Here is a 56,879-nt window from a genome sequence, read left to right on the forward strand (position 1 = left end):
ATATAAGCGTATGTGGCTATGGCGATGATCCAAAGAAATTTAAAAAATTCTGGCCGGCAGACATACACATGATAGGTAAGGATATTTTAAGGATGCATGCGGTTAACTGGCCCATAATGCTTCATGCTGCAGGCATAGAGATGCCAAAGACAGTGTTCGCGCACGGCTGGTGGAAGATAAACGAGGACAAGATGTCTAAGTCCAAGGGCAATATAATAGATCCAAAGGAAATGGTAGATAGATTTGGCATTGACGCATATAGATATTTTCTTTTAAGAGAAGTGCCGTTTGGCATGGATGGCTCGTTTTCGGAAAAGGCCTTGATATCAAGGATCAACAGCGACCTTGCTAATGATCTTGGTAATCTCCTGCACAGGACGCTTTCAATGATAGAGAAATATTTTGAAGGAGCTGTGCCTAAAAGGACGCGGAATGTTGATGAGCTTAGTAAATCTCTTATTGATAAGGCAAAGGGTTTGGAATCCGAGATCAAAGTAGCCCTGGATACTATAAATTTCAGCAAGGCGCTTACAGCCATATGGGAATTGATAAACATGGCGAATAAATTCATAGAACAGAAGGCGCCATGGAAGCTTTCTAAGGAAAAAAAGACTGACCAGTTAAAAGATATGATGCGTGATCTCTATGATGTCTTGAGCATAGTTTGCAGCGCACTATACCCGTTTATGCCGACTACATCAGAGAATATGGCGATTCAACTCGGCCTTGCAAAGCCAGGTACCAAGATCAATAAAGGTAAACCACTTTTTCCCAGAATAGAGAAGTAAGGAGTCAACATGCGACAAATTTATTTAGATCATAACGCCACTACACCGCTTCGCAAGGAAGTTTTAGATGCCATGATGCCGTATCTTACTAGCGATTATGGCAATGCCTCGAGCGTGCACTCTAAAGGTCAGTCTGCGCTTAAGGCAGTGGAATCCTCAAGAGAGATAATAGGTAATGCCATAGCTACAGAGCCAGTGGATATCGTCTTTACATCAGGCGGCACAGAATCTGATAATTTTGCGATAAAGGGCGTTGCGATCGCAAATCTTGATAAAGGCAGGCATCTCATAACTACACAGATAGAGCATCACGCGGTCCTGGAGTCATGCAAATTTTTAGAAGAGCAGCTTGGGTTTGAAGTGACGTACCTGCCTGTTGACAAATATGGCGTGGTGGATTTAAACAGATTAAAGGAAGCGATAAGAAAAGATACAGTTCTTGTTTCAGTTATGTTTGCCAATAACGAGATAGGTACTATCCAGCCAATAAAGGAGATCGCAAAGATCACGAAAAAAAATGGCGTGTATTTTCACACAGACGCGGTTCAGGCCCTGGGCAAGGAATCTATAGATGTGGAAGATCTAGGCGTGGACCTCTGTTCATTTTCTGCCCATAAATTAAGTGGGCCAAAGGGTATAGGAGCGTCATACATCCGGAAGGGTGTTAAGATCGTACCTTTTCAGGCTGGCGGGTATCACGAGAGAAAGAGAAGGGCTGGGACATTGAATGTGCCTGGTATTGTTGGTTTCGCAAAGGCCATGGAGATAGCAAAGCGCGATATGAAGAAAAACAATAAACACATGAAAAGGTTGAATAAAAAATTACTGACTGGCCTCCAGAAAGAGCTCGATGAGATCTACCTGAATGGCCATCCGGATAACAGGCTCTCAAATACCCTTAATGTAAGTTTCAGGTATATTGAAGGAGAGTCATTGATATTGAATTTTGACATGAAGGGTATATTTGCCTCGACAGGTTCTGCCTGCACGTCTGGTTCGCTGGAAACTTCTCATGTCCTTACCAGTATAGGAGTCCCGCCAGATCGCTCGCAAGGTTCTATAAGGTTCTCATTCGGTTACGAAAATAAAGACGAGGACGTAGATTATTGCCTGATAGAGATCCCGCCTGTAGTAAAAAGACTCAGAGAAATGTCCCCTCTATGTTAATAGACACACACTGCCATCTGGATTTTAAGAATTTTGACGAAGATAGGAGTGAAGTCATTGCTCGTTCAAAAGAACAGGGCATAGAATTTATCATCAATGTTGGTTCCAGTATGGAAGGTACTAAAAGGTCTCTGGAGCTCGCAGAGAAGCATGAATTTATATACGCCGCAGCAGGTATCCATCCGCACGACGCTGATCATGCAGGAGATGAGGATCTGGAATCATTCAGAAGATTTTTTGAGAGCAAAAAAGTCGTCGCGGTCGGGGAGATAGGCCTTGATTATTATAAAAATATCTCATCAAAAGAGAACCAGAAGAAATTATTTATAAAATTATTGCGCGAGGCAAAAGAAAGAGAATTACCTATTATTATCCATAATCGCGACGCCCATAAAGATACATTAGCTATTTTAAGAAAAGAGATAGGGAAGTCTATAAAGGGTGTTATGCATTGTTTTTCAGGAGACGAGGCCCTGCTTAGGGAGTGTCTGGACCTTGGCATGCATGTATCTTTTACCTGTAATCTTACATTTAAGAATGCTGGTAGGCTGCGCGATATAGCAAGGCTCGTGCCCATGGAGAGACTTCTGCTTGAGACAGACGCGCCTTTTTTAGCGCCGCAGGAGTTTAGGGGAAAGCGCAATGAACCCATGTATGTGAAGTATTTGGCTGAGGAGATCGCGAATATAAAAGGTCTAGACTTTAAAGAAGTCGCGAAGATTACAACGGAGAATGCAAAGAGGTTGTTTGGATTATGCTAGAGTTCATCAGGCGTGAAAAGATATATTTCCTAATACTCTTTTTTATATTAGCTGTAAATTTGATGCAGGTAAAGACCGTAAAAAAAGAGACGCCTAGTGAAAAGTCTTTGTCTTCGATGAACTTTGAGGAACTGGGTGTTACAGAAGAAAAGGTTAAGGACTTTTTCGAGTCTGATAAGTTCAGCGCAAAATTCTTTAAGTATCTTGTATACTTTGGATTTTTTATATTTGCCCTGTCTTTGGTGCTGAATCTTGTTTTTATTTTTAGGGGAAAGCCCCGTCTCTGTAGGCCGGGTTTAAACCCGGCCTACAGAGACGGGGTGGAGATAGGGAGAAAGGGTGCGGGAGCACCATGGGAGATACTGGACATATTCAGGGCAGTCCTTATTATAATATTTGCAGGTTATGTGCTGGCGATCATCGAGGCGTATGTCGTGAAGTCCTTTCATCTTGAATTGACTATGAATCTACGCATGATAATCAATACCTTTTTTATAGATATTGTTGCAGCGATGGTGATCTTGTATTTTGTCATGGTCAAATACAAAAAGAACATACAGGAGTTGGGACTAAAGACCTCTTCTTTTTTAAGAAATATTTTATCTGGCATAACTGCCTATATTTTTATGTTGCCGGTTTTGCTGGTAATATTGATCTTCTCTATATGGATCTTGAATGCGTTGGGATATACGCCGCCGCCTCAGCCTGTATTTGAGGTGTTCATGGAAGAGAAGAAGAGCCTGGTGCTTTTATTTCTGACAGTCTTTGTATCAGTGCTTGGGCCTATAGTAGAAGAGGTCTTTTTTAGAGGGTTTATGTACAGTGCTGTAAGAAAGCATACAGGTGTATTGGCCGCGGCATTTTTAAGTGGCGCTATTTTTAGTATGCTGCATACAAACATCGTTGGATTTTTACCCATAATGGCGCTGGGCGTGCTTTTGGCATATCTCTACGAGACTACAGGTTCGCTTGTGGCGTCGATAAGTGTTCATATATTGCATAATTCCATTATCGTGGCTTTTGTATTTTTTCTAAAAGAATTAATAGGTTAGGCCCAAATTAATGAAGGCAAAGGTTTCTCTTGTAAAGTGTAAGACATATAGCGCTGAAGAGGTCGGCCCTGCAATTAAAAAGGCCTTTGGCCTTCTAGGCGGCCTGGAGCTTTTTGTAAAAAAAGGCGAAAAGGTACTTCTTAAGCCTAATATGCTTTCAAGAAAAACGCCAGAGCAGGGCGCTAACACGCACGTTGAGATCGTCAGGGCATGCGCGAGGCTGGTAAGGGATTGTGGCGCAGTGCCAATAGTAGGTGATAATCCAGGCGGCTCTTTGACCCCTAAAGAGGCATATGATGCTTCAGGATTCTTAAATATGGCAAAGGAAGAAGGTATTGAGCTTGGCCAGGGTAAGGATGTCAAGATGGTTCGCGGCATTCCGATATCTTCTTATTTTTTCGAGTGCGATAAGATAATTAATCTGCCTAAGATGAAGACGCATAGTCTGACGACCTTGACAGGTGCTATAAAAAATATGTATGGCGCTGTCTCTGGTCTTATAAAGACCGAGTACCACAAAAGATTTCCTAATCCCAGAGAGTTTGTTGGTACCTTGGTGGATGTCTACGAGATAGTTAAGCCGCATCTTGTTTTAATGGATGGGATTGTTTCAATGGATGGAGATGGGCCTAGCGCAGGCAGGCTGAGAGATACCGGGATTTTGATGGCAGGTAGTGATGGCGTGGCTATAGATAGTGTGTTTTCGCATTTGATCGGGGTCAGGCCTTCGGATATCCTGACGACCAAAGAAGCTAATAAAAGAGGTCTCGGAGAGATATCTTTAGAAAATATTGAGGTTGTAGGCGAAAGCGTTTCAGAGAATTTCATAGAAGGGTTTAAGTTGCCACATTCTAAGAAGCTATTCATGCTGCCGGATCGCACCCTTAAGATGCTGGCAAGTTTTATCAGATTTGGACCGTATATAAATAAAGATATTTGTAAAAAATGCGATATCTGTACTAAGAGTTGTCCTGTATCTGCAATTAAAGGATTCACTATAGATCATCATAGGTGTATCAGGTGCATGTGCTGTCATGAGGTGTGCCCGCATAATGCAATAGAATTAAGACGGAATTTCCTGGCCCGCGTCTTTGGCCTATAAACGGAGGAAGAAGTTATGCTGCTTGAACCTATCAAGTGGGAGAAGAATAAGATAGTTTTTATTGATCAGACAGAGTTGCCAGCGCGGCTAAAGTATGTGAGATGCGCTGATGTAGATACGCTGTGCGAGGCTGTAAAGAAGCTAAGGGTTCGCGGCGCGCCTTTAATAGGTGTATCTGTTGCATTAGGTTATGCCCTCGCAGCCATAAATTCAAAGGCAAAGACATTAGCTGGACTTAAGAAGGATCTGAAGAGCGCTTATCTGAAACTTAAAAAGACTCGGCCAACTGCAGTGAATCTTTTCTGGGCGCTAAAAAGAATGGAGAATTGCTTTTTGAATATTTCATCTTCTTCTAATCTTCACCAGATTAAAAAAGCAATTTTAAAAGAAGCGCTTTCTATAATGAACGAAGATAAACAAATGTGCCGCGCAATAGGAAAGAACGGCGCCAGATTGATAAAGAACAGAGACATTGTACTCACGCATTGCAATGCAGGCATGCTCGCAACAGCAGGCTATGGCACAGCGCTTTCTCCTCTTTATGAGGCAAAGAAACAGGGTAAGCGTTTTAAGGTGTACGTGGATGAGACACGGCCGCTCATGCAGGGGTCGCGGCTTACCATGTGGGAGCTTATGAAAAACAAGATCGATGCCATACTTATATGCGATGACATGGCAGCGTCTACCATTAAGAATAAGGGCGTCACAAAGATCATCGTCGGTGCTGACAGGATCGCGCGAAATGGAGATGCTGCGAATAAGATCGGCACATATGGACTCGCAGTGCTTGCCAAACATCACAAGATCCCTTTTTACGTGGCAGCACCAAGTTCTACCATAGATAGAAATGCAGCCACAGGCGCTGACATCCCTATAGAAGAAAGAAAACCTGAAGAACTTATCTATGTGGGATCAAAACAGACAGCGCCAAATAAATCCAAGGTCTTTAATCCAGCATTTGATGTAACGCCAAGTGAACTCATAACAGCAATAATAACTGAATCAGGTGTATATGCGAATAAGAGATTTGGGAGAATTTAAACTTATAAAAAGGATCACTAAGTCTACGAACTTAGATGATACAGCTGTTTTAAAATACAAAAAGGGTAAGTTTCTTTTGTTTACAACTGATATGCTGCTTGAGGGAAGGCATTTCCGTAAGACTGCCTCGCCATACCTGATCGGTAAGAAAAGTCTGTCAGTAAACATAAGCGATATCGCGGCAATGGGAGGGATTCCCAAGTGCGCAGTGATATCCCTGGGTATACCAGGTTCTTTAAAAGTAAAATATGTGGACGCTATATATAAAGGTATAAGGGATGTTGCGAGGAAGTTCAAAGTAGATCTAGTTGGTGGAGACACAATCGCCTCCAAAAAGATCATCATAAATATTGCGCTCCTCGGTGAGGTCGAAAAAAAGAACCTGGTTTTACGCAGCGGCGCCAAGAAAGGCGATGCGATATTGGTCACAGGCTCTATCGGAGGGTCGCTAAAAGGTAAGCATTTAAGATTTACTCCTCGTCTAAAAGAGGCGAGGTTTCTTACTAAAAATTTCAATATTCATTCAATGATAGATGTATCTGACGGTCTGTTAGCTGATCTTGGCCATATATTGGAAAGAAGCAATGTCGGCGCAGTGATCAATGATAAGGATATACCGCTTACAGGATCCATAGAAGACGGGGAAGATTTTGAGCTGGTATTTACAGTTTCTAAAAAAGACACAAAGAGATTAATAAAATCATGGCCTTTTAAGGCAAGGCTTTCAAGGATTGGCGCAATTACTGGCAAAAAGCACAAGCCACCAACAAAAGGCTACAACCATTTTAAATAAGCATGCTGACACATAGTCCAGAAGAGACAATTAAGTTGGGTGAGGATTTGGCAAAGAGGTTGTCTAAGGGGAGCGTGGTGGCGCTTTTTGGTGATCTTGGCAGCGGTAAGACTACGTTTACAAAGGGCATTGGAAAAGGCCTTGGTGTAAAAAATGCCATGCATATAAATAGCCCCACATTTGTTCTTATAAAGGAATATAAAGGTAAGTTCCCCCTGTATCACCTGGATCTCTACAGGCTCGAAAATTTACAGAATATAGAAGACATAGCGGTCGAGGAGTATATATATGGTGATGGCGTAACTATTATAGAATGGGCAGGAAAGATGAAAAGACTTCTTCCAAAAAAACACATTGCTGTAAAATTTACCATTAAAGGCGAGAGCGAAAGAGAGATAAAGATTGAAGATCTTGGCGATTGATACAAGTTCGAAATTTTTAAGCATTGCGCTGGGAAATGGCAAGGATATAATAAAGGAAGAGAATTATCTTCTTGATAGGAGGCATTCGAGTTTATTAGTGCCTAAGATCAAGGAGATGTTAGAGGGCTCAGGTCTTTCAATAAAAAAGATAGACGCGTTTGTCGTAGGATTAGGCCCTGGCTCATTTACAGGTTTACGCATAGGTGTAAGCGCAGTAAAGGGACTTGGCCTTGCCTTGAAAAAACCCTGTATCGGCGTCGCGAGCATTGACGCGATTGCAATGAATGCAGATTCTGGCATGATCGTTCCTATCATAGACGCGAAGAGGGAGAATGTCTATAGCGCTATCTATGAGAAAAAGAATGGCCGTGTTGTCAGGAAAACAGATTATTTATTGATAAAGATGAACGAGCTTTTAAAAAAAGTAAAGAAGGATGCTATTTTTTTAGGTGATGGCATTAGTATTTATAAAGATAAGATAGGACGAGGAATCTTTTTGGAAGAAAAATATTGGTATCCAAAGGCAGGCAATCTAATAAAACTGGCACTACCAAAAATAAAACGAACCAAGAAGTGCAATTTAGCTAAACTCGAACCCATTTATCTATACCCTAAAGACTGCCAGGTGAAAAAATGAAATTTTACAGGCCGACATATGCAGAGATAGATCTGGGCGCGATGCGCCATAATCTGCGTGCGATAAAGAAGATCGTGGGTAAGGACATGGAGATACTTGGCATTGTAAAGGCAGATGCATATGGCCATGGCATGCTCGAGGTCTCAAGGACGCTCATTAAGCAAGGAGTGAAATACTTAGGTGTTGCCTCTCTGGATGAAGCTGCGTTGCTGCGCGCAGCAGGCATAAAGGCAAAGATCATCGTGCTCGGTTCAATCTTGCCACAAGAGGCTGAAGGTGTATTGAAATTTAATGTAATACAGACGGTTTCAGATCTAGATATTGCAAAGACGCTCTCAAGACTTGCCCAGAGAAGAAAGAAAAAGATAAGGATCCACATAAAGATTGACACAGGCATGGGTAGGCTTGGTTTTTGGCATGAAGAGGCAATAGGTTTTGTTAAAAAGATAGCATTACTAAAAAACATTATTATAGACGGTATCTTTACGCATTTTCCCAGCGCGGAGAGTGACGCGCCTTTTACACAGAAACAGATAAAGGATTTTAATTTTCTTATGCGGTCTCTTTGGCGATGCGGTATTGAAATACCTATAAAGCATACCTCGAACAGCATGGCGCTTGTAGATTTTAAAGAGTCTCGCATGAATATGGTGAGGCCTGGTCTTATTATGTATGGCCTGCATCCTAGAGCCGATTTATTTAAGAGACTGGGCCTGAAGCCGGTCTTAAAGTTCAAGACAAAGATCGTGCATCTTAAATCAGTAGCGCGAGGAAGAAGTGTAAGTTATGGAAGGGCGTATATTGCAGGCGAAGACACAAAGATCGCTACGATCCCAGTGGGATACGGAGATGGTTATTCGCGACATTTATCAAACAGGGCAGATGTTTTAATAAAAGGTAAACGCGCGCCAGTAGTGGGCAGGGTTTGCATGGATATGACCATGGTCTATGTAGGGCACATAAGAGGTGCGAAGGTCGGAGACGAGGTGGTGTTGATCGGTGCTCAGGGTAAAGATATTATAAGGGCTGAGGAACTCGCGAATCTCATATATACTATTCCGTACGAAATTGTGTGCAACATTGGCCGCCGAGTGCCAAGGGTATATAAAACATGAAAAATCCCAAATCCCAAAACATGTTTGGGATTTTGAAATTGGGATTTATTTGGTAGTATTGGTATTATTGGAATTTGGGATTTATCGCGCAATATTAAGGAGGAAAGCCATTATGTCAGAAACTATTTTTTTAACAAGAGAAGGTCACGCGAAGTTAGTAAAGCAGCTCAAGGTCCTTAAAGGCGCCAAGCGCAGGGAGATAGCAAATGCGCTTGCAAAGGCACGGGCCATGGGAGACCTGAGCGAGAACGCAGAATATGACGCAGCCAAGCAGGATCAGGCAATAAACGAAAAAAGGATATCTGAGCTCGAGCAAAAGCTCATAAATGCCAGGCTCATTGAAGAGGAGAACATCCCAAAAGATAAGGCCTATATAGGCGCTACTATTAAATTAGTAGATATTGAATCAAAAGAGGAAATTTCCTACACGCTTGTGTCAGAGGACGAAGCAGACTTTGCCCAGGGCAAGATCTCTACTTCCTCGCCTGTAGGCAAGGCACTGTTAGGCAAAAAAAAGGACGAGATCGTGCACATAAGAATCCCAGCCGGCACGCTAAAGTACAAGGTCACATCTATCACTAGATAACCTGGGCAACTTCGTAAGTTACCCATTGGGTAACTTACGAAGTTGCCCAGGGTGTTTCTTTTCTATTGTAAGCACCTAATTTATGTAGTATAATATAGACAAACTAAGATTGAGTCAAAAAGGCTCTAATTTTTTGCCTTCGTTATGATAAAGTTTAAAAAACTACCCTTTTTAAAAATTATTTCTCTATGTGTGAGCATTTGTTTTTTTGTACACACTATAGTATATGCTGCACCTAATTTAAGACCTAATTCTATCTTAGATAGAGTGGATAAAATAGATGATGAAAAAAGACTCAACATAACATTGTCTATTATTAGTTCAAACAGTAAGATCGAAAAAGAGATTAGGTTAATTCTTGAATCTTTAAGGCCAGTAGATTTTCAAATAAAAAACGAGCTTACTCTAGAAGAATTCGAGCAGCATATAAAAAGTGAACTAAAAAAACGCAATATAAAGTATAAAGATTCAAAAACTCAACCATGGAATACGTTTTTTTATCTTTCCAGAGATATAATAGTAAGTATTGTATCTTTAAATCTTAAACGACTAGCTATAAATTTACCAGAATTGATTTTTATGACCTTTATACCCAGTGCTTATGGACATCAAAAATTTACTTTTAGTCGCGATTCAAAATTGTCAAGTGTTCAGATAGTGACTACGGGACGATTTAATTTTACGACTCCTATATTGCATTATTCTGTTATTTTAGGAGCACTTGCGCCAAAGTTTTTAAATATGAATTTTGATAGGCCCTTTCTTCTATTTTTAGTATTATCAGCACTATTTTCTATGGTTATGTTTTCTTTTATGGGGGCATATTTTGAAAGGCAAAATTATAAATTTAGGAAGGGTATTAAGATGCATGAATTAATACATGGACAGACGTATTTGTCAGAAGATGTTCTAAAAGAAAAAGGAAAAATAAAAAAATACATCGGCATAGGTTTGTCAGATTATTTTGAAAAGAATAAAGAATCTCTAAAGAAAACCATTAGCAGAAATGACTTTTTTAAATTAGAAGAGGAAATTTTAGCTGCGATTAAACATGAGTTAAAAAAGAATGAATCAGATATTGATTTACAAAAGCGTACAAATCCTAGAAAAAGAAAAATTTTTAGAAGAGCCGTTTTTAATATAAAGAATATTTTAGGAACTACTGCTAAAATTACTCAAAATATATAGACCTTTTATAATAGCCTCTCTAAAAAATCCAAAATTTTTTGAAAGAAAACCATCCTCCAGGCTGTTTGGGAGCGTCCGCCGCGTCCGAAGGTAGCCTTTTATGGGATAAGTGGGGCGTGGGGTGTTCTGTGAGTGGGAGGATCCACGCCGGGCGGAGGGGCCCACGAACAGAATACCCCGCGCCCCACAATATGCGATAAAGAGATTGCTTCGCTTCGCCCCGCCCTTTCTTCAGAAAGGGCGGGGCTTCGCTCGCAATGACAGTATGGTTGTAAAAAATATATTGTATTTTTCCATACTGGGTGGCATAATATATAGCTAATGATAATAGGTCCGGAAGGGCCATAACAAAAGGAGAGATAATGCGTATGCGTAAGATTGGTATCTTCGTATCTCTGGTTTTAGTGTTGGCACTTGGTTTTGCTATATCTAGTAGTGCTGCTTCGAAATATGCAGCAAAGGTAAATGGCGTAAAGGTCAAGTCTATGACGCTTGAGGCCGCGGTCGATAATTTTATTGCAAATCAAAAGATGATGGGCATGCAGACCAATGAAGGGGATAGGGATAAGCTGCGCGCACAGATACTAGAGGAATTGATCTCTGCGGAGCTCTTGTATCAGGAGAGCAAAAAGGCTGGCCTGGATAATTTAAATGATAAGGTAAAGGAACAGTTTGAAAATATTAAAAAGGGATTTGCCTCAAAGGATGAATTTAAGAAGGTTTTAAAAGAAAGAGGCGTGAGCGAAAAAGAGCTTAAGAACGACATAAAAAAGGGTCTTTACATAAAGGCATTTCTGGATAGGGACATCTATGCTGGTGTTACTGTAAGTGAGCAGGAGAAACAAGCAGAGTATGAGAAAAATAAAGATAAGCTTAGCGTCCCTGAGCAGGTAAAGGCAAGCCACATATTGATTATGGCTAAGCCGGATGCAAGTGATGAGGATAAAAATGCGGCAAAGGCAAAGATAGAGGATCTAAGAAGAAAGGCTTTATCAGGCGAGGATTTTGCAGAACTGGCAAAGGCGAATTCGCAGGATGGATCAGCTTCGAATGGTGGAGACCTGGGTTATTTTGGAAGAGGCGCAATGGTAAAACCGTTTGAGGATGCCGCGTTTAGTCTGGAAGCAGGACAGATAAGCCAGATAGTTGAGACACAGTTTGGCTATCACATTCTAAAGGTTACGGACAAGCAGGAGCCCAGGACCTTGAGATATGAAGAGGTCGCGCCTGATATCGAGAGATTTTTATTAAATCAGCGCAGAGGAGAAGTACTGCAAAAATTTGTCACTGGATTAAGGAGTAAGGCGAAGATAGAGGTTTATTAGTATAAAGGTATAAAAGTTTAAAGGTTAGGAGTTGGGTTATGAAAAGCGACACGATAAAAAAAGGAATCTCAAGAGTTGGGAATAGAGCTTTATTGTATGCAACGGGCTGTTCTAAAAAAGATATGCAAAAGCCTTTTATAGGCATTGCGTCGAGCTTTACTGATCTTGTGCCTGGACACATACACATGAGAGGCCTTGAGCGCGCGATTGAAAATGGCGTTTATGCAGGTGGAGGGAAACCGTTCGTCTTTGGCGTGCCTGCTATCTGCGACGGCATTGCAATGGGCCACTTTGGCATGCGGTATTCGCTGGCATCAAGGGAGCTCATAGCAGATTCTATTGAGACAATGGCAGGGGCGTACGCTCTTGACGGACTAGTGCTTCTTACGAATTGCGATAAGATCACGCCTGGTATGCTCATGGCATGCGCGAGGGTTAATGTGCCTACCATTATCGTGACAGCAGGCCCTATGCTTACCGGGCATTACCAGGGCAAGAGATTAGATCTTGTGCACGACGCATTTGAGGCAGTTGGCAGATACAAAAAGGGTGAGATCTCAAAGCATGACTTGAATGAACTGGAGACCAATGCGTGTCCTGGCCCAGGTTCATGCCAGGGACTTTTTACTGCCAATACAATGAGCTGTCTCACAGAGACAATGGGAATGTCGCTGCCTGGCTGCGCAACCTCTTTAGCTGTTTCAAGCAAAAAGGCAAGGATTGCATTCGAGAGCGGCGAACGCATAATTGAGTTAGTCAAAAAGAATGTGAAGCCGCGCCAGATTATTAATAGGAAATCCATCTTTAACGCGGTTATGGTGGATATGGCGTTGGGCGGATCTACAAATACGGTTTTGCATCTTGCGGCGATTGCAAAAGAGGCAGGAATCGATCTGCCGCTGGCTACTTTTGATAAGATAAGCTGCAAGACTTCAAAGATATGTGATCTCAGGCCAAGCGGGGAATATTTCTTAGAGGATCTTGAGATCGCAGGCGGCATTCCAGCTGTTTTAAATAGACTTCAGCTAAAGTTGAGCGACAATCCAACTGTTTGCGGAGCCTCGATTAAGAAAATTGCAAAAGCCGGCAAGATTTATGACGAGGATGTCATAAGGCCGCTGGATGATCCTTATAAAAAGGAAGGCGGCATTGCGATATTAAAGGGAAACATCGCGCCAGATGGTAGTGTTGTAAAACAGGGCGCTGTGGATGAAGAGGCAATGCTGTTTAAAGGCAAGGCAAAGGTCTTTGATTCTGAAGAAGCTGCAATGAGCGCTATCCTGAACAGCAAAGTGAAAAAGGGCGATGTTATTGTCATACGATACGAGGGTCCGAGCGGTGGCCCTGGCATGAGAGAGATGCTTTCTCCTACATCAACTATTGTGGGCATGGGTCTGTCCAATGACGTTGCGCTTATTACAGATGGCAGGTTTTCAGGCGGTACTCGCGGGCCGTGCATAGGACATATTGCGCCTGAGGCTTATAAAGGCGGGCCGATTGCTATATTAAGGAATGGCGACAGGATCAGGATTGACATAAAAAAGAGACGCTTGGACGTAGATCTGTCCAAGGCTGAGATAAAGCGACGCTTAAAGAGATGGCGCCAGCCCAGGCCAAAGGTCCAACATGGCTGGCTTTCCAGATACGCGAAGTTGGTAAGTTCCGCCTCCAAAGGCGCAATCCTAACCTAAAGTAGACAAAACAGACAGTGTCTGTTTTGTCTACTTTAGCTATTTTAGCAAGGGATATACTATGAAAATGACAGGCGCAAGGATATTTATTGAATCGCTTAAGAAGCAGGGTGTCGAGGTTATGTTCGGCTATCCTGGCGGGGTAGTGCTGCCTATTTTTGACGCACTCTATGACAGCGATATCAAATTTATATTAACAAGACACGAGCAGGGCGCAGCGCATGCAGCAGATGGCTATGCACGCGCTACTGGAAAAGTCGGAGTCTGTCTCGCCACCTCTGGTCCTGGCGCGACAAATCTTGTCACAGGCCTTGCAACAGCTAACATGGATTCTGTGCCAGTAGTAGCCTTTACAGGCCAGGTCAAGACCTCTCTCATAGGAAACGACGCGTTTCAGGAAGTAGATGTCAGCGGCATAACGCGACCTATCTCAAAACACAACTACCTTGTAAAGGATGTCAAGAATCTGACGACTGTCATAAAGAACGCGTTTCACATAGCATCAACTGGCAGGCCAGGCGTAGTGGTCGTGGATCTACCAGTCGACGTTCAAATACAGGAGACAGATTTTCAATATCCTGAGAAGGCAGAGATAAGAGGCTATAAGCCGACGTGCAAAGGCCATATCGGGCAGATAAAAAAGGCCTGTAAGCTGATCGCGAATAGCAAAAAACCTCTCCTATATGTTGGCGGCGGGGTGATCATCTCAGGCGCAGCAGATAATCTGGCAGAGTTTGTCAAAAAAACAAGCATACCTGTTACAATGACACTCATGGGTCTGGGCGCGTTTCCCGGCACTCACAAACTTTCTCTTGGCATGCTCGGTATGCACGGCACTGCGTACGCGAATCACGCTGTACAGGACTCTGACCTTTTAATAGCAGTGGGCGCCCGGTTCGACGACAGGGTCACTGGCAAGATCGATGAATTCGCGCCGCACGCAAAAATAATACACATCGACATAGACCCGTGCGCAATAAGTAAGAATGTAAAGGTGGACATACCTATTGTGGGTGACGCGAATAGTGTGCTGGCAGATTTCAATAAATATATAAAGGAACCAGATATCTCCAAATGGCACAAACAGATCGAGTCATGGAAGGAAAAATTTCCGCTAAGCTATAAGAATGATTCAAAGCTCAGGCCGCAATATGTCGTGGAAGAGATCTATAATATTACAAAAGGCAAGGCTATTATTGCTACTGAAGTCGGGCAGAATCAGATGTGGGCCGCGCAATTTTATAAATATGAGAGACCCAGGCAGTTTATTTCAAGTGGTGGCCTTGGCACAATGGGCTATGGCTTCCCAGCCGCAATAGGCGCGCAGATGGGCTGTCCCAAGAAGACGGTCTTTGACATCGCTGGCGACGGCAGTATCCAGATGAATATACAGGAGCTTACAACAGCAGTAGCGAATAAGCTGCCTGTTAAGATCGCTATATTGAATAATGGTTGTCTGGGTATGGTCAGACAGTGGCAGGAACTTTTTTACAAGAGAAGATATTCACATACTATATTGGAATCATGCCCTGATTTTGTGAAACTCGCGGAGGCGTATGGCGCAGCTGGCATGAGGATCACCAAAAAGTCAGAGGTCAAAAAGGCAATAAAAAAGGCATTGGACATAAAGGGCCCTGTTCTCATGGATTTTCGTGTTGAGCCAGAGGAGAATGTATTTCCAATGGTCCCAGCAGGACAACCTATTAACAAGATGATAGGAGCGCTCGCGTAATATGAAAAAAACCATTTCTGTTTTAGTTGAAAATCACTTTGGTGTTTTAACACATGTATCTGGACTTTTTAGCGCGCGTGGATTTAATATCAATAGCCTTGCTGTGGGAGAGACAGAGGACCCGTCTATCTCGAGGATGACCATTGTTGTGGACGGGGATGAAAAGACACTGGAGCAGGTCAAGAAGCAGCTCAATAGGCTCATAGATACTATAAAGATAATCGATCTTACAGAAGAGGATTTTATAGACAGGGAACTACTGCTTGTGAAGGTCAAGATGGATTCCAAGAATCGCTCTGAGATCTTGCAGATAGCAAACACATTTCAGGCAAAGATAGATGACGCAAAGAAAGACACGGCTGTTATAGAGGTAACAGGTGATGAGAATAAGATAAAGTCTTTCATAGAAATGATCAGGCCGTTCGGCATCGTTGAAGTAGTGCGCACCGGCCGTATCGCAATGGGGAGGAAATAATCAATGGCAAAGATTTATTATGACAAGGATGCTGACTTAAATGTTTTAAAGGGAAAGAAGATCGCGATCATTGGCTATGGCATTCAGGGTCGTGGTCAGGCATTGAATCTGCGTGACAGCGGGCTTGATGTGATCGTAAGCGAATTAGAAGGAACAGAAAACTACAAGACCGCGCAGGCTGATGGTTTTACGCCAGTTGCCGCGATCGAGGCAGCCAAAGAGGGCGACATCATACAGATACTTACTCAGGACCATGTGCAGGCAAAGGTCTACAAAGAGTCTATAAGACCAAATCTTAAAAAGGGAAAGGCCATGGTTTTTTCTCATGGCTTTAACATACATTTTAAGCAGATCAAGCCGCCAAAAAAGGTAGACGTATTTATGGTGGCGCCCAAAGGTCCTGGCGCGCTCGTAAGGCAGATGTATGAAGAGGGAAAAGGTGTTCCGTGTCTAGTGGCTGTATTCCAGGATGCAAGCGGTGACGCGCTTAAACAGGGTCTTGCATATGCAAAAGGCATAGGCGGCACAAGGGCAGGCGTTATCGAGACTACATTTGAGGAAGAGACAGAGACAGATCTTTTTGGCGAGCAGGTTGTGCTGTGCGGCGGTACCACTGAGCTTATCAAGGCAGGCTTTGATACATTGATAGAAGCTGGTTACCAGCCAGAGATAGCATATTTTGAATGCCTGCATGAATTGAAATTGATCACAGACCTAATTTACGCGACAGGCATTCAGGGCATGCGCAAACGAGTTTCAGATACAGCAGAATACGGGGATGTTACGCGAGGCAAGCGCATTATAACTGAGAGAACGCGCAAGGAAATGAAAAAGATCCTGAAACAGGTGCAGTCGGGCAGATTTGCCAGAGAGTGGATCAAGGAAAATGAAAACGGCAGGCCTGAATTCACTAAATTAAGAAAAGCAGACGACACCCATCCTGTTGAGGTAATTGGCAAGAAACTCCGCGGGATGATGGACTGGATTAAATAGGGACAAGTGACAAGAGACAAGGGACAAGGGTAGATGAAGAAAATCATTATTTTTGACACGACTTTAAGGGATGGCGAGCAGTCGCCTGGCGCTAGTTTGGACATAAAGGCAAAGATAGAGATCGCCAAACAGCTTGCGCGTCTTGGCGTTGACGTGATCGAGGCAGGATTTCCTGTTGCTTCAACTGGTGATTTCCAGGCAGTGAGCGAAGTCGCCTCTCTAGTCAAAGGCCCGTCCATATGCGGCCTTGCCAGAGCAAAAAAAGAGGACATAGACCGCTGCAGAGACGCGCTTAAGAACGCAGGCCGTTCGCGAATCCACGTATTTTTGGCCACTTCAAAGATCCACATGCAGTATAAATTAAAAAAGGCAGAGTCAGAGATATTGAAACAGGCAGGAGAATTCGTAAAATATGCCCGCAAATTTTCTGATGATATTGAATTTTCTCCAGAGGATGCCTCGCGCTCAGAAGTGGATTTTCTGTGCCGCGTCGTCGAGACAGTGATAAAAGCCGGCGCAAAGACAGTGAACATACCTGATACTGTCGGGTATGCAATACCAGCCGAATTCGGTAATCTCATAAAGACCATAAAAACAAAGGTCCCGAATTCAAACAAGGCGATAATAAGTGTACATTGTCATAATGATCTTGGGCTTGGTGTCAGTAATTCTCTCGTGGCGATTCAAAATGGAGCAGAGCAGATCGAATGCACGATAAACGGGCTTGGCGAACGCGCAGGCAATGCGTCACTAGAAGAAATAGTGATGACGCTTAAGACCAGGCAGGATATTTTTAAATGTACTACATCTATAAATACAGTCGAGCTTTACAATGCTAGCCGTCTTGTAAGCAAGCTCACAGGCATTGTTGTTCAGCCAAACAAGGCAATAGTTGGCCGCAATGCATTCAGTCACGAGGCAGGCATTCACCAGGACGGGATCCTGAAAAAGCGTACCACCTACGAGATCATGAAACCTGAGGACGTGGGTTTTGGTGCTACGCGGCTTGTATTGGGAAAACATTCTGGAAAGCATGCGTTCAGTGAGAGATTGAAAAAAATAGGAGTTGAATTAGAAAAAGAGGATCTGGTAAAGGCGTTCCAGCGTTTTAAGGATCTTGCAGATAAGAAAAAAGAGGTGTTTGACGAGGATCTCCTGGCAATAGTAGAGGACGAGATCATCTCTATACCTGAGACCTATAAGATAACAGGATTTGAATATAAAAGCGGTAAGACCATTGAACCGCATGCTACAGTAGAGATCGTAAAATCCGGCGTTACAAAGAAACAATCTTCTTCAGGAGACGGGCCTGTGGACGCGTGCTACAAGGCCATTGAAAAGATAACAGGCGTAAAACTAGAATTGCTGGATTATTCCTTAAAGGCTGCGACAGGCGGCAAGGACGCGCTGGGAGAAGTTTCTGTAAGAGCAAGATCATCAAAAGGCATCGAGGTATCTGGCCGGGGCGCATCTACTGACATAGTAGAGGCAAGCGCCAAGGCCTACGTAAACGCGGTAAACAAAGTACTCTTTACCAAGACACGCAAAGCCACAGCTGAACTGTGAAATCGCGGAACCTACGCAGAAGCTCAACTTTACACTTGAGCAAGGCTAAAGAAGTAGCCCAGGTTTAAACCTGGGCTACTTCTTATACGAGATGGACACATACGGCATAATAGGTTATCCAGTAAAACATAGTTTATCTCCAGCAATGCACAATGCTGCGTTCAAAAAACTCGGCATCGACGCAGAATACCGCAAATTCGAAGTAAAACCCACCGAGCTGGAAGGTTTCTTGCTTGGAAATATTTCAGTTAAAGATACAGATGGAAATCCTATACATGCTGGACAAGTAAAGGGGTTTAACATAACTATTCCGCATAAGGTAAAAGCGAAAGAAATATTAGAGAAGAAATTTCCTAACGCTTCATCTGATTCTGATATTGCTTTATCAGGAGCAGTTAATACAGTTAAAAGAGTTGGAGATAAACTTGAATACAGAAATACAGATGTTTCAGGTTTTGGCGAATCTCTTGATAAAGATTTAAAATTTGGAGCATCAGAGCGTAAAGGAAGTAGCGTATTCATATTAGGATGCGGAGGAGTTGCTAGAGCAATTATAGCGGATTTAGAGAATTCTCATGTTCGTAAGATATATGTTTATGATATAGATAAGAATGCCGTAGATTCGGCAGAGAATCATTTTTCAGGTCTTTCAGGTAAGCTTGAATTTGTTCGTCAGCAAAAGGAAATAAATAACAAGATAAAAGATTGTAAATTATTAGTCAATGCTACACCTATAGGCATGGAACAAGACGATGAGTCTCCTATAGACAAGAAATTGCTTCATAAAGATTTATATGTTTATGACGTTGTTTACAATAGACAGACTCAGCTTGTAAAGGACGCATTTGCATCAGGGGCTAAGGCTGTAACAGGAGAAGGCATGCTTGCTTGGCAAGGAGTATTAGCTTTTTTCTGCTGGATAGATAGATGTAAGCCTGTTGATGATGTTATAGGGGTAATGAGGCAGGCATTGGATAATGCCTTAGAAAGGTAAGCTTTGCACTCCCCAGACCAGTAGGGCGAGAGGCATCGTTGGGCCGAGCGGGCACGGTGCCTAACCTGACACTTTAAGTATGACTTAAAGTGTCAGGTTAGGCGAGCGAGGAACAACAATGAGAAAAAATTTCCTCGCTGGGGAAATTTTTGCGCCCTCTCGACCTACTGGTCTGGGGAGTGCAGACATTTGATATGATACATTTAGTCGTTTTTATCTTTGGTTCAATGATCGGGAGTTTTTTGAATGTGTGCATATACAGGATACCTAGGGAGGAGTCTATTGTTTCTCCTGGTTCAAGGTGTACCTCCTGCGAAAAGCCAATACTGTGGTATGATAATATCCCTTTATTAAGCTATGTTATTTTAATTGGCAAGTGCAGGCATTGCAAAAAAAGAATATCCTTTCGCTATTTCGCAGTTGAACTCATAAGCGCACTCGCGTTCTTAACACTGTTTTATTATTTTGGATTAACCGCGAAGTTCTGGATCTATAGCCTGGTGACATTCGCTCTTATCGTAACGACATTTGTCGACCTGGAATTCCAGATCATACCTGACAGGATCAGTCTTGGCGGCCTGGTCTTAGGAATCATTTTAAGTATCTTAATACCGCAGCTTCATAATAGTCTTACATGGGAAACAGGATTTATGAAATCTCTATTGGGTATGTTTGCGGGCGGCGGACTCATATATCTTACAGGTTATGTCGGCCAGATCATATTCAAGAAAGAGAGCATGGGCGGAGGAGATGTAAAACTTATGGCTATGCTGGGCGCTTTTCTGGGTTGGAAAATGGCAATACTCATATTTTTTCTCGCGCCATTTTTCGGCACACCCGCGGGCCTGTATTTGAAATTTAAGAAAAAACAGGATATAATTCCCTATGGGCCCTATATAGCGTTGGCCAGCTTTGTCGCAATGATCTGGGGCCGCAAAATATTGAATATGTTATTTTTTTATTAAATGAGGACATGACTTACGAAAATCAAAGATTTTCGTAAGTCATGTGTCCGAATTTAACCCCACACCCAGTTACTTCGAAGTGTTGCTTTGGTGTATCTGGGTGTGGGGTCCAATTCGTACAATCAAAGTAGTTGTTCAAGGGAGATTGGTTTACGAAAATCAGAGATTTTCGTAAACCAAGTACTCATTGGAGGTGCAAGATGCTAAGATTTTTAACTGCTGGTGAATCACATGGTGAAGCGCTTGTTGGTATTTTAGAAGGCATGCCTAGTGGGCTAAAGGTAGACAAGGTCTTTATAGATAACGAACTCAAACGTCGTCAACAGGGCCATGGACGTGGTAACAGGATGAAGATAGAGAATGACCACGCAAAGATCCTGTCCGGATTAAAAACTAGCCTCACTATTGGCAGCCCCATAGCCATTCTCATAGAAAATAAGGATTGTTCAATAGATAAACTGCCTGATGTAAAAAATGTGCGGCCTGGCCATGCAGACCTTGTAGGGATTTTAAAATATGGTTTCAAAGACGCCCGTCCTGTGCTTGAACGCTCATCTGCCAGAGAAACAGCCATGCGTGTTGCAATAGGTGCAATCTGTAAACTGCTTTTGCAGGGATTCAAGATACGCCTGTCAAGCCACGTCACAATGATAGGCGGCGCTGAGTCAAAAGATAAGATGAAAGAAAGAATAGATAGCGCAACTGCTAAAAAGGATACGCTCGGCGGGCAATTCGAGGTTGTAATAAAAGACGTGCCAGTAGGCCTGGGCAGCTACGCGCATAGTGACAGGCGGTTAGATGCAAGGCTCGCCGCAGCCATCATGTCCATCCCAGCTATCAAGGCAGTTGAAATCGGCAGCGGCATTGAATCCGCGAAAAAACTCGGCTCAAACGTGCACGACGAGATATTTTACTCCAAGGCAAAAGGCATTTACAGAAAGACAAACAATGCCGGAGGCATTGAAGGCGGCGTATCAAATGGCGAAGACATAATCGTGCGCGGCTACATGAAGCCCATAAGCACCTTGATGAAAGGGCTAAACACAATAGATATCTCTACAAAAGAAGCAGTAAAGGCAGCCACAGAGCGTTCTGATGTATGCGCTGTTCCCGCGGCAGGAGTAATAGGTGAATCAGTTGCTGCATTCGTAATAGCTAATGCCTTGCTTGAAAAATTCGGCGGGGATAGTGTTCTAGAAATAAAAAGGAATTACGAGGGATATTTATCCAGCCTAAAATCTTAAGGTAAGGGACGTACTCACGTAGTCAGTGTCGAGTGCGTGAATCCTATCTGTGTGACGCCAGCCAATTCCAACTGAAAATAAATCAACAGGCGCGTAGAGTATTTCAGCTATTGACTCACAATATTCATCCCTTCCTTTTTCAAGATTAATCGAGTATTCTTCAAAGAGACGCAAGGAAAATACTTCTAAAAAAGGTACTTCCAGTCCGACTTTTGTAGTCGTATCAAAGGAATAACTGTCTGCATCAAAGACCAGATAATCTAACATCTCGCCAGATATGAATTGAAAGGATTGACCTACATAAAAATAGTCTGAAAAAGATTTCCCTATCTCTAATCCAGATAAGAGCTTTTCCCATTCGTCTGTTTCCATGTTCCACTGCGCTTCTCCAAAAAACGAAAGCTCTGTATCAGACGAATCCAATTTTTTATGAATGGAAAGCCGCTCCATGGCAATGTCGCCGTCATCCCTTCTTACATCCACGAGATAGTCAGTTCTACTCTCTACCTCGACGCTAAATCCAGGATTCGCAAACAGCACCAACATTAATAATACCAGAATTATCTTCATATTTTTGTAAAGCATATCATATAACATCATGACATTCAACTATTAAGTTAACTTTACATTTAAGGTCTTGCTTCAAATGTAAAGTTATGTTATAAGTTTAATATGAAGAATGTTGTGCTGGTTGGATTTATGGGGACTGGGAAGACTGTGGTGGCAAAGAGGCTTGCGGAGAAGCTGAAGAGGGAATTTCTGGAGCTGGATGCGATCATTGAGAAGAGAGAGGGCATGTCCATTAAGGATATATTCGAGAAAAAGGGTGAGCCATACTTCAGGGAGCTTGAGAAAGAGGTCGTGAAAGCATCGAGCCAGAAACAAGACCTTGTAATATCTGCAGGCGGCGGCGCAATAATAGATGAAGAGAATTTCAATACCCTTAAGCCAAATAGCATTATAATCTGCCTCCAGGCCTCACCTGACACAATAATGCAGCGTACAAAAGGCAATGTCTGCCGCCCACTCCTAAACGTGTCAGACCCAAAGAAGAGAATAGAAGAGCTCCTAGCAAAACGAGCCCCCTATTACAAAAAAGCAAACCACTGCGTCCCCACTGACAACCTCACCATAGACCAGGTAGTCGACCAGATCTCAAAACTCCTTGCATAGCCCCTATTTATATGCTATAATTACATAAGAATCAATAGACTGCTAACAAGCCTTAATAAAGGGCTATTTTTTGTCTGGATTATGATTATGTTTAAAAAAGGGTATAATGTGAAGATAATATTTATAGCAATAGGCCTAACTTTATTGCTTAATGGCATATGTTTTGCCCTGCGTATACCAATCGATCCAGAAAATATAGAGAAACGTTTTAAGGGATTTAAGAATTTAAAAGCAGAAGCTGCATTCGAAACATAGGATTTTCTGGAAGGCGTGAACTAGGAATTGCAAGGGCGATTGATCAGACAGAGATGGGGCTAGATGACGATGTTTTAATTGTAGGTCAAGGAGGTACGATTTATTTACCAATGGCTTGTGCTGTTAGAGCGAAAAGAGTAGACATAGTCCAGCCTGATAGATCCGAGAATGTTAAGCAGCGTAAACATTTGAAAGATAAATTTGATCATATGAGAATTTTTGAGGCTGGAACATTGCAAGCTTATTTAGTCAATAAGATTGATATCGATAGCTATAGAGGCTTAATTGAAAATGTAAGAGTTCCCAAAGGACATTATCGTTATGTGTTTATACCTGCTGTTTTGGATTATCTTAATCGTTTTGCACGTAGTAAAAAGGAAAAACTTGTCAAAGCTATTTTATCTACTCTTAAAGACGATGCAGTCGTACTCATATCTACACTAAGCGGAAATACGAAAATTACAGTGAAGCAGGAAGCTGATTTTTTTCAAGAATATGCAAAGAGTCATGGTTATGAGATTACAGGAAGAAGAGCGCTGAGGCCTGTTCATACTTTAGGCGGAAGCCCTACTATCGAGCTTAAGATAAGTCGAGAGACAAGGCATGATGCAGTCAAAAAAATTGCAGAAGAAGTTTTGGGAGATATCGAGAGAATGTGGCATAGGATGGTAAAAGATCAGGAGTTAATTTTTGAAATAGTTAGCGATAGGGATTTATTTGAGTCCATTCCAACAGATTTAAGGAAAGATATTCCTTATGCAGCGTTGCATCAAGTAGGCCTAAATATTACTTTAATTTATGGAGATCTCCAGTATCTGATGGAAAAAGGGCAACCATATGTGATTGAGAAGATGTATAAGAGCTTGTTGCTAATCGAACCAGATTTAAAGACGATGATAAAACTTAATCGAGATGAGATGATAGAGGTCTTAAACCGAGGTTTAAGACTTAAACTAGGAACGCTCAGTAATAAAAAAGATGATATTGGTCCTATTGATGAATTAGCGCGTCAAACTATTCAGGCTGTTTTGGATGGAATAGAGGTAGAAGAAGATAAGCTATTAGGGATTCGAGATGTTCTTCCAGAAACCATCAAAATTATTACTGAGCTCAGAAGAATGATTACTGAAGAAAAATTAATCATTAAAATAGAAGAAGATGAGTTTGTGATTCTGAAGGAGCTGTATACTAATGTGTATAAGGCTGATGATTCAAAAAGACAAAAGAAAGTAGTGCTTAAGTTTCAAGGAGATAGAAATAGCTCAGTATACGAAAAAGCCTTCTTCGAGCTAGTTCCTCCTCATGATAATATAGTTAAAGGATATGCTTTAGAAGATGAATCAGGAAAGATCTTGATTGTACAAGATTTTATTGAAGGCAAGACATTAGAAGACTATAGTGATTTAGAAGGGGTGGATCATAAACGTTATTATAAGGAGTTATTCCCGATATTATTAGAGAAATTTGTAGAAGCAGTTAACGCGGAAAAACACGTATTAAAGAATGACCAAAGGATGTTTTATCATGAATTTGATTTAGATCATATCATTATCGATGAAACTAGGGCAGGAAAACCTATCCTGATAGACTTTAATGAGCCCGCTCCTAGGCAAATTGAGAAAAAAGTTATTTCAAATATTGGAAACTCATTATGTAAGTTAGTTATGGCGCAGTTATACAGCGATGACGAAGATGATCTTTCTGAATATGGTATAGATGATGACGATCTTAATAAGGATGATTATGCTGTTAACGCAAAAAAAATCTGTCCATATGTTTCTGATGAACTAAACCAGATACTAATGAGATTTGCAGCGAGTAGTACTAATCCTTATGAAGATATAGATGAATTAATCAATGATCTTGAAGTTGTGCTAGACTATCTCAAATCACAATTTTCTCCATCCGAGAGTATCGAGTCTTTGTTGAATAACGGTAATCTCGAGACCTTGAGAAAGCAGTTATAAAGCCCTGGATATAAAGCCCTGGAGACGTCTACCAAGTTGTTCGGGAAGCTGTCTTCAAATCAATCGGGAAACTGTCTGTAGTGTGGGTGGTTATTTTTAAGACTATGACATTGTTTAAGAAAAAGTATAATTCAGGGATTAAGGGAGCATTGTCGACTTTTGTAGTGCTGTTTTTGCTTGCAGGATCTTTGCGCGCGGATGATTTTCTTAGAGTGAGAATAGATGACTCTACGCATACCCGTATACGTGAAATGTGTGGGATGTACTATAGTTTGGAGTCAACTGTAACAACACAAGTTGCTTTAATGGAGATAGGGAAAATTGAACAGATAGGAAGGCAGACAATCCCGTTCTATGAAAGTAAATACCAGAAGCCACTATTTGTTACTACGATGGTCGCAAGAGATTTTATAAATGACGGTAGGGCTGTTGGCGGCTATAAAAATCGAGATAAAAGTATCAAAGGGCTTTCGTTTGTTTTGGTGGCCACTGATCTTGCTGTATCTGAGGTAATAGGTTTTGAGCTCAACCCTAAAATCAGAGTTGGGCCAAAAGGCGAATTACATGCCAAGGTGAAATTGGGGCATGATTTGCATATTGAACCTAATGAGAATATTTTAAATGCATTGGCCGAATATAAGAAAATAATCAGAGATGAATTCAAATCCACTTCTAAAATAGAATTATTTTTCAAGACAAAAAATATGAAAAAGACTGAAAAATTTAATATCTATCAAGCGCTCGCAAAGGTAATAAAGAAAGGCGATGAAATAGAAATATTTCTAAAACCTTCAACTGATATCCCAGATTATGTAACACTATTTGTTATGAAAAACCTTATCAAAGTCTTTGAGTCAGAAGATTATGCTTTAGGTACTAGTGGCAAAGGCATCAAAGACAGCGCTTCTGAGTTAAAGCAGATGATCTGGTATTTTAAAAAATTTAATTTTAAATCCCAGCATGAACTTTTATCAATTTTATCAATTCGAGAATTTGCAAAGGGGCTACTTGAAAAAGATTTACCAGAACTCAAGAAGGCATATGTAGAATATTTCGAACATTATTCTAATAATACTAAGGATGTAAAAACTAAGGAGGAGGATTTTAGGATTAAATATAGGATTGCTCGTGAGAAAATTCTAAGCTTTTTCGGAAATCATAAATTTAATATAGATAATGATGCTGAGTGTTACTTGAATGAGAGCCTTAAATTTCCACTTCATGTCATAGGTTTATATTTAGCAAATTTGCCGCGTAAGTGGGGATTTAAAAAAAATAGATTAACAAAATCAATAAAAGAAAAGTTTGAAGATATAAAGGAAGGAATCAAGGAGTTTGAAATAAATCTTTCTATTCTATCTACCATAGAAAATATCCCAGTCGGACTAGATAATTATAAAGACTTTCTTGCGCATTGTAGATCTGCGCAAGTAAACATGTAACAAGCCCTCCTAAAAAAATCTAAAAAAAATTGAACCCCATTCCAAATTCTGAGTGATGCGCGATTTATTTTTTGGAACTACTTGCGTGCAATTCTAATGGATTACTTGGTGATCTTTAAGAATTTGGAACGGGGCACGCCCCATTCCAAATTCTGAGTGATGCGCGATTTATTTTTTGGAACTACTTGCGTGCAATTCTAATGGATTACTTGGTGATCTTTAAGAATTTGGAACGGGGCACGCCCCACAGCCCTAAAAAAAATTGAAAGAAAATAAGGCACTTGATGTGTCTTATATGTATGAGGGCACGGATTATGTGTATTGGTCAAAGTATACTTTTTCTTACTTTTACTTTACAAAGCATACCTTTCATGGTATACTCATATTGGAGGTGGTAAACTATGAAGGGTGTATTTTCAATAAAAATCGAGAAGTCTCTGATTCACATGATCAAAGATTTTTGTCATTCTCACGGACTTAAACAAGGTTTTTTCGTAGAAAAGGCCCTGCGGGAGCAGCTTCAGCGCGAGGAGATGATAGAGGACATGATCGATTTTAAAAAGCTGCGTCTTGATGAGAAGTCCGCAATAGATTTCGATGACTATCTCAAGAAGCGAAAGGCATGAAATATAAATTAAAGATTATCCCTAAGGCTCAAAAAGACCTTGATGATATGATAGGTAAAGATTTTGATTTTATCAAAAGAAGGATCCTATTCTTATCAGATAATCCCAGACCTTTTGGATCTAAGAAACTCACAAATGAACAAGGCTATAGAGTCAGAGTGGGAAATTTCAGAATATTATATCGTATCAATGACTCCTTAAAAGAGGTTATCATCTACAGAGTAAAGCATAGAAAAGACGTTTATCGTTAGTCATCTTTCAAGCCCCCCTAAAAAAATCTAAAATATTTGAAAGAAAGTGGGGTAGTTAATGTGTCTTATATATAAGGAGAGGAACCCCTATTGACATTACGTACGTAATATGGTACGCTTTAAGTAGAGGGGGGGGGTGATTGATATGACGACGCTTACTGCTAGTGAAGCTAGGGCTAATCTGTATAAACTGCTGGATAAATCAGCTGAGTCGCATGAGCCTATTCAGATATCAGGTAAAAGGCATAATGCTATCCTTATATCAGAAGAGGATTGGCGAGCGATTCAGGAGACCCTGTATCTTCTCTCGATACCGGGCATGAGGGAGTCTGTTCGCAAGGGACTGAAGACTCCTATTAAGAAGTGCAGCAAAAAATTAAAATGGTAGAGTGGAAACTTGTTTATATAAAACAGGCTCAGAAAGATGCCAAGAAACTTTCTAAGGCAGGCCTGCGGCCAAAGGCCGAGGCTGTACTCGAGATCCTAAAACATAATCCATTCCAGACCCATCCTCCTTTTGAAAAATTAGTAGGTGATTTAAAAGGCGCTTATTCCCGCAGGATAAACATTCACCATCGCATTATTTATCAGGTGATAAAGCGATACAAAGTAGTGAAGGTCATTCGCATGTGGACTCATTATGAATGATGCAGAAAGATTCCTTATCCTTAACATGATCGAGGACTTGGGGAGTATTAGGACGCAGGCGCTCTTAGAGTGTTTTGGGTCGGCAGGGAAGATCTTTAAGGCTGGGCAAAAGGATCTTGAGGGAGTAGGGGGAATTGGCTCTAAGATCGCGCCTAAGATATGGCATGGTATAAGAGAAATAGATGTGTCTAATGAGTTGGAGCTAATCAAAAAGAACAATATAAAGATTATAACCCTATTAGACAAGGACTATCCTAAGAACCTTAAGAATATCTATGACCCGCCAGTGGTTCTATATGTGATGGGCGAGATCATTTCTGAGGATGATCTGGCAGTGGCGATAGTTGGGTCGCGGCGCGCATCTTTTTACGGCATGAAGACTGCTGAGAGGCTTGGATTTGAGTTAGCCGCGAGAGGCGTTACAGTTGTCTCAGGCCTGGCAAGAGGTATTGATTCAAGTTCACATAAAGGCGCTTTAAAGGCAAAAGGCCGCACACTCGCGATCCTGGGCTCAGGCCTTATAAATATATATCCTGAAGAGCATAGGATTCTCGCGGAAGAGATCTCAGAGAATGGCGCTGTGATCTCTGAATACCCAATGCTTACAATTCCTGACAAGGGCAATTTCCCAAAGAGGAACAGGATCATAAATGGCTTTTCCAAGGGAGTAGTCGTAGTAGAGGCAGCCGAGCGCAGCGGCGCGCTCATTACAGCTGATTGCGCGCTGCAGGAAGGCAGGGAGGTCTTTGCTGTCCCTGGCAAAGTAGACTCAAATACCTCAAAAGGTACTAATAAACTGATCAAACAAGGCGCAAAACTCGCTGAAACCGTAGAGGATATACTCGAGGAATTGAACCTATCCGACCGCGTAGGTCGAATAGGTATATATAATAATAAAGAATATTTATCTCCTAGATTGGACAAATGCGAGAGTTTGGTGTATAATCTTTTAACCAGCGAACCTCAGCATATAGATGAGCTATCTTGCGCGCTCAAGCTGAGAGTGAGCGAGATATCGAGTATTTTATTGAATCTCGAGATAAAGAAGTTCGCAAGACAGCTACCAGGAAAGAATTTTGTAAAGGAGAATTAAATGCCTAAATCACTTGTAATAGTTGAATCACCTGCCAAGGCAAATACTATAAATAAGATACTGGGCAAGGACTATGTAGTGCGTTCTTCAATGGGCCACATCGTAGATCTGCCAAGCTCTAAGATGGGCATAGACGTGGAGGATGATTTCAAGGCCCAGTATGTCACGATACCCAGGAAGAAAAAGCAGGCCGCTGCCTTAAAAAAGGAAGCAAAGGGCATGGAAAAGATATTTCTCGCAACTGATCCTGATAGAGAGGGCGAGGCCATAAGCTGGCATCTTTGTAATCTCTTTGGGAAGAAGAAAAATATATACAGGATAGCGTTTCACGAGATCACAAAGGACGCGATTAAAGAAGCGTTCAAGCATCCTGGGAAGATCGACATTGATAAGGTTAACGCGCAGCAGGCAAGAAGGATGTTAGACAGACTTGTTGGGTATAGCATCAGTCCGCTTCTCTGGAGAAAGGTCGGAAGAGGGCTTTCAGCAGGAAGGGTGCAGTCAGTGGCTGTAAGGATGATCGTTGAAAGAGAGAATGAGATAAGGGCTTTTGTGTCGCAGGAATATTGGGACGTGGAGGCAGAGCTGGAAAAATCAAAGGTGCCAGATTCGAAATTCACTGCAAAGCTCGATAAGGTAGATGGAAAAAAGATAAAACTTTCAAAACAGCCTGAAGCAGAAAAGATAGTCGCTGATTTAAAGAAAGAGGATTTTGTTGTCTCAGATGTGCAGAAAAAGCAGAAGAAAAAATACGCGCAGCCGCCTTTTACCACATCAAAGCTCCAGCAGGACGCGTTTTACAAATTACGTTTTCCCGCGTCAAAGACCATGAGTATCGCGCAGCAGCTGTATGAAGGCCTGAATATAGGCGAGGAAGCCAATGAGGGCCTTATCACATATATGCGAACTGATGCTGTGAGGCTATCAAAGGATTCCACAGAGGCTGCAAAGAGTTATATAACTAAAAAATACGGCAAGGACTATATACCTGCCACGCCTAATAAATTTAAATCAAAGAAGGGCGCGCAAGAGGCGCACGAGGCCATAAGGCCGACATTGCCATTACGCGAACCAGAGAGCGTAAAGAGTTACTTGAGCCAGGATCAGTACAAGCTTTATACGCTTATATGGAATCGTTTTGTATCCAGCCAGATGTCTCCCGCGGTATTTTCAGTGATGAGCGTGGAGATAAAAGCAGGCCGATGTATCTTTAAAGCACAGGGATCGCAGAAGATCTTTTCTGGTTTTAGCGTTGTCTATGAAGTGGCAGAGGAAAAAGAAAACAATAATAAGGGAGAAAAGATCCTACCAGCTTTAGAGGCCAATGAAAAACTCGTTCTTATAAAACTAGACCCCAGCCAGCATTTTACAAAACCTCCAGCGAGATTTTCAGACGCGTCCCTGGTAAAGGCTCTGGAAGATCACGGCATAGGAAGACCAAGCACTTACGCGCCTATTCTTTATACAGTGGTTGCCAGGAATTATGTAAAACGGAAAGAGGGGTATTTTCATCCATCTGAATTAGGTATGGTAGTGACTGATCTTTTAATGAAGAATTTTGCGGATATCCTGGATTATAAATTTACAGCAAAGATGGAAGAAGAGCTGGATGAGATCGAGGAAGGCAAGAAGCAGAAATTAGAGATCATGAAGGCTTTTTACGGGCCTTTTGAGAAAGATCTTGCGTATGCGAAGGTAAACATGAGAAAGGTCAAGGGTGAATCTGTTCCCACTTCTGAGATCTGTGAAAAATGCGGAAAGCCAATGGTAATAAAATGGGGCAGGCTTGGCAGGTTCCTCAGCTGTTCTGATTTTCCAAACTGTAGATTCGCAAGGCCGATCCCGACAAGCGTGACTTGCCCGGAATCAGGCTGCGGCGGCAGGCTTATTGAAAGGCGTTCTAAGCGTGGCCGGCATTTCTATGGCTGCTCAAACTATCCAAAGTGCAGATTTATGACGCGCAGGCTGCCCTCACCCTAATCCTTTCCCACTGTAGCCCAGGTTTAAACCTGGGCTACAGTGGGAAAGGGAATAAAGTTTATATGCTAGAGCGGTATATCCAGAAGTTCATGACCTATCTAAGGATCGAGAAGAATGCCTCGCAGCATACCATTACGAACTATCAGATAGACCTCAAGGAGTTTGACGGATCGATCAAGGAAAAAGCGCTGGAGAAGATCTCACATGTGGATGTAAGGCTTTTTCTGGCGCGCATGAAGGAGAAGAGTTTTTCAAAAAGGTCTGTTGCCAGGAAGATGGCGTGCTTGAGGAGTTTTTTTAGATTCCTATGCAGGGAGGGATATATCAAGGCAAATCCTGCCACAGGTCTTCAGACGCCAAAGCTGGAAAAAAGGCTCCCGATTTTTTTAGATATAGACCAGGTGGTAATGCTTATTGAGTCGCCTGATACCTCTGATGTGTATGGAGTAAGGGACAGGGCGATACTCGAGACACTTTACTCTAGCGGAATACGCGTGAGCGAACTCGTAAGCCTTAATAGAGACAGGGTGGATTTTATAAGTGGTGTTCTAAAAGTATATGGCAAGGGTAAGAAAGAGCGACTCGCGCCAGTGGGTGACAGGGCATTGAGGGCAATGCGGAATTATCTGGAGAAGCTTGGCAGTTCGAGCATAAAGGATAAAAAAGCGGTCTTTGTCAATAAGAGCGGACGCCGCATGAGCGACAGGGCAGTGAGGCGCGTGATAGATAAATATATACGAAAAACAAGTCTTAGCGAAAAGATATCACCGCATTCTCTGAGACATTCTTTCGCGACGCATCTTTTGGACAGGGGCGCGGATCTGAGGTCTGTACAGGAGCTTTTAGGGCACGCGAATCTGTCTACGACGCAGATCTATACGCACGTTACAACAGAGCGTTTAAAGTCGATCTATGACAAGGTGCACCCGCGCGCGTAAATTGTGTAAGGTGTAATGTGTAATGAAAAAGGCAGTGATACTACTTTCAGGTGGAATGGATTCAGCAGTTACGCTTTTTCTTGCGAGAAAAAGAGGATACAAGGTCTACTGTCTTATTTTTGATTATGGACAGAGGCATAAAAAAGAGATAGGCTTTGCTAAAAGATTAGCAAAGTCAGATTATTTTGTATTAAAAATTAAGCTACCCTGGAAGAATAGCGCGCTATTAGACAGGAAAATCAAAGTCCCTGAGAATAGAAAGTCTTCGGGCGTGCCTGTTACATATGTCGCTGCCAGGAATACGGTCTTTATTAGTTTTGCGCTCTCATTCGCAGAGGCAATAGGCGCAAAGGCCATTTTTATTGGCGCAAATGCAAGGGATTTTTCAGGTTACCCTGACTGTAGACCCCTGTATTTTAAGAAATTCAATGAGCTGGTAAAGAAGGCGACAAGGTCCAGGGGAATAAAAATAGAAACACCGCTTCTTTACAAGACAAAGAAGGAGATAGTCTCTATTGGGAAAAAACTCGGCGTACCTTTTGAACTTACATGGTCATGCTACAAGGGCGATAGAAAACCGTGCCTCAGGTGCGATGCCTGCAGGCTAAGAGCAAAGGGGTTTAAATTATGAGTAAAGCCAGGATCATAGAGATGTTTACTTCTATCCAGGGCGAAGGGCTTTATGTGGGAGAGAGACAGCTCTTTATCAGGTTCCATGGATGCAATATCTCCTGCAGGTTCTGTGATGAGAAAAAAAGGAAGAAAGACGAATTTTCAGAATACGAGGCCTCTGAACTCATAAAGGAGATCGTGATATCCGGCAAGAGAAATATCTCTCTTACAGGTGGCGAGCCGCTGTTACACGCGGATTTCTTAAGAGAAGTGCTCCCAGCTTTGAAAAAGGAGAACCGAAGGATATACCTTGAGACAAATGGTATATTGACAGCCGAGCTTTTAAAGATATTGAAGTATGTGGATATAATAAGCATGGATTTCAAGCTTCCTTCCTCAACCGGCCTAAGGCCATACTGGGATGAACATTCTATTTTCCTAAAAGAAGCGGCTAAGAAAGAGGTGTTTGTGAAATCGGTGATTATTTCTCAGACACTTTTATCAGATATCAATACAGCCGCGTCTATAGTCGAGAAAGTAGATAAGAATATAACCTTTATACTTCAGCCAGCAAGCAGCAATGGTGGCTTGGAAAAGATAGATCTATTACCGATTTTCTTTGAAAGCGCGAGGGAGAGACTGTCTAATGTCAGAATAATACCGCAGATGCATAAATTTTTAGGAGTAAAGTGATGCGCACTGTAAATAGTGATCTCATAGTTAAGGCAGTCAAGGGGCTTTGCATAAAGGCAAACCTCGAGCTGCGGCCAGATGTACTTTCTGCGCTTAGGCGCGCAAGAAAAAAAGAAACCAGCGCCAAGGCGAAGCGTATGCTGGATATAATTATATATAATGCCGCGATTGCTAAACGCAAACGCCTTCCTATATGTCAGGATACAGGCATGGTGGTCGTGTATCTGGAGATAGGCCAGGATGTGAGGATAAAAGGTGATGTTAATAAGGCTGTGGCAGACGGCGTAAGAGGTGCATATAAAGACGGTTATTTCAGGAAGTCTATTGTAAGGGATCCATTGATGCGTACCAATACCAATACAAACCTGCCGCCAGTAATTCATGTAAAGCTCGTTTCTGGGAACAAGATAAGGATAGCCCTTGTAGTAAAGGGGTTTGGTTGTGAGAATGCCTCAAGGACCAGGATGTTCAGGCCCACTGATCCCGGTTCTTCTATTGTGAATTTTGTAGCTAGCATCATTAAAGAGCTGGGTTCAAAGGCATGCCCTCCTATGTATATAGGTATTGGTATAGGAGGTACGCTTGATAAAACAGTGTCTCTTTCCAAAGAGGCAATACTGCGGCCAATAGGCAAGCATAATAGAAAAGCGCACATTGCGAAACTAGAAAAAGAAATACTAAAGAGAGTCAATAAGAGGGGAATAGTGTTGGGTGTGAGTATCTTGACATACCCGACGCACATTGCAGGGCTGCCAGTTGCGGTAAATATTAGCTGTCATGCTACAAGGGATGCGAAGAAAGTAATTTAAGTTAGCTTTCAGCTGTCAACCTTCAGCTATCAGCTAAGATAATAAATTATGAAAAAGATAAAGCTACCTTTAACAAAAGCTGTTATAAAAAAACTGAAGCCTGGGGAGTGGGTCTTGTTGAATGGACCTCTTCTGACTGCTCGTGACGCGGCGCATAAAAGAATGGTTGAGGCAAAGAGATCGCCTGTTTCAATTAAAGACGAGACCATCTATTATACTGGGCCTACGCCTGCGAGAAAAGGCCAGGTTATTGGTTCTTGCGGCCCGACTACAAGCGCGAGGATGGATGTATTTACACCTGCATTGTTAAAGCAAGGCCTTCTTGGCATAATTGGAAAAGGCGAGAGGTCAAAAGATGTAGGCCGGGCAATAAAAAAATCTGGCGCAGTATATTTTATTACAATTGGCGGTGCTGGCGCGTATTTATCTGAAAAAGTGTGTTCGAGCAAAGTCGTAGCATATAAAGATCTCGGTACAGAAGCGATCCGTAGGTTAATAGTAAAAGATTTCCCGGCAATAGTAGCTATTAAATAATGGAGGATGTATGAGGAAGATAAAGATAAAGAAGAACACCATGAGATTTGCAGAAGGTTCATGCACTATAGAGGTCGGCAATACAAAGATTATCTGCACTGCGTCTGTGGAAAACAAGGTACCACCTTTTTTAAGAGGCAAAGGTACTGGCTGGGTAACAGCAGAGTATGGCATGCTTCCGCGCTCGTGTGGCACTAGGATACGAAGGGAGTCGTCAGCTGGTAAGCCCAGTGGCCGCACACAGGAGATACAGCGTCTTATTGGGAGGAGCTTGCGCTCAGTAGTCGATCTTAAAAAACTGGGCGAGAGGACTGTGTGGATTGATTGTGACGTGATACAGGGCGATGGCGGTACGCGTACCGCGAGCATTACTGGAAGCTTTATCGCGCTTATAGAGGCGCTAGTTTTTTTAAAAAAGGAAAATATTATAAGTGAAATCCCTGTGAATGATTATATCGCTGCAGTGAGCGTGGGAGTTGTCGACGGGAAATTATGCCTGGACTTGGACTATGAAAAGGATTCAAAGGCAGAAGTCGACATGAATGTGGTTATGACAGGCGCTGGTAAGCTCGTTGAAGTGCAGGGTACAGCAGAGAAGAACCCGTTTTCCAAAAAAGAGCTGGATAAGATGATCTTGCTTGCGGAAAAAGGGATCAAAGAACTTATTGGTATTCAGCGAAATGTTTTAAAGATAGATCTGTGATGGAGATCGTTGTAGCCACGAGGAATCAGGATAAGCTCGAGGAAATAAAGGCGCTTCTAAAAGGCCTGCGCATAAAGGTCGTATCTCTGAATAACTTTAAGGGTGTTCCAGAAGTAATAGAGGATGGCAAGATTCTGGAGGCCAATGCAAAGAAAAAGGCAGTACAGGTCTCACGTTATTTGAAAAAATTGGCAGTAGCAGATGATTCTGGGTTAGAGGTCCTGGCCCTTAGGAACAAGCCAGGTGTGTACTCTGCGCGTTTCTCAGGTAAAGGCGCTACGTATAGCAGCAATAATCAAAAGGTCTTGAGGTTGCTTAGAGATGTGCCTGCTGCGAAGAGAAAGGCATGTTTTAGATGCGTGGTAGCTGTTGCTGATAGAGGAAAGATAGTTGGCACAGTAGAAGGTAAGTGCAAAGGCAAGATAGGGTTTGAGCCAAGGGGTAAGGCCGGATTCGGATATGACCCTGTTTTTATACCCGAGGATCACAAAAAGACCTTTGCGGAAATAGGCATACGCAGGAAAAACAAGATAAGCCATAGAAGCAAGGCCCTGGTAAAGGCAAAGAAGGTTATAAAAAGATACGTTTTGACCCGTTCGACTTAGCTCAGGGTCAACCCTGAGCAAGCGAGCTCGCAAGCTTAATTAGTGCGAGCGCGTCGAAGGGTTGACTTTTTGAGGTAGTACTGATAAAATTATACGGCATGCCCAAGTAGTAAGGGGCGTGCCCCGTTCCATTTTTTCAATGAAATTGAAAAAATGGAACGGGGCATGGCTCAGTTTGGCTAGAGCACCTGCTTTGGGAGCAGGGGGTCGCTGGTTCGAGTCCAGCTGCCCCGACCACTGTCCCTGTAGCTCAGATGGATAGAGCATTTGCCTTCTAAGCAAAGGGTCGCCTGTTCGAATCAGGCCAGGGACGCCACCCTACGCTCACATGTGGCGATACTTCGCAGCAAGCTTCGGGTGGTAAACCACTTGACTTTAAAGCATGCTTGTCCTCCGAAGCATACTACAGAGATTGGCTATATTTGAGCGTAGGAGGACTTCGGGTGGCAAAGCCATCCATAACATGCTACTGTGAATAGCTATATGTGAGTGACGGGTGATAAACCATACCATCTTTAAGTGGCATGAGAAAAGTAGTATATATAATTTTATTTCTTCTAGTCATTGCTTCGCTGGTGGTTGGTTATCACTATGCAACAGAACATCTGAAATTGTTTGTTGCTAGATTTCTGGAAGAGAATTTTGAGGAGAAGATTTCTGTTGCTTCAGTAGGACTTGGATTGCCGCTTTGTCTTGAGCTGCGTGATGTGAAAGTAAATGATTCGATCGACATAAGGAATGTCAGGCTTTATCTAAATCCCAAGTCCTTTTTGACGAAAAAAGATTTTATGGTTTCAAAAGTCAAGGTAATAGACCCTGTTGTGAGGATAAAGAAGAAGGGGAAGAAGGGTTTTCAAGTCCTTAATTTTTTGAAAAAAGAAGAAGGCTTGGGTTCTTTAAAAGGATCAAGTTCAAATATTCATTGCTCCAAGGTATACATAAAGAATGGCACCTTGATATACGAGCACAAAGAAGGACAGAGCTTTCAACTAGTAAAGATCAGGGGGCGTGTTAATAGTCCAACTCTTTGTTCTCCAGGGAAAAGCATGTTCGAGTTTGACGCAAGCGGATTTTTTAAAAACAAAGATTCAGACTCCCTGGCGCCTTTGAGCCTGACTGGCATTGCCGGGTCAGATGATACAATAAACGCAAGGCTCCAGGTAAACGACATAAAACTGGCGAGTCGCCTGATAAAAGACCTGAGCGTCGATCTTAAAAGTGACATTGAGATCTCAAAAAAGACTTTAGTGGCCAGATGTTTAGTTGAAGGGAAGAATATGCCAGCTACAGGGAGTTTTATTTTACTTGTTAATTTTAAAAATAATCTAATTAAGATAAAGAATCTACAGGGCAATTTTTTAAAGTACATCCTTAATTAATACGACGCGGTGGCTATAGTGTAATGGCAGCACTAGAGATTGTGGTTCTCTTAGAGCGGGTTCAAATCCCGTTAGCCACCCCAGTTTTCTTGTAACATATTGATAATAAATGCGTTACTGGGATACCCCTGACGAGACGATTATAAGATTTTAAACAGGGGATAAGGAGTGAAAGCATGGATTTAAACTCTATTAAAGAATCTATTGTTACAAAAGTATACCATCTCACTTCAGATACAAAAGTCCCTCTGCATAAACACGAAAAGAATGATGAAATTTTTTATTGTATAAAAGGCTCTGGTTTTGGAGTTTTAGAAGATGGAGAAGTAGAGTTAAGTATAGGAAAAGTATTTATTGTTTCTGCTGGAACAATGCATTCGCTTAGAAGCGAAGAAAATCTTTATGTAAGTTCTTTTCTTGTTCCTGTAGTGGATGATAGCTTAGAATAATTTAAACTACATGCAATATTCTATTTGATCGATGGAGTTGGATAATAAACTAGTTCTAAACTCGCATAAGAAGAGACCCCATGGTTTGACGCGGCCGCCTTTGGCGGCCTTGCTCACCATGGTCCTGAGCAAGCGAACTCGCAAGCTTAACTATTGCGAGCGCGTCGAAGGGCCATCCGCCTCCTTCGTGCATGGGGCGAATCAAAAGGATCAAAGAGCAATTCTTAAAATCCCCTTGACATTTTACAGGATATGTTGTATACTTTTATACAGAGAGTTGTATAAATATATACAAGTAATTGTATGAAAGACTACAGAATAGATAATAAGCTGTTGCTGGATACTATTAGTGCGTGGAATAGGTTTCTTAAGAGAAAGGTGCGCCTTATTTCCTGTGGTGGTACAGCCTTGACTCTTTTAGGAATAAAAGCATCTACTAAGGATATTGATTTAATAGTTCCTGATTTAAAAGAATACGAGTATCTTATATCAATTTTAGAACAGCTGGGATACAAGTCTGTAACCGGCTCAGGGTGGACGAGGGGCGATGGTCTTGTCTTTGACTTCTTTAGAGGAAAATTTGTCCATACTACTGAATTATTGGAGTCACCATTGAAAGAGAAAAATCATACTTTGATCAAAGAATTCAGCTATATCTACTTAGGAGTTCTTAATTATTACGATCTTATAATTAGTAAATTGTTTAGAGGTAATGGTGTAGACATCGAAGATTGCAGTTCTTTAATAAAGGCAAAACAAAAAGATATAGACTTGAAATTATTAGAGCAGAGATTCAAAGAAACAGCCTCTTATGATATTTCAGAAGATAGGGTAAATAAAAATCTAAAGCATTTTTTGAGCACTGTTAAACAAAAAGGATTAAGCAATGGTCGATAAGAGTCTTTTGAGAAGATTAAATAAGTTAGGGTTCCCTTTATTTGAGACGGAAGAGGTGCAGGACGCAAATGCTACCTTAGCAGAAGTAGTGCAAAGTAAAGACCTTCGTCTATGGGAAGGATTTTCTTTATTATTGGCGAATAGCGCGGAAAAAGGACTTTTCGATTATGATGTGGTTAAGCATAGTCTTAAGAAGTTACCTGATAAAGTTGATTTGACAGCGCTATTAATAATGTCACTTGCCCTTTATAGGACTTTAAATATAAAGTTTTCATGGGCAGATAAATTATATAAGAATTTAAACGCCAAAAGTAAGAAAGAATTCAGCGCTCTTTTAAATAAGTTAAAAAAGGACGAAGACTTTAAACTTGGTGGGCGAGTGATGTCCAGTCAGAGATTGAAAACTATATTTGCTAACTATTATAATCAAAGAGACTCGAGTCTTAGCGAATTGCTTTCAGCAAGAGAAGAATTAGGCCTTGAATACGCATTGTCACAGGTTTTTTCCCCTAAACAAAAAGAGCTTTTTTTGAAAAAGCTAAAAGGCGAAAAAATGACTAAGACAGAAAAAGAATATTACTCTAGGGCCGTAAAAAAGAAAGTCTTGGCATTGGCGAATACAGAATTACATCGTCTATCGCGCAAGATAGCTTGATTTAAATCTTGCTATTCTAACTTTCTGGATGTAGAATAATCCATCAAATTTGCTTAGGAGGCACATTGAGTAGAGATACAATGAGTAGAGATACAATGCTTTTATATGGCAGGAATTCGGTGTATGAGCGGTTGAAGGCTAATCCGAGGAGCATAAGGACTGTGTTTCTGCAGGATGGTATTGAGCTTTGGCATATTGAGAAATTGGTACGCAAGAATCATATAGAGATGGCGCGTGTGAGTCCGAGGCAACTGTCCAAGATGAAACACCCTAAGGACCTGCAGGGTGTGGTTGCCAAGGTGGAGAAGTTCAGCTATGCTGACTTTGATGATCTGTTGAATAAAAAGACCACGCTTATTTTTCTGGATAGGCTTAATGATCCTCAGAATCTAGGTGTTATCATTCGAACAGCAGCGTGTTTTGGAGGATTTGCGATCGTTATACCTAAGTTTAATGCGTGCGAGGTTACAGAAGCGGTTTTACATGTTGCATCAGGCGGTGAGAATTTCATAGCAGTTAGTATGATCTCGAATATCTCAAGCTCCATACTAAAGGCAAAGAAAAAGGGATACTGGGTCATGGGAGGCGTTGTTGGTGACGATGCGCAGGACATTAACAGTATTTCTATTCCTTTTCCTTTAGGACTCATATTAGGATCAGAAGGTGGAGGGATCCGTCATGGCATTGACAAGCAGCTGGATGTAAAGGCGCGTATACCCATGAAGGGCGCTAATCTTTCCTTTAATGTGGCGATCTCCTGCGCCATCTTTTGCCACGAGATAGCCAAGCAGAGAAAATCATGAATATTCAGGATGCCTGGGGAAAGGCGTTAAAAAAGACAAAGATAATACGTCCTCGCGCGCAGGAGCTACAGACCTTTTCTGACACGAATATCTCGTATACATTTTTGGCAGAGGCATTAGTGAATAAGGGCGATACTATTGTAAGACAGGGCGAGGTTATGGTGGAAAAACCTGCGATCATACTACCTTCTAATCTGCCGCAGTTCGAGGGTTTTGATTTTGAGAAGGAATTAGAGATCGGTCACGAGATGGTCATGAATTTTCTTCTTGTAAGAGGTGTGAATTTTCCTTCCATGAAGTACAATAATAAAACAGCGTCGCTTAATATTTACGACGGCCACATAGAAAAGGCGATTTCGTATCACTCTGATATGTTGCAGCGCAAGGAAGACGTACATTCCGGGCTGGTTGTCGGACCTGAGGACTGCTGGCAGTTTTCAGTGCTGATCTTTATTTGCACCCAGATCGCCAAGTCAGCCAATAGCGACATAAGAAGATTGTTAGAGCGTTTCAATAAAGAAGACAGACCCCATTCCAAATTCTAGTCGATAGTCAATTTGCTGTTTGTAACTAACTGCGGGCAATTCTCGTAGATTATTTGATGATTTTTAAGAATTTGGAACGGGGCAAGCCTCGCTAATCCCCACCACCTAATGCAAAAGAAAAATATCAAGAATTTTACAATTGAAGAATTAAAGGAAGAACTGGGCAAGCTCTCAGAGGCATCTTACAGGGCGAATCAGCTTTTTGAGTGGATATATAAGAAAGGCGCGCGCAGTTTTGATGAGATGGGTAATCTGCCGAAATCTTTCAGGGATAAACTTGGTAGAGTTTTTTGCCTGGGAGGTGTTAAGCTAAAGGAGAGGCTTAAATCCAGGGATGGCACTGAGAAGTTTTTGTTTGAATTAGAGGACGGTGGTCTTATAGAGAGCGTACTTATACCAAGCAGCTCAAGAAAAACGATCTGCCTTTCCACGCAGGTCGGATGTAAATTTGGGTGTGCGTTTTGCGCAAGCGGCCTCAAAGGATTCAAGAGAGACCTTTTTCCGTCAGAGATCCTTGACCAGATTATTCTTGTGGGCGGTGAGATAACAAATTTTGTGTTTATGGGCATGGGCGAGCCGCTGGATAATTTTGAGAATCTGAAAAGAGTGATCGAGATAATGAATTCTCCATTAGGTCTGGGTATCGGCGCCAGGAGAATAACTGTTTCAACGTGCGGGATAATACCCGGGATCAGGAGATTTAAGGAAATAGATCTTCAAGTAAATCTCTCGATATCTCTTCACGCTGCCAATAATAAACTTCGAAGTAGTCTGATGTCTATCAATAAAAAGTATCCTTTGGAAGAGTTGATAGCAGCATGTAATGATTTTTCAGGAAGGATGATCACGCTCGAATATATATTAATCAAGGATAAGAATGATTCACTAAGGGACGCAAATGAACTTTCTCACATAGCTAAAAAAATAAAGGCCAAGATAAATCTCATTCCTTATAGTCCTGTGTCTGGGAAGAGATTCAAGGTGCCCACTGGGAAAGATATTGAGCTATTTCAGAAGAGACTGGTCAAAAACAGCGTGAATGTAACTCTTCGCGAGTCAAAAGGTAAAGACATCTTTGCTGCCTGCGGCCAGCTGGCAATGAAAAATAGTTGAAAGAATCTGACCCTCTTTTTGTGTCTATTATAATAGTAGCCCAGGTTTAAACCTGGGTTACTATTAAAAAAAGGGGGTTTTATTATGGCTATAGATAGCTGGCCTAAAGATGAAAGGCCAAGGGAGAGGCTTTTTAAGCACGGAGAGCACACGCTGAATAGTTCAGAGCTTCTGGCGATATTGTTTGGACAAGGGTCAGAAGGCAAGAGCGCAGTGGAATTAGGGAGCGAACTCATAACGCATTTTAAGACATTTCGCAATATGAGTCATACTGATATTGTTCAGTTGCAGGGTTTCAAAGGCATGGGCAGGGCAAAGATCGCCAGGCTTAGAGCAACATTTGAGATAGCCAGGAGATTTATGAGCGAGGAAAAACAGCCTGGATACAGGGTCAGATCGCCAAGAGAGGTAGCTGATTTTTTAATGCCAAGGTTAAGGGACCTAAAAAAGGAGATATTTAAAATATTGCTTCTAGATGGCAAAAATAATATAATAGATATACTTGAGGTAGAGGAAGGTTCGGTTGATCGGGCAGCGCCTCAGATCAGGGAGGTAATGGTAAAGGCGCTCCAGAATTTTGCCACAAGCATTATTGCGGTACATAATCATCCATCTGGAGACCCTGAGCCGAGTGAAGAGGATGTCTTGTTTACTGAGAATCTTAAGGCAGCAGGTGAAGTGCTTCAGCTGAACGTGCTGGATCATATTATAATAGGAGACAATAGGTTTTATAGTTTCACTGACGAAAAGCGCCTATAGCTCAATCGGATAGAGTGGCTGGCTTCGAACCAGTAGGTTGGAGGTTCAAATCCTCCTAGGCGCGCCACCCTACGTTCACATGGGGTTAATCTTCGTAGCATACTACGGATGGCAAGCCACCTTTAGTCTTCGAAGCATGCTACAGAGATTAGCAACGCATGAGCGTAGGAGACCTTTGCTCAAATATAGCGATTCTTCGTAGCATGCTACGGGTGGCAAGCCATTTGTGTGTTGACTACATATCTGTTCTATGATATATTACTGAAACTTGGGTAGTCGCCCCCATAGCTCAGCTGGTAGAGCAGATCACTCTTAATGATAAGGTCACAGGTTCGAGCCCTGTTGGGGGTACCATCCTACGCTCACATAGAGCGATTCTTCGTAGCATGCTACGGGTGGCAAGCCACCTAATTTTAAAAAGGGCTTGCCCGCCGAAGCAAACTTCGAAGATTAGCAGCACATGAGCGTAGGCGGGCGGATGGTGAAACTGGCAGACACGCTAGCCTTAGGAGCTAGTGGAGCAATCCATGGAGGTTCGACTCCTCTTCCGCCCACCAAATCCGCCGAAGGCGGATTTGATCCTGAGCGAGCGTAATGAGGCAACGAATAGGAGCCTCATAGCGAAGTGAAGGACCTTTGACAAAGTGAATGAGTAGAATTTGTCCCTCAGTGCCTACAATGCTCCTGCTCGTCGCATTGTTTAACGGCACTTCGGGATGAAATTTACTTCGTAAATTTCGCGGGAGTAGCTCAGTGGTAGAGCTTTTCGTTGCCAACGAAAAGGTCGCGGGTTCGAGCCCCGTCTCCCGCTCCAATTTCGCCGAAGGCGAAATTGATCCTGAGGATGTGACGAATAGGAACATCCGAAGGATCTAAATATTTTTACGCAGTCTAAAACAGGAGGATACACACGTGAAGATTCTTGATTTTTTGAACGAAAAGGCAATTTCGGCAAATCTGAAGTCACAGAACAAAAAAGGAGTCATACAGGAACTCACTGATTCATTGATCAAAGCAGGGGAATTGAAACCCCGGATGAAGGACCCAGTAGTCAAGGTACTCCTCAACAGGGAGGCGCTTGGTTCAACAGGCATTGGCCAGGGTGTCGCTATCCCGCACGGCAAATGCGAATATACGAAGGAACTCGTAGGCGCTTTTGGCGTATCGAAACAGGGTATAAATTTCGATTCTCTTGATGGAGAGCCAGCGTATATATTTTTCCTTTTACTCGCCCCCATAGAATCATCCGGTCCTCACCTCAAGGCACTCGCCCGCATATCAAAGTTACTAAAAGACAAATATTTTAGAGATTCGTTAAAGAAAGCAGAAAACGAAAAGGCTCTACTTAAGATCATAAAAGAAGAAGATCAGAGAAGATCATAAAATATGCGTAGATTAAAGTGGCTATTACCTGGGATGAAGGTAAAGCGCTGGATCATTACATGCAGTATAGGTGTAGCCCTTGTTGCAATAGGGTCTATCGTATTGATCGCTGGAAAATTTCCTGGCTCGCATGGACTTGGCATATCTGTTATCGTCCTTGGATCCTTAGTGATCATATACGGGATAAAGAGGATGGTGAAATCCTTCATCAAGGTGTTTTTACCCCAGGTAAAAGAAGGCGAGCTTGTAAATATAGTATACCATCATCGCCAGCTTGAAAAAGGCCCTAAGATAGTAGTGATCGGAGGAGGGACAGGCCTGTCAGTGCTTCTTCATGGGTTAAAAGAGCTCTCCAGCAATATCACAGCGATAGTGACTGTTGCTGATGATGGCGGCTCTTCTGGAAGACTGAGGGAACAGTTCGATATACTTCCTCCAGGCGATATACGAAATTGTCTTGTAGCGCTCGCAGACGCAGAGCCGCTGATGAGGGATCTGTTCCAGTTTAGATTCGGCAATGAGTCAGAATTGGCTGGCCACAGTTTTGGCAATCTGTTTATCACCGCGCTTTCCAAGGTTACAGGTGATTTTGAAAAGGCAATAAAAGAGTCAAGTAAGGTGCTTGCCATACGGGGAAGGGTCATACCTTCTACGTTTGACAAGGTCCAGCTTGTCGCAGAGCATCAGAACGGCCAAAAGACAAAAGGTGAGACAAAGATAGTAGAGCAATCAAGTCCCATAAGAAGGGTTTTTCTGGACCCTGTGAATTGCAGGCCCAGCAAGGAATCTTTCGAGGCCATAGATGACGCAGATATAATAATCCTTGGCCCGGGCAGTTTATATACCAGCGTAATCCCAAATCTTTTAGTGACTGGCATTGCCGACAGGGCTGCCCTGTCACCAGCGCCTAAGGTCTACGTGTGCAATGTAATGACTCAGCCAGGGGAAACAGATAATTATACAGCATTCGGTCATTTAAACACTATTATTTCGCATACCAGGCCAGATATTGTAAATAGCTGCATAGTAAATACAGGGACTGTTCCTTCGGAGCTGCTTAAAAAATATGAAGAAGAGAACGCATATCCTGTACTGGCTGATTCTGACAGGATCATTGAAAAAGGATATAGTGTGATTGAAGAGGATATTATAAATACTAAGGATTATGTAAGGCATGATCCAAAGAAACTTTCAAAGATTATCATAGACCTTGCCCTAAAGGCAAAGGCAGCAGCCAATAAACAGTGATGTTGATAGAAAAAAAGGTAATAGTGAATAATTCACAGGGTCTTCACGCGCGTCCAGCCGCGCTTTTCGTACAGATAGCAAATAAGTACGAGAGCGAAGTCATTGTAAAAAAAGGAAATGACGAAGTGAACGGGAAATCCATAATGGGACTTATGACTCTGGCTGCTGAAAAAGGAAGCACCATACAGCTTAAAATAGATGGCCCTGACGCAAAAGAGGCAATGGAAGAACTTGAAAAGGTAGTATCTGGGGAGACAGCCGTATGATATTAAAAGGTATACCAGCTTCGCCTGGGGTAGCTATTGGGAAGGTATTTTTATTTGACGCGAGGCGTTTCATAGTGTCTGCGCGAAAGATAAAAGAAAGTGATATACCGACTGAGATCGTGCGTTTTGAAGAAGCGCTTATCAAGACTCGCACAGAGATAGTGGATATACAGAAAAAAATAACAAAGGAGATGGGCACGCATCATGCAGAGATCTTCAATGCTCATCTATTGGTTCTCGAGGACAGGATGCTTATCGAAGAGGTAATAGATCGCTTGAAGAAGGAACATAAATGCGTTGAACATGTGTTCAGCAATGTCCTGGATAAGTATATAAAGGTCTTTGCCAAGATGAATGATGAATATCTAAGGGAGCGGATCAGCGACATAGATGATGTTGGCAAGAGGATCCTGAAAAATCTATTGGGCGCAAAAGAAAAGTCATTAAGCGATTTAAAAGAAAAGGTTATTGTGGTGGCATATGATCTTTCGCCTTCAGACACCGCGACCATGCATAAGAAAAATGTGATGGGGTTTGTCACTGACATAGGCGGCCGCACTTCACATACAGCCATTATGGCAAAGTCCCTGGAGATACCAGCCGTGGTGGGATTAGAGAAGGCCACAGCCAAGATGAATTCCGGAGATGTGCTTATCGTTGATGGTACAGAAGGTATTGTGATAATCAATCCGGACAAAGCCGCGCTTAAAAAATACCAGACTCGGCGGTCCCAGTTTGTAAAATTTGAAAAGGGCCTTATTAATTTAAAAGACGAACCTGCCCAGACGCTTGATGGGCATCGTGTTGAGATGTCAGCGAATATCGAAATGCCTGAAGAGATAGATTCTGTTATCTCGCATGGCGCAGAAGGTATAGGCCTTTATCGCACAGAATATTTATATATGAATAGAAAGGGCTTGCCTAGCGAGGATGAACAATTTGAGGCATATAAAAAGGTCGTAACAAAACTTTCCGGTTCTTCTGTTATAATGCGTACCCTGGATCTCGGAGGTGATAAGTTTTTATCACAGCTTGATGTGCCGCATGAGATGAATCCGTTTTTGGGATGGCGTGCCATAAGATTTTGTCTCGCGCAGCCAAAGATATTTAAGGCACAGTTGAGGGCAATATTGCGGGCCAGCGCTTTTGGGAATATCAAACTTATGTTTCCGATGATCTCTGGTGTCGAAGAGCTAAGGCAGGCGATCGAGGTATTGAACGAGGCAAAACAGGAATTGCGCGCCAAAAAGATAAAGTTCGATAAAGACGTTGAGATCGGCGCGATGATAGAAATACCTTCTGCCGCGATTACATGCGATTTACTGGCAAAAGAAGTGGATTTTTTCAGCATAGGCACAAATGATCTTATACAGTATTCGCTCGCAGTAGACAGGGTGAATGAAAAGATAGCCTACCTTTACAAACCAACGCATCCCGCAGTACTCAGATTGATAAAAAATATAATCGATGCAGGGCATAAGAATAAGATATGGGTGGGGATGTGCGGAGAAATGGCAGGAGAACCTGCATTCGGGCTTTTATTGTTAGGCCTTGGATTGGATGAATTCAGTATGAGCGCCGCGGCTATTCCAGAGATGAAATATATAATAAGGAATGTTAAGTTTAAGGATGCCCAGGCCGTGGCTGAAGAGGCATTGACTTTGCCAACAGGGAAAGAGGTGGAGGAGTTTACAAACAAGAAATTAGACGAATTTATCCCAGCCCTGAAAAAGATGAGGAGAAATATTAAATGACCCAGATGAATAATTTAGACAACCGTGAATTAGTGGCTAAGCTGGATACATCAAATATGCTGAAGCTTATTTCAGGACTTCCTGAACAATGTAAAGAGGCTTACGAAATAGGAAGAGAGTCTAAGGTATCAAAACCAAAAAACCAGATTAACAATATAGTTTTTGCGGGATTGGGCGGCTCTGCTATAGGCGCGGATATTGTGAGGATTTATTTGCAAAATGAGCTTGAGCTTCCTGTAGTCGTCTCTCGCAACTACACGCTGCCTAATTTTGTAGGAAAGAATACGCTCTTATTTTGCGCGAGTTATTCCGGCAATACAGAAGAGACGCTTTCTTCTTTTGAAGATGGCCTTAAAAGAGGTGCCAATATAATTACAATGGGCTCAGGAGGCAAGCTGAAAGAGCTGTCTTCTAAAAACGGCTTTAGTCATGTTACAATTCCCTCTGGTTTTCCTCCAAGGACAGCAGTCGGTTACATGTCTATTTCTGTAATAGCTATTCTGGAAAAGCTGGGGCTTATAGGAGATAAGAAAAAGGAAATCGAGGCTGTTTTTTTCGCGCTTAATAATTTAAGGGATAAAGAGATAGGCATTGATGTTCAAACAGAGAAAAACATATCCAAAAAGCTCGCGCTAAAACTTCTTGGAAAATATTGTATAGTATACGGTACCAGTGATGTCACTGAGGCCGTGAGCGTCAGGTGGAGAGGGCAGATCGCGGAGAATTCAAAGGCCCTCTCGTCCAGTCATGTGCTGCCTGAGATGAATCATAATGAGATCGTTGGCTGGAAATTTCCAAAGCACCTTCTAAAGGATTTTAAGGTCATAATCCTACGAGATAAGAAAGATCATGCGAGGACCGGAAAGCGCATAGAAATATCCAAGGCTATTATAAAGGAATCTGGCGCAGAGATCTTTGAATTGGAAAGAGGCGATGATTCCAGTCTCCTGGCGAGGGTAATCTCTCTTATCTATATAGGAGACTTTGTAAGTTTTTATCTCGCTATATTAAATAACATTGATCCCACGCCTGTAAAGAGCGTAGATTATCTGAAGGCAGAATTAGTAAAAGGATAAAATGAAGGCATTGCTCCTCGCAGCTGGATACGCTACACGACTCTATCCACTTACACTGGACAAGCCAAAGCCACTCTTACCTGTGGCTGGCAGGCCTGTTATTGAATTTATTCTTGATATCATCGAACCCTTGAAGGAAGTGGACGAGGTATTTATTGTAACAAATGAAAAATTTCATAAGCATTTTGAAGAATGGAAACAAGGTTTCACTAGCTCTAAAAAGATAACTGTTATTAACGATGGCACCGTATCCAATGACGACAGGCTTGGCGCAACCGGAGATATAGAGTTTGTCATAAGAAAAGAGAACATAAAGGATGATTTATTGGTTCTTGCAGGAGACAATATCTTCAGGACAAGCCTTGCCGAATTCATGGATTTTGCTATTTCCAAGAGGCCATCGATTTCCATAGGGCTATACGATGTCGGGGACTTGACTCTTGCGAAGAAGTACGGTATTGTTACGCTTGATAAAAATAAAAAAGCGATCGAGTTTAAAGAAAAACCAAAGAATCCGAGATCTACGCTTGCCGCAAAGTGTCTTTATTTTTTCCCAAAGGAGAAATTGGGAGTTGTAAAGAAATATCTGGACACTGATGAAAGCAAGGATGCGCCCGGATATTTTCTTGAGTGGCTTTCGAAGAAAGATGCGATATTCGGATATGTCTTTAAGAACGAGAAGTGGTTTGATATAGGCGATCTGAAATCTTATGAAGAGGCGAATGAAACATTTAAGAAGGAGGGGTAAATGCCGGCTGGGAAATATTTTATAACTTCAGAGTCAGTGTCAGAGGGGCATCCGGATAAACTGTGTGACCAGGTATCAGACGCTATACTTGATAATGTCTTGAGACAGGATTCAAGGGGTCGTGTGGCTTGTGAGACATTTGTAACAATGGGACTTATCATAGTAGGCGGCGAGATTACGACTACCGCATACGTGGACGTTATAAATATAGCCAGGAATGTGGTAAAGAACATAGGTTATACGCATCCTAGGTATGGGCTTGATTGCCAGACCTGCGCTATTTTAAATGCGATTCATTCTCAGTCTCCTGATATCGCACAGGGAGTTGACGCGGGCGGTGCAGGTGACCAGGGCCTGATGTTTGGGTATGCCTGTGAAGAGACTCCTGAACTTATGCCTTTGCCCATAATGCTTGCCCATAAGCTCGTAAAGAGAATGGCTGATCTGAGGAAAGGTGGGATCTTGAAATATTTAGGCCCTGACAGCAAGTCGCAGGTGACAGTCGAATATAAAAATGGAGCGCCAAAGAGGATCAATTCTGTTGTGCTTGCATCACAGCATACTGAAGAGATCCTTGATAAGACAGGTAAGAATATAACGGAAAAAGCAAGAAAAGAGCTGATACAGAAGATCGCAAAGCCTATCGTTGGAAAGCTGGCTGACAGCAAAACAGAGTATTATGTCAATCAGACAGGGAAATTCCTGATCGGCGGCCCTCAGTCAGATACAGGCATGACTGGCAGAAAGATAGTCGTTGATACATACGGAGGCGTGGTATCGCACGGAGGAGGCGCTTTTTCAGGAAAGGATCCCAGCAAGGTCGATCGCTCTGCTGCTTACATGGCCAGATATGTTGCCAAGAATATTGTAGCGGCAGGTATTGCAAAGCAGTGCACCATACAGCTTGCCTATGTAATAGGTAAGGCAGAGCCGTTAGGACTTTTGGTGGACACTGCTGGCACAGGGAAGATCTCAGAAGAGAAAATAGTAGGTTTAATACGCGAGCATTTTGATTTGACTCCGAGAGGGATAATAACAGAGTTGGATCTATTAAAGCCGATTTACAATAAAACAGCTGCGTATGGCCATTTCGGAAGGGAAGGCGAGGGCTTTACGTGGGAAAGATGTGACAAGGTAAAACTTTTAAAGAAAGCAGCGCGTATCAAGTAAGGAGTGTAATAATGTCCAAGGATTATAAAATAAAAGACATCAGTCTTGCTGATTTTGGAAGAAAAGAAATAGAGATCGCAGAACATGAGATGCCAGGGCTTATGGCTGTAAGGAAAAAGTACGCAAAAAGCAGGCCTTTATCTGGTGTCAGGATAATGGGTTCGCTGCATATGACTATCCAGACAGCAGTGCTTATAGAAACACTTGTCAAGCTCGGGGCTAAGGTCAGATGGGCGAGTTGTAATATATTTTCCACGCAGGACCATGCTGCAGCAGCTATTGCAAAGACTGGCGTTCCAGTATTTGCGTGGAAGGGCGAGACGCTTGAAGATTTTTGGTGGTGCACGGAACAGGCCCTTACCTTTCCCGGAGGCAAAGGCCCGCAGCTTGTTGTAGATGATGGAGGGGACGCGACTTTAATGATACATCTTGGAGTCGCTGCTGAGAAAAATTCAAAAGCACTCGATAAAAAACCAGGCGGAGAAGACGAGGCAGAACTTATAAAGTTATTAAAGAAGGACTTGAAAAAGGATCCAAATAAATGGAGTAAAATAGCCAAGGAATGGAAAGGTGTTTCAGAAGAGACTACTACTGGAGTCAATCGCCTTTATCAGATGATGAAAAAGAAAGAGCTTCTTGTCCCCGCGATCAATGTAAATGATTCAGTCACCAAGTCAAAATTTGACAATCTGTATGGCTGTAGAGAGTCCCTCGTAGACGGCATCAAAAGGGCGACTGATGTCATGGTGGCAGGTAAAGTAGCTATTGTGTGCGGTTATGGTGATGTGGGAAAAGGTTCTGCCCATTCTTTGGTAGGGCTTGGCGCAAGGATTATCGTGACTGAGATAGACCCTATTTGCGCTTTGCAGGCAGCTATGGAGGGTTTTGAAGTAGCTACCTTGGAGGACACCTTGGGCATCGGAGATATATACGTGACAGCTACTGGAAATAAAGATGTCATCAGGATCGAACATATGAAAAAGATGAAGGACCAGGCCATTGTATGCAACATAGGGCATTTTGACAATGAGATACAGGTTGCAGCCCTTGAAAAATACCCTGGGGTTAAAAAAATAAATATTAAACCACAGGTAGATAAATATGTCTTTCCTGGCGGCAAAGAGCTCTATTTATTAGCAGAGGGGCGGCTGGTCAATCTTGGCTGCGCTACAGGGCATCCTTCATTTGTCATGTCCAATTCTTTTACAAATCAGGTCCTTGCCCAATTAGATCTATGGAAAAATAAAGACAAATACAAAAAGATAGTTTATAGGTTATCTAAGTATCTTGACGAGGAAGTGGCAAGGATGCATCTGGATAAGATCGGCGTGAGACTTACAAAACTTTCCAAAGACCAGGCTGGTTATATAGGTGTGCCTGTAGAAGGACCTTATAAGCCAGACCATTACCGGTATTAGTTTCTAATCAGCGTAATCCCAATAAAACCAAATAGGATATTAGCCAGGTGGGCCGAGAGGATGGGCGGTATGATTCCGCCTTTTCCAAGGGCGATGCATGTTGCCATAAAAGCGTAATATATAAATCCGATCACAATACCCATCGCCATTCCTATAATAGCGGCGGTCTTGCCCCTCTGTTTTATCTTTATCGCGAATGCCGCTCCTAAAAGGATGATTACCAGGCTTGTGAAAGGAAGACTGATTTTTTGATGTAGATCCACGCGTAGTCTTTTTATGATCTCAGGCGAGGTATTCGAGAAGTTATTTATATAATTCGATAGATCCCTGAAATTCATCAATTCGTAGTCCGTGCCCTTTGATATGAGTTCTTTAGGGCTTTCCATGCGGATGTCTTTATTTTCAAAAAAGAGGGGGTTACCTTTTACCATACCTTTCTCATTGAGTTGATATATAAGTATATTTGAAAATTTCCACACTCCCCCTAGCCATTTTCCTTCGCTGGCATTTATCTTTCCTGCTATGTTACCATTTTTATCCTGCTCCAGTATTGTAATGCCATTTGCGGTTTTTGATAGGCTATCATAGCTTTCTATAAATATGAGCCTGTCACCCTTGCCGTAGAGGGCGATGTTATTGATTCGTTTAGCCCGTTGCCCGTTTGCCCGTTGGCCCGTTGGCCTATTTTTTTCGATGTAGTTTTCCTTTATGATTCTTGCATTTTTCGTGCTTAGAGGTAAGATCTTTTCTGAAATCGCGAATATGGAGATCGAAATGACCAGTCCTAAGAGTATAAAAGGTACGAGTATCCTGAATATATTTATACCTGCGGCGCGCATGGCTGTTATTTCATCATATTTATTCATCGCGCTTATGACGTAGATGGTCGAGATAAGGCTGGTTATCGGGGCTGTATTTATAACGATAAACGGTATCATGGAAAAATAATATTCCTGCAGTATCAATATCGGGACAGTGTGTTTTAGTATCTCGTCAAGATGCCCGAATAAGTCTATTATTATGTATAGAAAGATAAACAAGGTCAGACAATAAAAGAAGGGATATAGGAAATTTTTTGTTATATATTTATCAAGTATTCTCATAGTTTATTATACAGTTTTCTTAAACAGCACGCCGCCTATGATCGCAAGTATTATATTTGGCATATACATATATAATGCAATAGTCTGGCCGCCTTTTAGAGAGAGGGCCATTCCACCCGCCATTAATACATAATATGTCACAATTACAGCCAGTGCTATTGCGAACTGCACTGTCTTTTCACCTCGTTTCGTAAATATGCCAAGAGAGATCCCGATTATAATAAATATTAGACTGGCAAAGGATATAGAGATCTTTCTGTGAAACTCCGCTATCAGGGCAGGCGCGTCTATATGATGACGGCCGAGTTTTTTTAACTCTTCTTTTATTTCATGGAAGTTCATCTCTTTTGGTTTTTTCTGCACGTAGTGTCCCTGGGGGACCGTCTTGTCTATGTTCATGGTGAGATAGTATGTCTTGAAATTCAATTTATAGAAGTGCATCGGATTTTTTGGATTGGGCTCGTCGCTTGTGCCGTTGGTGAGCTTTAGTTTTATCGCATTTTGATTCTCGAGGGTGATGAATTCGCCCTTCTTGGCTATTATGGTCCTTGTCGGGCGGTCTTTCTGGATCTGGTATATGCGGATTTCCTTTAATCTGTTTTCGTCTATCTCGTTTATGAATATGATATAGCCCTTGAAACTCTTTATGAATACACCTGCCTCAAGATACGCTATAGGGTTTTTTACGCCTATATTTTTTACGATCTTGCGGGATGCGAAATGCGCCTCTGGCAAGATCCTGTCGTTGAGTATAATAGAAAAAAGGCTAAGTACGATCCCAGCTATGATCAAAGGTACTGTGAGTCTTGAGATATTGATCCCCTGCGCGCGCATGGCAGTTATCTCATTGTCAGAAGAAAGTCTCCCAAAGGTAAGCAAGGTCGCGCTCAGGGCAGACATGGGTATGGTATAGCTCAGGAGGAACGGCACCATGAATAGAAAGAGTTTACCGACAAGCGCGATATCCACACCTTTATTGATGACCAGATCAGCAAGCTTTATCATATTTCCTGTAACCAATGCGAAGGTGAAAACAAGGAGGGAGAACAGGAACATGAGAAAGATGTCTTTTAACAGATACTTACATAAGATTTTCATATTGCTTTGTCTCCGCGTGCCAGCGTTATGATCTCCACCTGACGCGAGCCTGCTTCTTTAAGGATCCTTGCGCATTCATTTACAGTGCTGCCTGTTGTAAAGAGGTCATCTACGAGCAGCATATTCTTATCTTTGATGTGAGTGATTTTATTTTTCTGCAGTGAGAAACTCTTTTTTATATTTTTTATTCTCTCGTTCCTGGGGAGACTGCTCTGGGGCGGGGTATTTATAGTTTTTTTAAGGACCCCATCAGAATATTGCACATGCATGATCTTTGCTATATTTTCCGCCAGTACGCGAGAAGGATTTATTTCTCTCTTGAAGAGTCTGGAGCGATGCATGGGCACAGAGAGCACCAGATCAAGATCTTTGGCCATACCATGTTCTTTCATAAAGTCTATTGTCGATCTAGTGAATTCCTTTACAGGGGAGGTGATTTTTTTATATTTAAAATCATGCACCAGTTTTTTGATCGCTCCGTCGTAATGGAATACCGAGAGGGCCTTGTCAAAATACAAGGTATCTTCCTTGCAGTCATTGCATAGCTCTTTCATCTCTGGTCCGCCTGAGAGCTTTTTGCCGCATTTTACGCAGAAAGGAGGCAGTCTTTTTTTTATCTTTTTCATGCAGCTAGCGCATATATTCTCATCAGGAGGCCTGGTCTTTTCACCGCACACCTGACAAGACGAAGGAAAGAAAAGATTTATAATACTAGAAATCATATAGCATAAATATAGCATACAAGGGAATTAAAGTCAAAATGTCTTAACAAATCCTTACTTTTGTGCTATATTGATTTGGGTATGGATGATAATACAGAGAGAAAGATAAAGGATCTGGAGGAGTGGAATAAGGAGCGTGGCAGGATAAAGCCTGTTATTGACAGAGCTGTGGATTGTCATAATAAGGCCAGGGTCGAGGCGCGCTGGAAGAATTATGAGACAGCCACAGGCCTATACAAGGAAGCTATCAAACATTACAAGGATGCGATAACCCTTAATCCGAAATATTACCTTCAGGATCTTATGGACAGGGTTGATCATGTTATAGAGGAGTACATGAATAATGCCTTTAGGTTGAAGACAGTAAGGGATAAATTAAAGAGCGAAAGAGGCATAAAGGAATTCGTGAGTTTTATTGACAGCTTAAAAGAGAGGGAACGCGGGTATATAAATACATATGATCTGGCTGATGCGTATTTGCGCATAGCTAATCTATATTATGATGAAGAGAAGTTTGAAAAGGCATACGAGTTTTTTAATAAAGTAATCGATGCAAATTGCGAACGATCTTTTATAAATCGGGAAAGCTATTTTAAAATAGGAAAGATCTATTTCGAGGATGATAAGTTTAAGGAAGCGCTTATGAGTTTTGTTTCAGTTTTATCTTTTGATAGGGAGAACGGAGAGGTCATAGATTATGTAGACAGATGCCTCAAAGAGTTAAAGATATCAACGGAATACAAGGAGAAATTTCTTGCGGCAACGCTTAATGAGGCAAAGAAGCTTATTATGGAGGTATTATGATAGAGAGGAGACGGTATCCCAGGTTTGCATTAAAGATAAATGCCAAGTACAGGATGATGGACTCCGAGCAAGTTCTAAGATTCGTCAATGTGAAAAATATCTCTGCGGAAGGTATGTGCTTTGAGTCAGATAAGAAATTAAAACCAGGCACTCATGTAGGATTAGAGGTAGATCTGGGTGACAGAGGTAAGCCTGTCTCTCTTACTGGAGAGATACTCTGGGTTATGGATATCAAAGGGCTCAGGGGCGGAGAGAAGAAATTTATGAATGGAATAAAATTAGTTGATATCTCCAGTTCAGACGAGGGCAGATTTTTGAAATATTATTGCGGCAGGATGGTTGAAAAGCTTTCAGGGTATTTAAAGATGTGACTATGAAGAAAAAGAGCAAATTAAACCATATTGTGTCAGAGTTATTAGAACATCTGCCGTATTCTGTCTTTGGTGTTACTGTAGGGATAATTATCCTGGGGCTTCTGACATTTGTCGCGATAAGTTTAAATACGAAACACCTGCTGCCAAATGCGGCAGAAGAACTTTTTCATGTATTTCACCCGATTCACATCCTTTTAAGCGCTATTGTAACAACAGCAATGTTTTGGAAGCATGAGAGGCGTTTTTTAAAGGCGTTTCTGGTAGGCCTTATTGGTTCTATTGTCATCTGTGGTGTCAGCGATATATTGCTTCCGTATCTTGGCGGTAAGCTGTTTGGCCGCCAGATGTTTCTGCACCTTTGCATTTTAGAACACCCGGGCATTATCATCCCTTTTGCTTTTATAGGGGTACTCTTTGGTTTTCTCGTGCCTTCCACGATCGAGAAGAGCACAGAGTTTTCCCACTCGATGCACGTCCTTGTAAGCAGCATGGCATCTATCCTTTATCTCATTTCATTCGGCATTACAGACTGGATCCATATGATAGGCGGGATCTTTTTAATAACCATAGTCGCTGTAATGCTGCCCTGTTGTCTAAGTGATATTGTATTCCCATTGAGCTTCGTAGACACTAAAGGAGGCAATTAATGCAACAGTCGACTCACCATGTGACGGCCCGCGAAGATCGCATTTCTATTTTTCAAAAAGTCATATACAGTATAGGAGGCCTCGTTAATAATATTCAGGCCGCCGCCCTTGGATCCATGGTCATTGTTTTGAACCTCGGATTAGGCTTGAATCCCGCTTTAGTCGGTCTTATCGGGGCCATTCCCCGTCTTGTCGATGCCATATCAGATCCTCTTATTGGTTACAGTTCAGATAATACCAGAACCCGCTATGGACGCCGCAGGCCTTTTATATTCTTTGGGGCTCTTTCTGCGGGACTTTTATTCGCAGCGATGTTCCAGCTATATAAGGGACATAGCGACAATTTCTATTTCTGGTATTTCTTAGGGTTCCAGATCCTGTTTTTCATCGGATTTACCTGTTATTCGATTCCCTGGATCGCGCTAGGGTATGAAATGACACCCGATTATCATGAGCGGACACGACTGCAGGGGGCCAGCAACTTTATCGCTCAATTTGCCTG

62 protein-coding genes and 7 tRNA genes (2 of these 69 cut by a window edge) are annotated in these 56,879 nt (G+C 42.1%); 65 read left to right on the plus strand and 4 right to left on the minus strand.

Annotated features, from left to right (window positions below; genetic code table 11):
- From metG to P9L93_06215, 21 genes are all read left to right on the plus strand, one after another.
- Positions 1-788: the 3' portion of a methionine--tRNA ligase gene (gene metG / locus P9L93_06115; GenBank protein ID MDP8230661.1), read on the plus strand. It extends 697 nt beyond the left edge of the window; the window shows 788 of its 1,485 coding nt (coding positions 698-1,485); the start codon falls outside the window, past its left edge; it ends in the stop codon at positions 786-788.
- A gap of 9 nt (positions 789-797) precedes the next feature.
- The gene (gene nifS / locus P9L93_06120; protein ID MDP8230662.1) at positions 798-1,955 is read left to right on the plus strand and encodes a cysteine desulfurase NifS; all 1,158 of its coding nucleotides are present in this window, start codon (positions 798-800) and stop codon (positions 1,953-1,955) included.
- Positions 1,949-2,716: a TatD family hydrolase gene (locus tag P9L93_06125; protein ID MDP8230663.1), complete on the plus strand. Its 768-nt coding sequence runs from the start codon at positions 1,949-1,951 to the stop codon at positions 2,714-2,716. The genes nifS and P9L93_06125 overlap by 7 nt, the downstream gene beginning before the upstream one ends.
- On the plus strand, positions 2,710-3,768 hold the full coding sequence (locus P9L93_06130; protein MDP8230664.1) for a type II CAAX endopeptidase family protein: 1,059 nt from the start codon (positions 2,710-2,712) through the stop codon (positions 3,766-3,768). Before P9L93_06125 ends, P9L93_06130 begins: the two co-directional genes overlap by 7 nt.
- 10 nt (positions 3,769-3,778) lie before the next feature.
- Positions 3,779-4,870 carry a DUF362 domain-containing protein gene (locus P9L93_06135; GenBank protein MDP8230665.1) on the plus strand — a complete coding sequence of 364 codons (1,092 nt, stop codon included), beginning with the start codon at positions 3,779-3,781 and terminating at the stop codon, positions 4,868-4,870.
- Between the two features lie 15 nt (positions 4,871-4,885).
- Positions 4,886-5,911, plus strand: coding sequence for an S-methyl-5-thioribose-1-phosphate isomerase (gene mtnA / locus P9L93_06140; GenBank protein ID MDP8230666.1), 1,026 nt, complete (start codon positions 4,886-4,888; stop codon positions 5,909-5,911).
- Complete coding sequence (locus P9L93_06145) at positions 5,883-6,704, plus strand: thiamine-phosphate kinase (protein ID MDP8230667.1); 822 nt, start codon at positions 5,883-5,885, stop codon at positions 6,702-6,704. Before mtnA ends, P9L93_06145 begins: the two co-directional genes overlap by 29 nt.
- Before the next feature lie 2 nt (positions 6,705-6,706).
- Positions 6,707-7,126 carry a tRNA (adenosine(37)-N6)-threonylcarbamoyltransferase complex ATPase subunit type 1 TsaE gene (gene tsaE / locus P9L93_06150; GenBank protein ID MDP8230668.1) on the plus strand — a complete coding sequence of 140 codons (420 nt, stop codon included), beginning with the start codon at positions 6,707-6,709 and terminating at the stop codon, positions 7,124-7,126.
- The gene (gene tsaB / locus P9L93_06155; GenBank protein MDP8230669.1) at positions 7,107-7,763 is read left to right on the plus strand and encodes a tRNA (adenosine(37)-N6)-threonylcarbamoyltransferase complex dimerization subunit type 1 TsaB; all 657 of its coding nucleotides are present in this window, start codon (positions 7,107-7,109) and stop codon (positions 7,761-7,763) included. Before tsaE ends, tsaB begins: the two co-directional genes overlap by 20 nt.
- Positions 7,760-8,878, plus strand: coding sequence for an alanine racemase (alr, locus tag P9L93_06160; protein ID MDP8230670.1), 1,119 nt, complete (start codon positions 7,760-7,762; stop codon positions 8,876-8,878). Before tsaB ends, alr begins: the two co-directional genes overlap by 4 nt.
- A 112-nt stretch (positions 8,879-8,990) precedes the next feature.
- The gene (gene greA / locus P9L93_06165) at positions 8,991-9,464 is read left to right on the plus strand and encodes a transcription elongation factor GreA (protein MDP8230671.1); all 474 of its coding nucleotides are present in this window, start codon (positions 8,991-8,993) and stop codon (positions 9,462-9,464) included.
- Positions 9,465-9,608: 144 nt separating this feature from the next.
- Positions 9,609-10,652 carry a hypothetical protein gene (locus tag P9L93_06170; GenBank protein MDP8230672.1) on the plus strand — a complete coding sequence of 348 codons (1,044 nt, stop codon included), beginning with the start codon at positions 9,609-9,611 and terminating at the stop codon, positions 10,650-10,652.
- 368 nt (positions 10,653-11,020) lie between these two features.
- Positions 11,021-11,977 (plus strand): peptidylprolyl isomerase, encoded by a 957-nt coding sequence (locus P9L93_06175; protein MDP8230673.1) that lies wholly within the window; start codon positions 11,021-11,023, stop codon positions 11,975-11,977.
- A gap of 38 nt (positions 11,978-12,015) precedes the next feature.
- Positions 12,016-13,668 (plus strand): dihydroxy-acid dehydratase, encoded by a 1,653-nt coding sequence (gene ilvD, locus P9L93_06180; protein MDP8230674.1) that lies wholly within the window; start codon positions 12,016-12,018, stop codon positions 13,666-13,668.
- 61 nt (positions 13,669-13,729) lie between these two features.
- A complete protein-coding gene (gene ilvB / locus P9L93_06185) occupies positions 13,730-15,400 on the plus strand; it encodes a biosynthetic-type acetolactate synthase large subunit (GenBank protein ID MDP8230675.1) in 1,671 nt (556 codons plus the stop codon).
- 1 nt (position 15,401) lies between these two features.
- A complete protein-coding gene (ilvN, locus tag P9L93_06190) occupies positions 15,402-15,875 on the plus strand; it encodes an acetolactate synthase small subunit (GenBank protein MDP8230676.1) in 474 nt (157 codons plus the stop codon).
- A 3-nt stretch (positions 15,876-15,878) separates the two neighbouring features.
- Complete coding sequence (gene ilvC, locus P9L93_06195) at positions 15,879-16,868, plus strand: ketol-acid reductoisomerase (GenBank protein MDP8230677.1); 990 nt, start codon at positions 15,879-15,881, stop codon at positions 16,866-16,868.
- A gap of 33 nt (positions 16,869-16,901) precedes the next feature.
- On the plus strand, positions 16,902-18,434 hold the full coding sequence (locus tag P9L93_06200) for a 2-isopropylmalate synthase (GenBank protein ID MDP8230678.1): 1,533 nt from the start codon (positions 16,902-16,904) through the stop codon (positions 18,432-18,434).
- Between the two features lie 91 nt (positions 18,435-18,525).
- Positions 18,526-19,428, plus strand: a complete 903-nt coding sequence (locus P9L93_06205; GenBank protein ID MDP8230679.1) for a shikimate dehydrogenase — start codon at positions 18,526-18,528, stop codon at positions 19,426-19,428.
- A gap of 194 nt (positions 19,429-19,622) precedes the next feature.
- On the plus strand, positions 19,623-20,393 hold the full coding sequence (locus tag P9L93_06210; protein MDP8230680.1) for a prepilin peptidase: 771 nt from the start codon (positions 19,623-19,625) through the stop codon (positions 20,391-20,393).
- 200 nt (positions 20,394-20,593) lie between these two features.
- Entirely contained in the window at positions 20,594-21,637 is a 1,044-nt protein-coding gene (locus P9L93_06215) for a chorismate synthase (GenBank protein MDP8230681.1), read from the plus strand.
- On the opposite strand, the gene P9L93_06220 is transcribed toward P9L93_06215, so the two are convergent.
- Positions 21,626-22,237, minus strand: a complete 612-nt coding sequence (locus P9L93_06220) for a hypothetical protein (protein ID MDP8230682.1) — start codon at positions 22,235-22,237, stop codon at positions 21,626-21,628. The genes P9L93_06215 and P9L93_06220 overlap by 12 nt on opposite strands.
- A 72-nt stretch (positions 22,238-22,309) precedes the next feature.
- Between P9L93_06220 and P9L93_06225 the strand changes: the two genes are divergently transcribed.
- The 40 genes from P9L93_06225 to ahcY all read left to right on the plus strand — a co-directional run bounded on the left by P9L93_06225 (position 22,310) and on the right by ahcY (position 51,629).
- Complete coding sequence (locus P9L93_06225) at positions 22,310-22,810, plus strand: shikimate kinase (GenBank protein MDP8230683.1); 501 nt, start codon at positions 22,310-22,312, stop codon at positions 22,808-22,810.
- Positions 22,811-22,891: 81 nt separating this feature from the next.
- Entirely contained in the window at positions 22,892-23,065 is a 174-nt protein-coding gene (locus P9L93_06230) for a hypothetical protein (protein MDP8230684.1), read from the plus strand.
- A gap of 53 nt (positions 23,066-23,118) precedes the next feature.
- Positions 23,119-25,032 (plus strand): hypothetical protein, encoded by a 1,914-nt coding sequence (locus tag P9L93_06235; GenBank protein MDP8230685.1) that lies wholly within the window; start codon positions 23,119-23,121, stop codon positions 25,030-25,032.
- A gap of 104 nt (positions 25,033-25,136) precedes the next feature.
- On the plus strand, positions 25,137-26,474 hold the full coding sequence (locus P9L93_06240) for a hypothetical protein (GenBank protein ID MDP8230686.1): 1,338 nt from the start codon (positions 25,137-25,139) through the stop codon (positions 26,472-26,474).
- Between the two features lie 401 nt (positions 26,475-26,875).
- The gene (locus tag P9L93_06245) at positions 26,876-27,100 is read left to right on the plus strand and encodes a hypothetical protein (GenBank protein ID MDP8230687.1); all 225 of its coding nucleotides are present in this window, start codon (positions 26,876-26,878) and stop codon (positions 27,098-27,100) included.
- The gene (locus tag P9L93_06250) at positions 27,097-27,351 is read left to right on the plus strand and encodes a type II toxin-antitoxin system RelE/ParE family toxin (protein MDP8230688.1); all 255 of its coding nucleotides are present in this window, start codon (positions 27,097-27,099) and stop codon (positions 27,349-27,351) included. The genes P9L93_06245 and P9L93_06250 overlap by 4 nt, the downstream gene beginning before the upstream one ends.
- Before the next feature lie 145 nt (positions 27,352-27,496).
- A complete protein-coding gene (locus tag P9L93_06255) occupies positions 27,497-27,739 on the plus strand; it encodes a type II toxin-antitoxin system Phd/YefM family antitoxin (GenBank protein ID MDP8230689.1) in 243 nt (80 codons plus the stop codon).
- Positions 27,733-27,999, plus strand: coding sequence for a Txe/YoeB family addiction module toxin (locus tag P9L93_06260; protein ID MDP8230690.1), 267 nt, complete (start codon positions 27,733-27,735; stop codon positions 27,997-27,999). Before P9L93_06255 ends, P9L93_06260 begins: the two co-directional genes overlap by 7 nt.
- On the plus strand, positions 27,992-29,092 hold the full coding sequence (dprA, locus tag P9L93_06265; GenBank protein ID MDP8230691.1) for a DNA-processing protein DprA: 1,101 nt from the start codon (positions 27,992-27,994) through the stop codon (positions 29,090-29,092). Before P9L93_06260 ends, dprA begins: the two co-directional genes overlap by 8 nt.
- Positions 29,093-31,072 carry a type I DNA topoisomerase gene (topA, locus tag P9L93_06270; GenBank protein MDP8230692.1) on the plus strand — a complete coding sequence of 660 codons (1,980 nt, stop codon included), beginning with the start codon at positions 29,093-29,095 and terminating at the stop codon, positions 31,070-31,072.
- Between the two features lie 62 nt (positions 31,073-31,134).
- Positions 31,135-32,010, plus strand: coding sequence for a tyrosine recombinase XerC (gene xerC, locus P9L93_06275; GenBank protein ID MDP8230693.1), 876 nt, complete (start codon positions 31,135-31,137; stop codon positions 32,008-32,010).
- 22 nt (positions 32,011-32,032) lie between these two features.
- The gene (gene queC / locus P9L93_06280) at positions 32,033-32,641 is read left to right on the plus strand and encodes a 7-cyano-7-deazaguanine synthase QueC (GenBank protein ID MDP8230694.1); all 609 of its coding nucleotides are present in this window, start codon (positions 32,033-32,035) and stop codon (positions 32,639-32,641) included.
- Positions 32,638-33,315, plus strand: coding sequence for a 7-carboxy-7-deazaguanine synthase QueE (locus P9L93_06285; protein MDP8230695.1), 678 nt, complete (start codon positions 32,638-32,640; stop codon positions 33,313-33,315). Before queC ends, P9L93_06285 begins: the two co-directional genes overlap by 4 nt.
- The gene (locus P9L93_06290) at positions 33,315-34,124 is read left to right on the plus strand and encodes a fumarate hydratase (protein ID MDP8230696.1); all 810 of its coding nucleotides are present in this window, start codon (positions 33,315-33,317) and stop codon (positions 34,122-34,124) included. The genes P9L93_06285 and P9L93_06290 overlap by 1 nt, the downstream gene beginning before the upstream one ends.
- A 48-nt stretch (positions 34,125-34,172) precedes the next feature.
- Positions 34,173-34,658, plus strand: a complete 486-nt coding sequence (locus P9L93_06295; protein MDP8230697.1) for a FumA C-terminus/TtdB family hydratase beta subunit — start codon at positions 34,173-34,175, stop codon at positions 34,656-34,658.
- Positions 34,659-34,668: 10 nt separating this feature from the next.
- The gene (gene rph / locus P9L93_06300; GenBank protein MDP8230698.1) at positions 34,669-35,361 is read left to right on the plus strand and encodes a ribonuclease PH; all 693 of its coding nucleotides are present in this window, start codon (positions 34,669-34,671) and stop codon (positions 35,359-35,361) included.
- Positions 35,361-35,966: an RdgB/HAM1 family non-canonical purine NTP pyrophosphatase gene (rdgB, locus tag P9L93_06305; protein ID MDP8230699.1), complete on the plus strand. Its 606-nt coding sequence runs from the start codon at positions 35,361-35,363 to the stop codon at positions 35,964-35,966. The genes rph and rdgB overlap by 1 nt, the downstream gene beginning before the upstream one ends.
- Before the next feature lie 159 nt (positions 35,967-36,125).
- Positions 36,126-36,203, plus strand: a tRNA-Pro gene (locus P9L93_06310).
- A gap of 2 nt (positions 36,204-36,205) precedes the next feature.
- Positions 36,206-36,282: transfer RNA gene (locus P9L93_06315), tRNA-Arg, on the plus strand.
- A gap of 208 nt (positions 36,283-36,490) precedes the next feature.
- The gene (locus P9L93_06320) at positions 36,491-37,345 is read left to right on the plus strand and encodes a hypothetical protein (GenBank protein MDP8230700.1); all 855 of its coding nucleotides are present in this window, start codon (positions 36,491-36,493) and stop codon (positions 37,343-37,345) included.
- 9 nt (positions 37,346-37,354) lie between these two features.
- Positions 37,355-37,428 (plus strand) — tRNA-His (locus P9L93_06325).
- Positions 37,429-37,521: 93 nt separating this feature from the next.
- On the plus strand, positions 37,522-37,794 hold the full coding sequence (locus tag P9L93_06330; GenBank protein ID MDP8230701.1) for a cupin domain-containing protein: 273 nt from the start codon (positions 37,522-37,524) through the stop codon (positions 37,792-37,794).
- Positions 37,795-38,097: 303 nt separating this feature from the next.
- Positions 38,098-38,691 carry a hypothetical protein gene (locus P9L93_06335; protein ID MDP8230702.1) on the plus strand — a complete coding sequence of 198 codons (594 nt, stop codon included), beginning with the start codon at positions 38,098-38,100 and terminating at the stop codon, positions 38,689-38,691.
- Complete coding sequence (locus P9L93_06340; protein MDP8230703.1) at positions 38,681-39,346, plus strand: hypothetical protein; 666 nt, start codon at positions 38,681-38,683, stop codon at positions 39,344-39,346. The genes P9L93_06335 and P9L93_06340 overlap by 11 nt, the downstream gene beginning before the upstream one ends.
- Before the next feature lie 65 nt (positions 39,347-39,411).
- Positions 39,412-40,149 (plus strand): RNA methyltransferase, encoded by a 738-nt coding sequence (locus tag P9L93_06345; GenBank protein MDP8230704.1) that lies wholly within the window; start codon positions 39,412-39,414, stop codon positions 40,147-40,149.
- Positions 40,146-40,694, plus strand: a complete 549-nt coding sequence (locus P9L93_06350; GenBank protein ID MDP8230705.1) for a hypothetical protein — start codon at positions 40,146-40,148, stop codon at positions 40,692-40,694. Before P9L93_06345 ends, P9L93_06350 begins: the two co-directional genes overlap by 4 nt.
- 108 nt (positions 40,695-40,802) lie before the next feature.
- A complete protein-coding gene (rlmN, locus tag P9L93_06355; protein MDP8230706.1) occupies positions 40,803-41,807 on the plus strand; it encodes a 23S rRNA (adenine(2503)-C(2))-methyltransferase RlmN in 1,005 nt (334 codons plus the stop codon).
- Positions 41,808-41,891: 84 nt separating this feature from the next.
- Positions 41,892-42,566, plus strand: coding sequence for a DNA repair protein RadC (gene radC / locus P9L93_06360; protein MDP8230707.1), 675 nt, complete (start codon positions 41,892-41,894; stop codon positions 42,564-42,566).
- A tRNA-Arg gene (locus P9L93_06365) sits at positions 42,557-42,633 on the plus strand. Before radC ends, P9L93_06365 begins: the two co-directional genes overlap by 10 nt.
- A 211-nt stretch (positions 42,634-42,844) precedes the next feature.
- Positions 42,845-42,920 (plus strand) — tRNA-Lys (locus P9L93_06370).
- Between the two features lie 118 nt (positions 42,921-43,038).
- Positions 43,039-43,123: transfer RNA gene (locus tag P9L93_06375), tRNA-Leu, on the plus strand.
- Positions 43,124-43,305: 182 nt separating this feature from the next.
- A tRNA-Gly gene (locus P9L93_06380) sits at positions 43,306-43,380 on the plus strand.
- A gap of 98 nt (positions 43,381-43,478) precedes the next feature.
- On the plus strand, positions 43,479-43,949 hold the full coding sequence (locus P9L93_06385) for a PTS sugar transporter subunit IIA (GenBank protein ID MDP8230708.1): 471 nt from the start codon (positions 43,479-43,481) through the stop codon (positions 43,947-43,949).
- A 3-nt stretch (positions 43,950-43,952) separates the two neighbouring features.
- Positions 43,953-45,197, plus strand: coding sequence for a YvcK family protein (locus P9L93_06390; protein ID MDP8230709.1), 1,245 nt, complete (start codon positions 43,953-43,955; stop codon positions 45,195-45,197).
- Between the two features lie 2 nt (positions 45,198-45,199).
- Positions 45,200-45,463: an HPr family phosphocarrier protein gene (locus P9L93_06395; protein MDP8230710.1), complete on the plus strand. Its 264-nt coding sequence runs from the start codon at positions 45,200-45,202 to the stop codon at positions 45,461-45,463.
- On the plus strand, positions 45,463-47,217 hold the full coding sequence (gene ptsP, locus P9L93_06400; GenBank protein MDP8230711.1) for a phosphoenolpyruvate--protein phosphotransferase: 1,755 nt from the start codon (positions 45,463-45,465) through the stop codon (positions 47,215-47,217). The genes P9L93_06395 and ptsP overlap by 1 nt, the downstream gene beginning before the upstream one ends.
- Positions 47,214-48,293 (plus strand): bifunctional phosphoglucose/phosphomannose isomerase, encoded by a 1,080-nt coding sequence (locus tag P9L93_06405; protein MDP8230712.1) that lies wholly within the window; start codon positions 47,214-47,216, stop codon positions 48,291-48,293. Before ptsP ends, P9L93_06405 begins: the two co-directional genes overlap by 4 nt.
- A 1-nt stretch (position 48,294) precedes the next feature.
- Positions 48,295-49,041 carry a nucleotidyltransferase family protein gene (locus P9L93_06410; protein MDP8230713.1) on the plus strand — a complete coding sequence of 249 codons (747 nt, stop codon included), beginning with the start codon at positions 48,295-48,297 and terminating at the stop codon, positions 49,039-49,041.
- Entirely contained in the window at positions 49,042-50,211 is a 1,170-nt protein-coding gene (gene metK, locus P9L93_06415) for a methionine adenosyltransferase (protein MDP8230714.1), read from the plus strand. It abuts the gene before it with no gap.
- 11 nt (positions 50,212-50,222) lie between these two features.
- Positions 50,223-51,629, plus strand: coding sequence for an adenosylhomocysteinase (gene ahcY, locus P9L93_06420; protein MDP8230715.1), 1,407 nt, complete (start codon positions 50,223-50,225; stop codon positions 51,627-51,629).
- Here the strand turns inward: ahcY and P9L93_06425 are convergent.
- The 3 genes from P9L93_06425 to P9L93_06435 are packed head-to-tail and all read right to left on the minus strand — an operon-like array spanning position 51,626 to position 54,552.
- Positions 51,626-52,732, minus strand: a complete 1,107-nt coding sequence (locus tag P9L93_06425) for an LptF/LptG family permease (GenBank protein MDP8230716.1) — start codon at positions 52,730-52,732, stop codon at positions 51,626-51,628. The two genes, ahcY and P9L93_06425, sit on opposite strands and share 4 nt — an antisense overlap.
- A 6-nt stretch (positions 52,733-52,738) precedes the next feature.
- Positions 52,739-53,830 (minus strand): LptF/LptG family permease, encoded by a 1,092-nt coding sequence (locus P9L93_06430; GenBank protein ID MDP8230717.1) that lies wholly within the window; start codon positions 53,828-53,830, stop codon positions 52,739-52,741.
- Entirely contained in the window at positions 53,827-54,552 is a 726-nt protein-coding gene (locus tag P9L93_06435) for a ComF family protein (protein MDP8230718.1), read from the minus strand. The genes P9L93_06430 and P9L93_06435 overlap by 4 nt, the downstream gene beginning before the upstream one ends.
- An 81-nt stretch (positions 54,553-54,633) precedes the next feature.
- On the opposite strand from P9L93_06435, the gene P9L93_06440 reads away from it, so the two are divergent.
- The 4 genes in view from P9L93_06440 to P9L93_06455 are tightly spaced (at most 2 nt apart) and all read left to right on the plus strand, a layout consistent with a single transcriptional unit that may run on beyond the window.
- Positions 54,634-55,356, plus strand: a complete 723-nt coding sequence (locus P9L93_06440; protein MDP8230719.1) for a tetratricopeptide repeat protein — start codon at positions 54,634-54,636, stop codon at positions 55,354-55,356.
- The gene (locus tag P9L93_06445; protein MDP8230720.1) at positions 55,353-55,727 is read left to right on the plus strand and encodes a PilZ domain-containing protein; all 375 of its coding nucleotides are present in this window, start codon (positions 55,353-55,355) and stop codon (positions 55,725-55,727) included. The genes P9L93_06440 and P9L93_06445 overlap by 4 nt, the downstream gene beginning before the upstream one ends.
- A 2-nt stretch (positions 55,728-55,729) precedes the next feature.
- A complete protein-coding gene (locus P9L93_06450) occupies positions 55,730-56,377 on the plus strand; it encodes a hypothetical protein (protein ID MDP8230721.1) in 648 nt (215 codons plus the stop codon).
- Positions 56,377-56,879 carry the start of an MFS transporter gene (locus P9L93_06455; GenBank protein MDP8230722.1) on the plus strand. It continues 967 nt past the right edge of the window, so 503 of the gene's 1,470 nt are visible here — the first part of the coding sequence; the start codon lies at positions 56,377-56,379; the stop codon falls past the right edge of the window. The genes P9L93_06450 and P9L93_06455 overlap by 1 nt, the downstream gene beginning before the upstream one ends.

The organism is Candidatus Gorgyraea atricola, assembly GCA_030765235.1.
In the GTDB taxonomy this organism is placed as follows: domain Bacteria; phylum Omnitrophota; class Gorgyraeia; order Gorgyraeales; family Gorgyraeaceae; genus Gorgyraea; species Gorgyraea atricola.

Excerpts from the sequence above, each read along its gene's own strand:
- nifS (MDP8230662.1), top strand. The coding sequence starts at position 798 with ATGCGACAAATTTATTTAGATCATAACGCCACTACACCGCTTCGCAAG.
- P9L93_06125 (MDP8230663.1), top strand. The coding sequence starts at position 1,949 with ATGTTAATAGACACACACTGCCATCTGGATTTTAAGAATTTTGACGAA.
- P9L93_06130 (MDP8230664.1), top strand. The coding sequence starts at position 2,710 with ATGCTAGAGTTCATCAGGCGTGAAAAGATATATTTCCTAATACTCTTT.
- P9L93_06135 (MDP8230665.1), top strand. The coding sequence starts at position 3,779 with ATGAAGGCAAAGGTTTCTCTTGTAAAGTGTAAGACATATAGCGCTGAA.
- mtnA (MDP8230666.1), top strand. The coding sequence starts at position 4,886 with ATGCTGCTTGAACCTATCAAGTGGGAGAAGAATAAGATAGTTTTTATT.
- P9L93_06145 (MDP8230667.1), top strand. The coding sequence starts at position 5,883 with ATGCGAATAAGAGATTTGGGAGAATTTAAACTTATAAAAAGGATCACT.
- tsaE (MDP8230668.1), top strand. The coding sequence starts at position 6,707 with ATGCTGACACATAGTCCAGAAGAGACAATTAAGTTGGGTGAGGATTTG.
- alr (MDP8230670.1), top strand. The coding sequence starts at position 7,760 with ATGAAATTTTACAGGCCGACATATGCAGAGATAGATCTGGGCGCGATG.
- greA (MDP8230671.1), top strand. The coding sequence starts at position 8,991 with ATGTCAGAAACTATTTTTTTAACAAGAGAAGGTCACGCGAAGTTAGTA.
- P9L93_06170 (MDP8230672.1), top strand. The coding sequence starts at position 9,609 with ATGATAAAGTTTAAAAAACTACCCTTTTTAAAAATTATTTCTCTATGT.
- P9L93_06175 (MDP8230673.1), top strand. The coding sequence starts at position 11,021 with ATGCGTAAGATTGGTATCTTCGTATCTCTGGTTTTAGTGTTGGCACTT.
- ilvD (MDP8230674.1), top strand. The coding sequence starts at position 12,016 with ATGAAAAGCGACACGATAAAAAAAGGAATCTCAAGAGTTGGGAATAGA.
- ilvB (MDP8230675.1), top strand. The coding sequence starts at position 13,730 with ATGAAAATGACAGGCGCAAGGATATTTATTGAATCGCTTAAGAAGCAG.
- ilvN (MDP8230676.1), top strand. The coding sequence starts at position 15,402 with ATGAAAAAAACCATTTCTGTTTTAGTTGAAAATCACTTTGGTGTTTTA.
- ilvC (MDP8230677.1), top strand. The coding sequence starts at position 15,879 with ATGGCAAAGATTTATTATGACAAGGATGCTGACTTAAATGTTTTAAAG.
- P9L93_06200 (MDP8230678.1), top strand. The coding sequence starts at position 16,902 with ATGAAGAAAATCATTATTTTTGACACGACTTTAAGGGATGGCGAGCAG.
- P9L93_06205 (MDP8230679.1), top strand. The coding sequence starts at position 18,526 with ATGGACACATACGGCATAATAGGTTATCCAGTAAAACATAGTTTATCT.
- P9L93_06210 (MDP8230680.1), top strand. The coding sequence starts at position 19,623 with ATGATACATTTAGTCGTTTTTATCTTTGGTTCAATGATCGGGAGTTTT.
- P9L93_06215 (MDP8230681.1), top strand. The coding sequence starts at position 20,594 with ATGCTAAGATTTTTAACTGCTGGTGAATCACATGGTGAAGCGCTTGTT.
- P9L93_06220 (MDP8230682.1), bottom strand. The coding sequence starts at position 22,237 with ATGATGTTATATGATATGCTTTACAAAAATATGAAGATAATTCTGGTA.
- P9L93_06225 (MDP8230683.1), top strand. The coding sequence starts at position 22,310 with ATGAAGAATGTTGTGCTGGTTGGATTTATGGGGACTGGGAAGACTGTG.
- P9L93_06230 (MDP8230684.1), top strand. The coding sequence starts at position 22,892 with ATGATTATGTTTAAAAAAGGGTATAATGTGAAGATAATATTTATAGCA.
- P9L93_06235 (MDP8230685.1), top strand. The coding sequence starts at position 23,119 with ATGGGGCTAGATGACGATGTTTTAATTGTAGGTCAAGGAGGTACGATT.
- P9L93_06240 (MDP8230686.1), top strand. The coding sequence starts at position 25,137 with ATGACATTGTTTAAGAAAAAGTATAATTCAGGGATTAAGGGAGCATTG.
- P9L93_06245 (MDP8230687.1), top strand. The coding sequence starts at position 26,876 with ATGAAGGGTGTATTTTCAATAAAAATCGAGAAGTCTCTGATTCACATG.
- P9L93_06250 (MDP8230688.1), top strand. The coding sequence starts at position 27,097 with ATGAAATATAAATTAAAGATTATCCCTAAGGCTCAAAAAGACCTTGAT.
- P9L93_06255 (MDP8230689.1), top strand. The coding sequence starts at position 27,497 with ATGACGACGCTTACTGCTAGTGAAGCTAGGGCTAATCTGTATAAACTG.
- P9L93_06260 (MDP8230690.1), top strand. The coding sequence starts at position 27,733 with ATGGTAGAGTGGAAACTTGTTTATATAAAACAGGCTCAGAAAGATGCC.
- dprA (MDP8230691.1), top strand. The coding sequence starts at position 27,992 with ATGAATGATGCAGAAAGATTCCTTATCCTTAACATGATCGAGGACTTG.
- topA (MDP8230692.1), top strand. The coding sequence starts at position 29,093 with ATGCCTAAATCACTTGTAATAGTTGAATCACCTGCCAAGGCAAATACT.
- xerC (MDP8230693.1), top strand. The coding sequence starts at position 31,135 with ATGCTAGAGCGGTATATCCAGAAGTTCATGACCTATCTAAGGATCGAG.
- queC (MDP8230694.1), top strand. The coding sequence starts at position 32,033 with ATGAAAAAGGCAGTGATACTACTTTCAGGTGGAATGGATTCAGCAGTT.
- P9L93_06285 (MDP8230695.1), top strand. The coding sequence starts at position 32,638 with ATGAGTAAAGCCAGGATCATAGAGATGTTTACTTCTATCCAGGGCGAA.
- P9L93_06290 (MDP8230696.1), top strand. The coding sequence starts at position 33,315 with ATGCGCACTGTAAATAGTGATCTCATAGTTAAGGCAGTCAAGGGGCTT.
- P9L93_06295 (MDP8230697.1), top strand. The coding sequence starts at position 34,173 with ATGAAAAAGATAAAGCTACCTTTAACAAAAGCTGTTATAAAAAAACTG.
- rph (MDP8230698.1), top strand. The coding sequence starts at position 34,669 with ATGAGGAAGATAAAGATAAAGAAGAACACCATGAGATTTGCAGAAGGT.
- rdgB (MDP8230699.1), top strand. The coding sequence starts at position 35,361 with ATGGAGATCGTTGTAGCCACGAGGAATCAGGATAAGCTCGAGGAAATA.
- P9L93_06320 (MDP8230700.1), top strand. The coding sequence starts at position 36,491 with ATGAGAAAAGTAGTATATATAATTTTATTTCTTCTAGTCATTGCTTCG.
- P9L93_06330 (MDP8230701.1), top strand. The coding sequence starts at position 37,522 with ATGGATTTAAACTCTATTAAAGAATCTATTGTTACAAAAGTATACCAT.
- P9L93_06335 (MDP8230702.1), top strand. The coding sequence starts at position 38,098 with ATGAAAGACTACAGAATAGATAATAAGCTGTTGCTGGATACTATTAGT.
- P9L93_06340 (MDP8230703.1), top strand. The coding sequence starts at position 38,681 with ATGGTCGATAAGAGTCTTTTGAGAAGATTAAATAAGTTAGGGTTCCCT.
- P9L93_06350 (MDP8230705.1), top strand. The coding sequence starts at position 40,146 with ATGAATATTCAGGATGCCTGGGGAAAGGCGTTAAAAAAGACAAAGATA.
- rlmN (MDP8230706.1), top strand. The coding sequence starts at position 40,803 with ATGCAAAAGAAAAATATCAAGAATTTTACAATTGAAGAATTAAAGGAA.
- radC (MDP8230707.1), top strand. The coding sequence starts at position 41,892 with ATGGCTATAGATAGCTGGCCTAAAGATGAAAGGCCAAGGGAGAGGCTT.
- P9L93_06390 (MDP8230709.1), top strand. The coding sequence starts at position 43,953 with ATGCGTAGATTAAAGTGGCTATTACCTGGGATGAAGGTAAAGCGCTGG.
- P9L93_06405 (MDP8230712.1), top strand. The coding sequence starts at position 47,214 with ATGACCCAGATGAATAATTTAGACAACCGTGAATTAGTGGCTAAGCTG.
- P9L93_06410 (MDP8230713.1), top strand. The coding sequence starts at position 48,295 with ATGAAGGCATTGCTCCTCGCAGCTGGATACGCTACACGACTCTATCCA.
- metK (MDP8230714.1), top strand. The coding sequence starts at position 49,042 with ATGCCGGCTGGGAAATATTTTATAACTTCAGAGTCAGTGTCAGAGGGG.
- ahcY (MDP8230715.1), top strand. The coding sequence starts at position 50,223 with ATGTCCAAGGATTATAAAATAAAAGACATCAGTCTTGCTGATTTTGGA.
- P9L93_06425 (MDP8230716.1), bottom strand. The coding sequence starts at position 52,732 with ATGAGAATACTTGATAAATATATAACAAAAAATTTCCTATATCCCTTC.
- P9L93_06430 (MDP8230717.1), bottom strand. The coding sequence starts at position 53,830 with ATGAAAATCTTATGTAAGTATCTGTTAAAAGACATCTTTCTCATGTTC.
- P9L93_06435 (MDP8230718.1), bottom strand. The coding sequence starts at position 54,552 with ATGATTTCTAGTATTATAAATCTTTTCTTTCCTTCGTCTTGTCAGGTG.
- P9L93_06440 (MDP8230719.1), top strand. The coding sequence starts at position 54,634 with ATGGATGATAATACAGAGAGAAAGATAAAGGATCTGGAGGAGTGGAAT.
- P9L93_06445 (MDP8230720.1), top strand. The coding sequence starts at position 55,353 with ATGATAGAGAGGAGACGGTATCCCAGGTTTGCATTAAAGATAAATGCC.
- P9L93_06450 (MDP8230721.1), top strand. The coding sequence starts at position 55,730 with ATGAAGAAAAAGAGCAAATTAAACCATATTGTGTCAGAGTTATTAGAA.